The sequence below is a fragment of the Mesorhizobium sp. M0938 genome, assembly GCF_040319125.1.
Lineage (GTDB): Bacteria > Pseudomonadota > Alphaproteobacteria > Rhizobiales > Rhizobiaceae > Mesorhizobium > Mesorhizobium robiniae.
Genome location: NZ_JAMYNS010000009.1, coordinates 228,513 through 276,442 on the forward strand (window position 1 = coordinate 228,513; position 47,930 = coordinate 276,442).

General features: G+C 63.2%; 41 protein-coding genes and 2 pseudogenes (1 of these 43 only partly in view). 21 read left to right on the top strand and 22 right to left on the bottom strand.

Annotated features, from left to right (window positions below):
• Positions 1 to 959 carry the end of a GcvT family protein gene (locus tag NKH73_RS18345; RefSeq protein ID WP_352934342.1) on the top strand. 1,495 nt of this gene lie to the left of the window's left edge, so the window shows 959 of its 2,454 coding nt (coding positions 1,496-2,454); the start codon falls outside the window, past its left edge; it ends in the stop codon at positions 957 to 959.
• Positions 960 to 1,011: 52 nt separating this feature from the next.
• Here the strand turns inward: NKH73_RS18345 and NKH73_RS18350 are convergent, their stop codons facing one another.
• The 4 genes from NKH73_RS18350 to ilvD form a co-directional block, all read right to left on the bottom strand.
• On the bottom strand, positions 1,012 to 1,932 hold the full coding sequence (locus NKH73_RS18350; RefSeq protein WP_352934345.1) for a DMT family transporter: 921 nt from the start codon (positions 1,930 to 1,932) through the stop codon (positions 1,012 to 1,014).
• A gap of 240 nt (positions 1,933 to 2,172) precedes the next feature.
• Complete coding sequence (locus NKH73_RS18355; RefSeq protein ID WP_352934487.1) at positions 2,173 to 2,427, bottom strand: hypothetical protein; 255 nt, start codon at positions 2,425 to 2,427, stop codon at positions 2,173 to 2,175.
• A gap of 121 nt (positions 2,428 to 2,548) precedes the next feature.
• Positions 2,549 to 3,835 carry an amidohydrolase family protein gene (locus tag NKH73_RS18360; RefSeq protein ID WP_352934347.1) on the bottom strand — a complete coding sequence of 429 codons (1,287 nt, stop codon included), beginning with the start codon at positions 3,833 to 3,835 and terminating at the stop codon, positions 2,549 to 2,551.
• A gap of 134 nt (positions 3,836 to 3,969) precedes the next feature.
• Positions 3,970 to 5,814 (bottom strand): dihydroxy-acid dehydratase, encoded by a 1,845-nt coding sequence (gene ilvD, locus NKH73_RS18365; protein ID WP_352934350.1) that lies wholly within the window; start codon positions 5,812 to 5,814, stop codon positions 3,970 to 3,972.
• A 259-nt stretch (positions 5,815 to 6,073) separates the two neighbouring features.
• Between ilvD and NKH73_RS18370 the strand changes: the two genes are divergently transcribed.
• Positions 6,074 to 6,547, top strand: coding sequence for a VOC family protein (locus NKH73_RS18370; protein WP_352934353.1), 474 nt, complete (start codon positions 6,074 to 6,076; stop codon positions 6,545 to 6,547).
• A 49-nt stretch (positions 6,548 to 6,596) separates the two neighbouring features.
• Here NKH73_RS18370 and NKH73_RS18375 read toward each other — a convergent pair whose 3' ends face one another.
• A complete protein-coding gene (locus NKH73_RS18375; RefSeq protein WP_352934356.1) occupies positions 6,597 to 8,189 on the bottom strand; it encodes a peptide chain release factor 3 in 1,593 nt (530 codons plus the stop codon).
• A gap of 142 nt (positions 8,190 to 8,331) precedes the next feature.
• Between NKH73_RS18375 and NKH73_RS18380 the strand changes: the two genes are divergently transcribed.
• Positions 8,332 to 9,408: an NAD(P)/FAD-dependent oxidoreductase gene (locus NKH73_RS18380; RefSeq protein WP_352934360.1), complete on the top strand. Its 1,077-nt coding sequence runs from the start codon at positions 8,332 to 8,334 to the stop codon at positions 9,406 to 9,408.
• Here the strand turns inward: NKH73_RS18380 and NKH73_RS18385 are convergent.
• Both NKH73_RS18385 and NKH73_RS18390 read right to left on the bottom strand, forming a co-directional pair.
• Complete coding sequence (locus tag NKH73_RS18385) at positions 9,402 to 10,775, bottom strand: amidase (protein WP_352934362.1); 1,374 nt, start codon at positions 10,773 to 10,775, stop codon at positions 9,402 to 9,404. The two genes, NKH73_RS18380 and NKH73_RS18385, sit on opposite strands and share 7 nt — an antisense overlap.
• Before the next feature lie 138 nt (positions 10,776 to 10,913).
• Positions 10,914 to 11,132, bottom strand: a complete 219-nt coding sequence (locus NKH73_RS18390; protein ID WP_352934365.1) for a DUF6356 family protein — start codon at positions 11,130 to 11,132, stop codon at positions 10,914 to 10,916.
• Positions 11,133 to 11,247: 115 nt separating this feature from the next.
• Between NKH73_RS18390 and NKH73_RS18395 the strand changes: the two genes are divergently transcribed.
• The 6 genes from NKH73_RS18395 (at position 11,248) to NKH73_RS18420 (ending at position 15,790) form a co-directional block, all read left to right on the top strand.
• Positions 11,248 to 11,718 (top strand): Lrp/AsnC family transcriptional regulator, encoded by a 471-nt coding sequence (locus NKH73_RS18395; RefSeq protein WP_352934368.1) that lies wholly within the window; start codon positions 11,248 to 11,250, stop codon positions 11,716 to 11,718.
• A gap of 84 nt (positions 11,719 to 11,802) precedes the next feature.
• Positions 11,803 to 12,288, top strand: a complete 486-nt coding sequence (gene dut, locus NKH73_RS18400; protein ID WP_352934371.1) for a dUTP diphosphatase — start codon at positions 11,803 to 11,805, stop codon at positions 12,286 to 12,288.
• Positions 12,289 to 12,301: 13 nt separating this feature from the next.
• The gene (locus NKH73_RS18405; RefSeq protein ID WP_352934374.1) at positions 12,302 to 12,958 is read left to right on the top strand and encodes an HAD family hydrolase; all 657 of its coding nucleotides are present in this window, start codon (positions 12,302 to 12,304) and stop codon (positions 12,956 to 12,958) included.
• Between the two features lie 87 nt (positions 12,959 to 13,045).
• Positions 13,046 to 13,894: a hypothetical protein gene (locus NKH73_RS18410; protein ID WP_352934376.1), complete on the top strand. Its 849-nt coding sequence runs from the start codon at positions 13,046 to 13,048 to the stop codon at positions 13,892 to 13,894.
• A gap of 79 nt (positions 13,895 to 13,973) precedes the next feature.
• Positions 13,974 to 14,777, top strand: a complete 804-nt coding sequence (locus tag NKH73_RS18415; RefSeq protein WP_352934380.1) for an isocitrate lyase/PEP mutase family protein — start codon at positions 13,974 to 13,976, stop codon at positions 14,775 to 14,777.
• 14 nt (positions 14,778 to 14,791) lie between these two features.
• Entirely contained in the window at positions 14,792 to 15,790 is a 999-nt protein-coding gene (locus NKH73_RS18420) for a proline racemase family protein (RefSeq protein WP_352934383.1), read from the top strand.
• Here the strand turns inward: NKH73_RS18420 and NKH73_RS18425 are convergent.
• Together NKH73_RS18425 and NKH73_RS18430 are read right to left on the bottom strand one after the other, a co-directional pair.
• A complete protein-coding gene (locus tag NKH73_RS18425) occupies positions 15,787 to 16,497 on the bottom strand; it encodes a sulfate transporter family protein (RefSeq protein WP_352934386.1) in 711 nt (236 codons plus the stop codon). The two genes, NKH73_RS18420 and NKH73_RS18425, sit on opposite strands and share 4 nt — an antisense overlap.
• Positions 16,498 to 16,593: 96 nt before the next feature.
• Entirely contained in the window at positions 16,594 to 17,496 is a 903-nt protein-coding gene (locus tag NKH73_RS18430) for a DMT family transporter (protein ID WP_352934388.1), read from the bottom strand.
• Between the two features lie 185 nt (positions 17,497 to 17,681).
• Between NKH73_RS18430 and NKH73_RS18435 the strand changes: the two genes are divergently transcribed.
• Positions 17,682 to 18,674, top strand: a complete 993-nt coding sequence (locus NKH73_RS18435; protein WP_352934390.1) for an adenosine kinase — start codon at positions 17,682 to 17,684, stop codon at positions 18,672 to 18,674.
• A gap of 215 nt (positions 18,675 to 18,889) precedes the next feature.
• Positions 18,890 to 19,567, top strand: a complete 678-nt coding sequence (locus NKH73_RS18440) for a hypothetical protein (RefSeq protein ID WP_352934393.1) — start codon at positions 18,890 to 18,892, stop codon at positions 19,565 to 19,567.
• Between the two features lie 65 nt (positions 19,568 to 19,632).
• Here NKH73_RS18440 and NKH73_RS18445 read toward each other — a convergent pair whose 3' ends face one another.
• Entirely contained in the window at positions 19,633 to 21,168 is a 1,536-nt protein-coding gene (locus NKH73_RS18445; RefSeq protein ID WP_352934396.1) for an ArnT family glycosyltransferase, read from the bottom strand.
• A gap of 271 nt (positions 21,169 to 21,439) precedes the next feature.
• Positions 21,440 to 22,270, bottom strand: a complete 831-nt coding sequence (locus tag NKH73_RS18450; protein WP_352934399.1) for an alpha/beta fold hydrolase — start codon at positions 22,268 to 22,270, stop codon at positions 21,440 to 21,442.
• A 140-nt stretch (positions 22,271 to 22,410) separates the two neighbouring features.
• On the opposite strand from NKH73_RS18450, the pseudogene NKH73_RS18455 reads away from it, so the two are divergent.
• A pseudogene (locus NKH73_RS18455) lies at positions 22,411 to 22,527 on the top strand (IS5/IS1182 family transposase); the annotation flags it as partial.
• Positions 22,528 to 22,561: 34 nt separating this feature from the next.
• On the opposite strand, the gene NKH73_RS18460 reads toward NKH73_RS18455, so the two are convergent.
• On the bottom strand, positions 22,562 to 24,841 hold the full coding sequence (locus NKH73_RS18460; RefSeq protein WP_352934402.1) for an NADP-dependent malic enzyme: 2,280 nt from the start codon (positions 24,839 to 24,841) through the stop codon (positions 22,562 to 22,564).
• Between the two features lie 142 nt (positions 24,842 to 24,983).
• On the opposite strand from NKH73_RS18460, the gene mutS reads away from it, so the two are divergent.
• Positions 24,984 to 27,701, top strand: coding sequence for a DNA mismatch repair protein MutS (mutS, locus tag NKH73_RS18465; RefSeq protein ID WP_352934405.1), 2,718 nt, complete (start codon positions 24,984 to 24,986; stop codon positions 27,699 to 27,701).
• A gap of 141 nt (positions 27,702 to 27,842) precedes the next feature.
• On the opposite strand, the gene NKH73_RS18470 is transcribed toward mutS, so the two are convergent.
• From NKH73_RS18470 to NKH73_RS18485, 4 genes are all read right to left on the bottom strand, one after another.
• Positions 27,843 to 28,601 carry an MBL fold metallo-hydrolase gene (locus NKH73_RS18470; protein ID WP_352934409.1) on the bottom strand — a complete coding sequence of 253 codons (759 nt, stop codon included), beginning with the start codon at positions 28,599 to 28,601 and terminating at the stop codon, positions 27,843 to 27,845.
• Between the two features lie 96 nt (positions 28,602 to 28,697).
• Positions 28,698 to 29,543: an aldo/keto reductase gene (locus NKH73_RS18475; RefSeq protein WP_352934412.1), complete on the bottom strand. Its 846-nt coding sequence runs from the start codon at positions 29,541 to 29,543 to the stop codon at positions 28,698 to 28,700.
• 109 nt (positions 29,544 to 29,652) lie between these two features.
• Entirely contained in the window at positions 29,653 to 30,039 is a 387-nt protein-coding gene (gene copM / locus NKH73_RS18480; RefSeq protein WP_352934415.1) for a CopM family metallochaperone, read from the bottom strand.
• A 42-nt stretch (positions 30,040 to 30,081) separates the two neighbouring features.
• Positions 30,082 to 32,586 carry a heavy metal translocating P-type ATPase gene (locus tag NKH73_RS18485; RefSeq protein ID WP_352934418.1) on the bottom strand — a complete coding sequence of 835 codons (2,505 nt, stop codon included), beginning with the start codon at positions 32,584 to 32,586 and terminating at the stop codon, positions 30,082 to 30,084.
• A 241-nt stretch (positions 32,587 to 32,827) separates the two neighbouring features.
• Between NKH73_RS18485 and NKH73_RS18490 the strand changes: the two genes are divergently transcribed.
• From NKH73_RS18490 to NKH73_RS18510, 5 genes are all read left to right on the top strand, one after another.
• Complete coding sequence (locus NKH73_RS18490; protein WP_352934421.1) at positions 32,828 to 35,629, top strand: [protein-PII] uridylyltransferase; 2,802 nt, start codon at positions 32,828 to 32,830, stop codon at positions 35,627 to 35,629.
• Positions 35,630 to 35,675: 46 nt separating this feature from the next.
• Positions 35,676 to 37,274: a murein biosynthesis integral membrane protein MurJ gene (murJ, locus tag NKH73_RS18495; protein WP_352934424.1), complete on the top strand. Its 1,599-nt coding sequence runs from the start codon at positions 35,676 to 35,678 to the stop codon at positions 37,272 to 37,274.
• A 315-nt stretch (positions 37,275 to 37,589) separates the two neighbouring features.
• On the top strand, positions 37,590 to 38,672 hold the full coding sequence (trpS, locus tag NKH73_RS18500) for a tryptophan--tRNA ligase (protein WP_352934427.1): 1,083 nt from the start codon (positions 37,590 to 37,592) through the stop codon (positions 38,670 to 38,672).
• An 87-nt stretch (positions 38,673 to 38,759) separates the two neighbouring features.
• Complete coding sequence (locus tag NKH73_RS18505; protein WP_352934430.1) at positions 38,760 to 39,251, top strand: universal stress protein; 492 nt, start codon at positions 38,760 to 38,762, stop codon at positions 39,249 to 39,251.
• 186 nt (positions 39,252 to 39,437) lie between these two features.
• Positions 39,438 to 40,007, top strand: coding sequence for a NifU family protein (locus tag NKH73_RS18510; protein ID WP_095493837.1), 570 nt, complete (start codon positions 39,438 to 39,440; stop codon positions 40,005 to 40,007).
• A gap of 100 nt (positions 40,008 to 40,107) precedes the next feature.
• Here the strand turns inward: NKH73_RS18510 and NKH73_RS18515 are convergent, their stop codons facing one another.
• On the bottom strand, positions 40,108 to 40,725 hold the full coding sequence (locus NKH73_RS18515) for a L,D-transpeptidase (RefSeq protein WP_352934434.1): 618 nt from the start codon (positions 40,723 to 40,725) through the stop codon (positions 40,108 to 40,110).
• Positions 40,726 to 40,915: 190 nt separating this feature from the next.
• Between NKH73_RS18515 and NKH73_RS18520 the strand changes: the two are divergent.
• Positions 40,916 to 41,095: pseudogene (locus NKH73_RS18520) on the top strand (MerR family DNA-binding protein); the annotation flags it as partial.
• Between the two features lie 17 nt (positions 41,096 to 41,112).
• Here NKH73_RS18520 and NKH73_RS18525 read toward each other — a convergent pair.
• On the bottom strand, positions 41,113 to 41,439 hold the full coding sequence (locus NKH73_RS18525) for a GYD domain-containing protein (protein ID WP_352934439.1): 327 nt from the start codon (positions 41,437 to 41,439) through the stop codon (positions 41,113 to 41,115).
• A 151-nt stretch (positions 41,440 to 41,590) separates the two neighbouring features.
• Between NKH73_RS18525 and NKH73_RS18530 the strand changes: the two genes are divergently transcribed.
• Together NKH73_RS18530 and NKH73_RS18535 are read left to right on the top strand one after the other, a co-directional pair.
• Positions 41,591 to 41,890, top strand: coding sequence for a DUF1330 domain-containing protein (locus tag NKH73_RS18530; protein WP_352934441.1), 300 nt, complete (start codon positions 41,591 to 41,593; stop codon positions 41,888 to 41,890).
• A 777-nt stretch (positions 41,891 to 42,667) separates the two neighbouring features.
• Positions 42,668 to 43,168, top strand: a complete 501-nt coding sequence (locus NKH73_RS18535) for an MmcB family DNA repair protein (protein ID WP_095484288.1) — start codon at positions 42,668 to 42,670, stop codon at positions 43,166 to 43,168.
• Between the two features lie 257 nt (positions 43,169 to 43,425).
• Here NKH73_RS18535 and nhaA read toward each other — a convergent pair whose 3' ends face one another.
• From nhaA to NKH73_RS18555, 4 genes are all read right to left on the bottom strand, one after another.
• Positions 43,426 to 44,646: a Na+/H+ antiporter NhaA gene (gene nhaA, locus NKH73_RS18540; protein WP_352934444.1), complete on the bottom strand. Its 1,221-nt coding sequence runs from the start codon at positions 44,644 to 44,646 to the stop codon at positions 43,426 to 43,428.
• Between the two features lie 121 nt (positions 44,647 to 44,767).
• On the bottom strand, positions 44,768 to 45,331 hold the full coding sequence (locus NKH73_RS18545; protein WP_352934447.1) for an ActR/PrrA/RegA family redox response regulator transcription factor: 564 nt from the start codon (positions 45,329 to 45,331) through the stop codon (positions 44,768 to 44,770).
• Between the two features lie 63 nt (positions 45,332 to 45,394).
• Positions 45,395 to 46,720 (bottom strand): ActS/PrrB/RegB family redox-sensitive histidine kinase, encoded by a 1,326-nt coding sequence (locus NKH73_RS18550; protein WP_352934491.1) that lies wholly within the window; start codon positions 46,718 to 46,720, stop codon positions 45,395 to 45,397.
• An 85-nt stretch (positions 46,721 to 46,805) separates the two neighbouring features.
• Positions 46,806 to 47,930 (bottom strand): ATP-dependent helicase C-terminal domain-containing protein (locus tag NKH73_RS18555; protein ID WP_502894161.1); only part of this gene is annotated, 1,125 nt, incomplete at its 5' end.

A 47,930-nucleotide genomic window follows, 5' to 3' on the forward strand; every position in this document is an offset into this window, starting at 1 on the left:
GTGCGGATGCGTTGAAGGCGCTCGACTGGATCTGCGCCAACGATATCAACAAGCCGATCGGCCGGCTGACCTACACGCAGCTTCTCAACACCCGCGGCGGCATCGAGGCCGACCTCACCGTGGCGCGGCTCGGCGAAGAACGATTCTACGTCGTCACCGGCACCGGATTCAGGACACATGATTTCTCGTGGATCGGCGACCATGTCGGCAGGGAACTCGATGTGACGCTCACCGACGTCACCGAGCGTTTCGGCACGCTGTCGCTGATGGGGCCGCGCGCCCGCGACGTGCTGGCTGCGCTGACCGATGCGGATGTGTCGAACACCGCTTTCCCGTTCGGCCATGTGCGGGAGATCTCCATCGCCGGCCAGACAATCCGGGCGCTGCGCGTCACCTATGTCGGCGAGCTCGGCTGGGAGTTGCATGTGCCGATCGCGGCCACGGGCGAGATTTTCGACACGCTGATGGCGGCGGGCAGGGAATACGGCATCCGCCCGGTCGGCTACCGCGCGCTGGAATCGTTGCGGCTGGAAAAAGGCTACCGCGCCTGGGGCTCCGACATCACACCCAACGACACCCCGCAGGAGGCCGGCCTCGGCTGGGCGGTGAAGCTCCGAAGAAACACGGATTTTGTCGGCAGGCGGGCGCTGGAAAAGATCGATGGCGCAGTACTGAAAAAACGCTTCGCCGGCTTCACGGTCGACGATCGGGAGGTCGTGCTGCTCGGGCGCGAGACGATCCTGCGCAACAACGAGCCGGTCGGCTACCTGACCAGCGGCGGCTACGGCTACACGGTCGGCAAGAACATCGGCTATGGTTACGTCCGCAACGCCGACGGAGTCAGCGACGATTTTCTCGCCTCCGGCGACTACGAACTGGTGGTGGCGATGGAACGGACGCCGGCAAAGATCCATCTCCAGCCGCTTTACGACCCGGCGGGAGAAAAGGTGAAGGCTTAGAACTTTCTAGATCGGCGGCAGTGCGCGAGATCTACGCACCAGAACCTGGAGCCTAGTTGACGCCTTTCGGCACGTTTTCGGGCGGCACTGTGTCGACCACCTTCTGGCGATGGAAGATGAACAGCCCGGCCAGCACGATGATGCCCGAACCGATCAGGATGCGCGGACCGGGCATGTCGCCGAAGAAGGCTAGCCCGAAAATGACGGCCCACAGCAGCAGACTGTAATGCAGCGGCGCCAGCGTCGAGGCGGGCGCCAGCTTCAGCGCCCTGGTGATCATCAGATGGGCGCCGCAGGAGACGATACCGAGAAGCAGCATGGCGCCGAAATCGAGCGCAGAAGGCGTTCGCCAGTTGCCGATGGTCAGCACCGCGCCGACCACGAGCGTGCCGATGGTTTGCCAGGTAACGAGCGAGGTGTCGCTGGTGCCACGCAGCCGCCGGTTGAGGATGATGGCGAAGGCAAAGGTAACGCTACCGACCAGCGCGAAGGTCGACGACAGCGAAAATGCGGCCGAGGACGGTTTGAGCATGATCAGCACACCGCAGAAGCCGACCAGGATCGCCATCCAGCGGCGCCAGCCGACCTTTTCACCAAGCAGCAGGTGGGACAATGCCGCCACATAGATCGGCCCCGCCATGTAGAAACTCATGACGTCGGCGAGCGGCAGGTAGACGACGGCGGCATAAAACAGCGCCGTGTCGAGCGTCGTCATGACGACGCGCAAGAGCTGCAACTCAGGTCGTTCGATGCGGAACAGCTTGGCCGGACCTTGACGCGCGATCATCGGACCGAGCACGAAAAAGGCGCCGATCGAACGGACCAGCACGACCTGGCCGACGGAAAAGCTGGCGACCAGCCATTTGCCCATCGCATCGTTCAACGCAAACAGGAAATCGCCGGCCAGCATAAGCAGGATGCCAGCCAAAAGCACGTTCCTGGTCGTCGAATTCTGGGCTGGTGGCTGTGCCATGCCGATGTCGCTTCCTCCCGCATGAAAGCTCGGTGAGCAGCGTCGTAAACGCAAGCAGCCGCTTTTACGAGCGGAAATCGGGAACCCGGCCAGACCAGAGCCGGAAATCGGCTGGGCCTATACTGGAGCGGCGGTTTTCAAATCGAATCGTACCGCCGCTCAGTCTTTATTGTTTAAGCATCGGACCCAAAATCGGTACGCACTTTTGGGTCCGATGCTCTAGATCGCCGCTTGAACGGCTTACTTCGGCCGTGGCCTAATGATGACCGGACGATAGATCACCGGCCGATCCCAAGGATCGAAAGCCGACGCACTTCTCAGTTCCGCGCGGCGCGCGAGATCGATGCGCTGCAGGCATTCGGCGAAAGCATCGTTCTTTCTGGCGAAGCCGTAGGACCGGCATTTTGCCTCGTCCGCGGCACGACGGTCTTCTGCCGTCATGCAGCCTGCACAGATCGCCGCCAAGGCGACCACCATCGCCGTTTTGTGCCACATGGTGTCCTCCTCAATATAAAAGTGGAGTTCGATTGTAGACTTACGATCAGGGCCGATCAATCCGATCGAAGCGCCCAGGCTTGATGCAGCTACAACGTCCTATTGGGCCTGCCATCAATGGTCACGAAATGGGCGGGCGATGCCTGCGGTTCACCGTCGTCGGTCGTCCCGCGATCGAAAGCCGCGTTTCCTGCCTGGCCCGCTCGGCCACCACCTTGCCCCTGGCGATGACGCAGAGGCGCTCGGGGCGCAGACGCAAGGCCTCGACCGGATCGCCAGCATCGAGGACGACGAGGCTGGCGCGCTTGCCCACGCTGAGGCCAAGATGGTCGAGGCCCATGATGGCGGCGTTGACATTGGTGACCATGTCGAAGCAGCGCGCCATATCGGCCGGGCTCGACATCTGGGCGACGTGAAGGCCCATGAAGGCGACGTCCAGCATGTCGGCGGTGCCCAGCGAATACCAGGGGTCGAGCACGCAATCCTGGCCCCAGCCGACACGGATGCCGTGGGCAAGCATCTCCTTGACCCGGGTCAGGCCGCGGCGTTTGGGAAATGTGTCGTGGCGGCCCTGCAGCATGATGTTGATCAGCGGATTGGGGATCGCCGAGACGCCTGCCTCTGATATCAGCGGCAACAGCTTCGAGACGTAGTAATTTTCCATCGAGTGCATCGAAGTGAGATGCGAGCCGGCGACCCTGCCCTGCAGGCCGAGGCGTTGCGTCTCATAGGCTAGTTGTTCGATATGGCGCGACAGCGGATCATCGGTCTCGTCGCAATGCAGGTCGACCATGAGGCCGCGCTTTGCCGCGATTTCGCACAGTTCCGTCACCGAGCGCGTGCCGTCGGCCATGGTGCGCTCGAAATGCGGAATGCCGCCGACGACGTCGACGCCCATGTCGAGGGCGCGGATGGTGTTGTCGCGCGCCGTCGGCGAGCGATAAAATCCGTCCTGCGGGAAGGCGACCAGTTGCAGGTCGATATAGGGCGCGACCGTCTTCTTGACATCGAGCAGGGCTTCGACCGCCAGCAGCCTGACATCGCAAACATCGACATGAGTGCGGATGGCGAGCAGGCCCATCGACACCGCCCAGTCGCAATAGGCGAGCGCGCGCTCGCGCACCGCTTCGTGGGTCAACAACGGCTTTAGCTCGCCCCACAGCGAAATGCCTTCCAGCAGGGTGCCCGACGCGTTGACGCGCGGGATGCCAAGGGAAAGCGTGGCGTCCATATGGAAATGCGGATCGACGAAAGGCGGCGAGACCAGATTGCCACGAGCGTCGATCGCCGTGCCCGCCGCGACGTTCAGCTCGGGTTCGATGGCGGCGATCGTCTCGCCGATGATGCCGATATCGGCGATCGTGCCGTCGGGCAGCGTGCCGCCGCGCACGATAAGGTCGAAATCCATCTGTCGTCATCCCCTTGCAGAATCACAAAGCCACCGTGGCGCAAGGCAACAGCCATTTCTTTCAGCGCGGCGTGCTGCCGTAGGGCGGGACAGGTGCGACTCTCCCCCTTCTTGTGGAAGAAGGGGGAGCGAACCTACTCCGGCACATACCTCACAGCTCCCTTTGCAGCGCTGGTCGCCATCGCGGCATAGGCGCGCAGGGCCGTCGTCACCTTGCGCTTGCGCTTTTCCTCGGGCTTCCAGGCGGCAGCTCCCTTCGCCTCCATCGCGGCGCGGCGGGCGGCCAATTCAGCCTCGCTGACAGCAAGATGGATCGTGCGGTTCGGGATATCGATCTCGATCGTATCGCCCTCCTGCACCAGCCCGATCAGCCCGCCTTCCGCCGCCTCCGGGGACGCATGGCCGATCGACAGGCCGGAGGTGCCGCCGGAAAACCGGCCGTCGGTGACCAGCGCGCAGACTTTGCCGAGGCCCTTCGACTTGAGATAGCTGGTCGGGTAGAGCATTTCCTGCATGCCGGGGCCGCCGCGCGGCCCTTCGTAGCGGATGACGACGACATCGCCGGCCTTGATCTCGTTGGACAGGATCGCCTTGACGCTGGCGTCCTGGCTTTCGAACACCCTCGCCGGGCCGGTGAATTTCAGGATCGATTCATCGACGCCGGCGGTCTTCACGATGCAGCCGTCCAGCGCAAGGTTGCCTTTCAGCACGGCAAGACCGCCGTCCCTCGAAAAGGGGTGTTCGGCCGAGCGTATGACGCCTTTCTCACGATCAAGATCGAGCTCGTCCCAGCGACGGTCCTGGCTGAACGCGACCTGCGTCGGCACGCCGCCCGGTGCCGCGAGGAAGAAATCGCGGACATTCTGGCTGGAGGTGCGCGAAATATCCCAGTGGTCGAGCGCTTCGCCGAGACTTGCCGTGTGCACCGTCGGCAGGTCGCGGTTGAGCAGCCCGGCGCTGTCGAGCTGGCCAAGGATCGCCATGATGCCGCCGGCGCGATGGACATCCTCCATATGGACGTCGGACTTGGCCGGCGCCACCTTGCACAGCACCGGAACCCGCCGCGACAGCCGGTCAATGTCCTCCATGGTGAAGTCGACCTCGCCCTCATGCGCGGCGGCGAGAATGTGCAGCACCGTGTTGGTCGAGCCGCCCATGGCGATGTCGAGTGTCATGGCGTTTTCGAAAGCGCCTTTCGAGGCGATGCTGCGCGGCAATGCGCTGTCGTCATCCTGCTCGTAATAGCGCTGGGCGAGATCGACGATCAGATGGCCGGCCTCGACGAACAGGCGCTTGCGGTCGGCATGCGTGGCCAGCGTCGAACCGTTGCCGGGCAAGGAAAGGCCCAGCGCCTCGGTCAGGCAATTCATCGAGTTGGCGGTGAACATGCCAGAGCAGGAGCCGCAGGTCGGGCAGGCCGAGCGCTCGATGGTCTTCACGTCCTCGTCGGAGATCTTGTCGTCGGCGGCCGCAACCATGGCATCGACCAGATCCAGCGCCTGCGTCTTGCCGGCGAGCACCACCTTGCCGGCTTCCATCGGTCCGCCGGAGACGAAGACGGTCGGGATGTTGAGGCGCAGCGACGCCATCAGCATGCCCGGCGTGATCTTGTCGCAATTGGAAATGCAGACCATGGCGTCGGCGCAGTGAGCGTTGACCATGTATTCGACCGAGTCGGCGATCAGCTCGCGCGACGGCAGCGAATAGAGCATGCCGTCGTGACCCATGGCGATGCCGTCATCGACGGCGATTGTGTTGAACTCTTTCGCAACGCCGCCGGCCTTCTCGATCTCGCGCGCGACCAGCTGGCCGAGATCCTTGAGATGGACGTGACCGGGCACGAACTGGGTGAAAGAATTGACAACGGCGATGATCGGCTTGCCGAAATCGGAATCCTTCATGCCGGTCGCACGCCAAAGGCCACGGGCGCCGGCCATGTTGCGGCCATGGGTGGTGGTGCGGGAGCGATAGGCCGGCATGAATTTTCCTTGGCTGGCTAGCTGCGCTCGATGGAAGCGCGGCGGCGCTGAATTCGGACCGCAGGCGTTATAGACGCCGAAGCACGGTCTGGCCACAATTTTGCAGTGCGCCAGATTTTCCCAAGAAAATTCCCAGATCCTCAAAAAAATCGATGGCACTGTCGGATTGCGCGCCGTGCGGGCGTCCTTGGGCAAACGGCGGGGCCAAGCCAGGCCGTTTCACTGCGATAGCCAACTGCAACAGCCGAGGAGCAAGCAAATGCAAAAGATCACCCCCTGCCTGTGGTTCGACGACCAGGCCGAGGAGGCCATGAACCACTACATGTCCATCTTCAAGAATTCGAAGGTGCTGAGCGTGATGCGCTGGCCCAAGGGCAGCGGCGATAATGAGGGCAAGGTTCTGGTGACGAATTTCGAGCTCGACGGCGTTCAGTTCCAGGCGCTCAACGGCGGGCCGCAATTCAAGTTCAGCGAGGCAGTCTCGCTCTCCATCGACTGCAAGACGCAGGAGGAGGTCGACTATTTCTGGGACAGGCTCATCGAGGGCGGTGGCGAGCCCAGCCAGTGCAGCTGGCTGAAGGACAAATTCGGCGTCTCCTGGCAGGTCGTGCCGGAGCAATTGCCGAGGCTGCTGCAGGACCCCGACACGGAAAAGGCCGGCCGTGTCATGCAGGCGATGATGCAGATGACCAAGATCGACATCGCCAAGATCGAAGAGGCAGCCAGGGGCTGAGCGATCTTCCCTTCTCCCCCTTGTTGCGGGAGAAGGGAAGTGACGCCGTTTAGGCCGCCTTGTCGCGGACCTGGTAATCCTTGACCGCGGCGAAGCGGATCGCCTTCCAGCGTTCGGCCTCGTAGTTGAGGGAGAAGGCGTGCTGGGCCAGGAACACCGGGTCGTTGTCGAGATCGCGGGCAATGTCGCCGCGATGCGCCTCAATGAAGCGATGTACCTCGACCTTGTCGTCGGCCGATATCCAGCGACAGACGGAAAAGCGCGACATCTCGAAATCGACGGGCAGCGTGTATTCGAAGTTCAGCCGTTCCTTCAGCACATCGAGCTGCAGCGCGCCGACGACGCCGACGATAGCCGGCGAACCGTCCTCCGGCGAGAACAGTTGCACGACGCCTTCCTCGGCCATCTGGTGCAGCGCTTCCTTCAGCTTCTTGGCCTTCATCGCGTCGCCGAGGCGGACGCGGCGCAGGATTTCCGGCGCGAAGTTCGGCACGCCACGGAACAGTATCTCCTCGCCCTCGGTTAGCGTATCGCCGATGCGCAACGTGCCGTGGTTGGGGATGCCGACGACATCGCCGGCAAAAGCCTCGTCGGCGGTGACGCGGGTGCGGGCGAAGAAGAACTGCGGCGCCGACAGGCTCATCGGTTTTCCCGTGCGCACCAGCTTGGCCTTCATGCCGCGCTCGAGCTTGCCCGAGCAGACACGGACGAAGGCGATGCGATCGCGGTGGTTGGGGTCCATGTTGGCCTGGATCTTGAAGACGAAGGAGGTCATCTTGTCCTCGGTTGCCTCGACCTTACGGGTGTCGGCTTTCTGCGCGCGCGGCGGCGGCCCGTAGGCGCCAAGCGCTTCGATCAGGTCGCGCACGCCGTAATTGCGCAACGCCGAACCGAAATAGACCGGCGTCAGATGACCCTCGCGGAAGGAATCGATGTCAAGCGGACGGCAGGCTTCGCGCGCCAGCTCCAGCTCCTCGATGAAGGCTTCGCGCTCGTTCTCCGGCAACAGGCCGGCGACGCGGTTGGAATCGGGACCATTGACCGGCGTGCGTTCCTTCTCCGCGTCGCCCTTGCGCACCGCGTTCAGCGCCAGATGGTAGGTGCCGGAAAAGGTCTTGCCGCGACCGATCGGCCAGGTGATCGGCGCGGTATCGAGTGCCAGCTTCTGCTCGATCTCGTCGAGGATCTCGAACGGGTCGCGGCTTTCGCGGTCCATCTTGTTGACGAAGGTGATGATCGGGATGTCGCGCAGCCGGCAGACCTCGAACAGTTTTAGCGTGCGCGGCTCGATGCCCTTCGCGGCGTCGATGACCATGACCGCCGCATCGACCGCCGACAGCGTGCGATAGGTGTCGTCGGCGAAATCCTCGTGGCCGGGCGTGTCGAGCAGGTTGAAGACATTGTCCTCATATTCGAAGGTCATCACCGAGGTGACGACGGAGATGCCGCGCTCGCGCTCGATCTTCATCCAGTCCGACCTGGTCTGGATGCGATCCTTCTTGGCCTTGACCTCGCCGGCAAGCTGGATGGCGCCGCCGAACAAAAGCAGCTTTTCGGTCAGCGTCGTCTTGCCGGCGTCCGGATGCGCGATGATCGCGAAAGTGCGGCGGCGCGCCACCGCGTTCGTGATGTCTTCAGCCAATTTATGGAATCCCGTGTGGTGCGCGGGCTTTTAGCAGCGCTTTTGTAGCCTGTCGAACAGTTTTGGGCGGACACCCTCATCCGGTCTTGAGATAGGATCGCCGCAACGACATCAGAAGACCCGATTCGATAAAGGACAATCCATGAGCGCAGCCAAGCAAGTCATCGTCGTCGGGGCCGGCATCATCGGCGCGTCCATCGCCTGGCATCTGGCGAAGGCCGGCGCGAAGGTGTCGGTCATTGCCGACAGCGGCGCCGGCGGCGTCGCCACGCCGAATTCCTTTGCCTGGATCAATGCTAGCTGGGGCAATCCAGAGCCGTATTTCCGGCTGCGCAACCGTTCGATGGCCGAATGGACGCGGCTGGCGCAGGACCTTCCCGGCATTCCGCTCGCCTGGTGCGGCGGCCTGTGCTGGGACCTGCCACCGGCCGAGTTGGAAGCCTATGCCGCCGAGCACTCCGGCTGGGGTTACGGCATCGAGCGCGTCGACCGTGCGAGAGCCGCGAGCATCGAGCCCAATCTTGCCGAGCTTCCCGATTTCGCCCTGCATGTGCCCGGGGAAGGCGTCGCCGAACCGGTCGCCGCCACGCAGGCATTACTGGCCGACGCCGAACTGCGCGGCGCGCGGGTGATGACCGGCACGACCGTCAGCGCGCTGATACAGACCAATGGCAGGATTACCGGCGTCGATACATCCACCGGACCGATTGCCGCCGACGAGGTGGTGATTGCGGCTGGCGGCGGCTCTCCGGCAATCGCGGCGACGGCTGGGATAAAACTGCCGATCGAGACGCCGCCCGGCCTGATCGTCCACTCACGCCCCTACGAAAAGCTGCTCAACGGCCTGGTGATCGGAGACCGGCTGCACATGCGCCAGACTGCCGGGGGCCGTATCATCGCCGGCTCGGATTTCGGCGGCGCCGATCCGGGCATGGATGCCGCAGCCACCGCCCGCGAGTTGTTTGCGGCGATGAAGAGCATGCTGCGCGGCGCCGACGGGCTGGAACTGGATTTTCATACGGTCGGCTACCGGCCGACGCCGATCGACGGCTTTCCGATCATCGGACGTGCTAAAGACATCAGCGGACTCTACGTCGCGGTTATGCATTCCGGTATCACGCTGGCGCCTGCCGTCGGCCTGTTCGCCGCCCGGGAAATCCTCGACGGCGCGCGCGATCCGCTGCTTGAGCTTTATGGGCCGACGCGTTTTGCTCAATAGCCGGGCGGACGGCGAAAACCGCCGCTCAGCGGCGCTATTGCCCTGGCGATGCCGAGCAGCCGGGATTCGGACCAGCGTCTGCCGACCAGCTGCAGACCAATGGGCAGGCCGTCACGACCCTGCGTGTACGGCAGCGAAAGTGCGGGGTGGCCGCTGTAGTTGAACACCGCGCCATAGGCCGGCAGCATCCAGTAGCTCTGCTCCTTGTCATCGACCTTGATCGGTGTTCCCGGCTCGCAATGCGGAAAGGCCGTGGTCATAGCAACGGGGCACAGCAACGCATCCCATTCTTGGAAAAACCGTTCCCAGGCAAGGATTGACCGATCGCGGCGGCCGAGCGCCTCGAACCAACGCGAGACCGGCGTCGGTTCTTCTGGCGGTTCAGGCTGCGTTGCCTCCAGCATCATGCCGATCAGCGCACCGCCTTGCGTCAGATCGTCATGCAGGTCGAGCGTCGGCAGTCTTGCTTCCTCGACGACCGCGCCTCCAGACTGAAGCTCCCTTGCCAGGTTCTCGACAGCGGCCCTGATTTCGCCGGCCACCGGAAAACCCGGAAAGGCCGGCGCGAAAACGATGCGTAGGGTCTTGAGGTCAAGCTCCGGCATACCCTCGACAGGCACCGGCGCAAGGTCGGCGTCACGGCCGTCCGGCCCTGCAATGATCCCCAGGATCAGCGCCAGATCTTCGACGTTGCGGGCCAGCGGACCGATGCAGGACATCAGCCGCACGCCGCGCGGTACGCCACCGGGATCGGGAAAGGCGCCGGCCAAGGAGACGCGATGCTCTGTCGCCTTGAGGCCGTAGACGCCGCAGAAGGCGGCCGGCAGCCGGATCGAATCCTGCATGTCAGTGCCGACCTCGAACGGCGTCATTCCGGCGCAGAGCGCTGCGGCAGCGCCACCGCTGGAACCGCCTGATGTACGCGAGAGGTCCCAGGGATTATTGGTGCGGCCGAAGAGCGGATTGTCCGACTGCCAGTCGCCCAGCATCGTTGCGACATTTGTCTTGGCCGTCAGCACGCCGCCGGCCGCCTTCAACCTGAGAACGACCGGACTGTCTTCTCTCGCCACATAGTCGGCAAAGGGCGGAAAGCCGACCGTGGTCTTCATCCCCGATGTTTCATGCGTGTCCTTCAGCGTGAACGGTACGCCGTGCAACGGCCCGAGAACATCACCCCGCGCCTGCGCCTCGTCGGCCTTCTCAGCGCGAGCGCGAGCCGTTTCCCTGCCGAGCGTGACGACCGCATTGACCGCCTCGTTGTGTCTGTCGATCTGGGCCAGATACGCGTCCAGCGCTTCCACAGCGGAAATCTTGCGGTCGCGAATGGCGGCAGCCAGTTCTGTGGTAGAGGAAAAGACGAGGTCCATGACCAATGCTCCCGGCTAGCTGGCAGCGCTCGTCTCACCAAATGGCAGATTGCGGCGCGGCTTCAAGCCAAGTTCAGCATTCGGTGGCCGGCATCGCTTGATCGGGATTGCGCAGAGCTTAGCCGACCAGCGCCAGCTTCACCGCGACCCCCTGTTGTGCGTCCGCTCGTAAAGTTCGCGAACTATACGGCTTGCCGTGGAATCGCACAGAAACGGCAGGAAAGCGTGAATGAGCGCGGCGAATGCCGCCATGAACAGTCGCGACGAGAACCACGCGGCGAAAGCCATATGGCCGAAATAGGTTTCGCCCACCGAAGCCGGATGAGAGGTGAAAAGTCTTGCGAGCCGTGCGGTCATGCTGGTCCCCTTTCAGCGCGTGAAGTCCCGAATTTGAACATCTTGACACGCCTCACCGCTTCATTGGTCCCAAAATATCCTTGTCTTTAGCCGATTATTGGGACAAACGTCCCACATGGCGCTGGAAATCGATGAAATCGATCGAAGACTGCTGGGCGAACTGCAGCGCGACGGCACGCTGTCGGTCGACCAACTGTCGGAAAGGGTGTCGCTGTCGCGCAACGCCTGCTGGCGTCGGGTCAAGCGCCTGGAAGAAGACGGCGTCATCACCGGCCGGGTGGCGCTGGTCGATGCGGACAAGCTCGGTCTCGGCCTCTCGGTGTTCATCCTGGTCCGGACCTCCAATCACGATCCGGACTGGCTGCAAAAATTCCGGTCGGCAGTGACCGGTTTTCCCGAGATCACCGGCGTCTACCGCATGTCCGGCGATCTCGATTATGTGCTGCGTGCCCGCGTCGCGGACGTAAAGGCTTACGATCGGCTGTATCAGCGGCTGATCGCCAAGGTGGCGCTGTCGGACGTTTCGGCCTCCTTCGTCATGGAGGAGATCAAGGAGACGACGGTCGTCCCGGTAGAACTGCGCTGACGTGGAACTGCGCTGAAAGAAAGCCGTTGATAGCATTGCTGCCGAGTTGACCGAATCGGCGTTGGCAGCGATAGGATCAGCCTTATGCGCGCAGCAATCTACACTTCCTCCGTCATCGGTCCGGCCGTCGGCTTCGTCAGGCTGCCGCATGGCGAAGGCCTGCCGCTTCCCGCCTATGAAAGCCCCGGCGCCGCCGGCATGGATCTGCGCGCCGCGGTGCCGGACGACCGGCCACTGCTGATCCTGCCGGGAAAACGCGCGCTGGTGCCGACCGGGCTGATCCTGGAGATTCCGGAAGGCATGGAAGGCCAGGTCCGGCCGCGCTCGGGCCTTGCCTACAAGCATGGGCTCACCTGCCTCAACACGCCGGGCACTATCGACAGCGACTATCGCGGCGAGGTGAAGGTGCTGCTGATCAACCTTGGCGACGAGGATTTCGCGGTAACGCGCGGCATGCGGATCGCCCAGATCGTCTTCGCCCCGGTGACGCAGGCGACAGTCGAGGAGCGGACATTGGCCGGAGGTACGGCGCGGGGCTCCGGCGGCTTCGGATCGACCGGCACGGCCTGATGAGCACCGCGAAATGAGAATGCCCAAGCTCGTCATCTTCGATTGCGACGGGGTTCTGGTCGACACCGAGAACCTGGCCAATCGGCGCCTCGCGGAATGGCTAAGCGCCGCCGGCTACCCGGCCACCTTCGAATCTTGCCGCAAGAATTTCTCCGGCCGCTCCATGGTCTCGGTGCAAAAAGAAGTCGAGGCGACCGGCGTCAGCCTCGGCGCCGATTTCGTCGAGCGCTGGAACGCCGGCCTGCCGGACCTGTTCGCGCACGGCGTCGAAGCCGTCCCCTATGTCAGGGAGTTCATCGAAGTCGTGCATGCGGCCGGCATCGCAACTTGCGTCGCTTCATCGGCGCGGGTTTCGAAAATGCACATCACGCTCGGCCAAACAGGTCTGTTGCCGCTGTTCGAGCATGCGCTGTTCAGCTCGACCATGGTCTCGCGCGGAAAGCCGTTTCCCGACTTGTTCCTGCATGCCGCACATACGATGGGCTTTGCGCCGGCAGACTGCATCGTCATCGAGGACAGCGTCGCCGGAACGATGGCCGGCATTGCCGCCGGCATGCGGGTATTTTCCTATCACGGCGACCCGCATACCGATCGCGACGGCCTGACCGAGGCCGGCGGCATATTGTTCGACGATATGCGCGCGCTGGCCGGACTGGTGCCGATCCACTAACCTGATAATTCAGGCTTCTTACCCGGCTGTACGCCTCAGTTGTCCGTGCTAGCTTGCGAACGCTCGACAGTGGGAGGCGCCCAGCGCATGAGTTCCATCCTGCTTCGCTTCATCTTCGCCTGTTTGCTGCTGCCGTATCTGTGGACTGCGGCCGGTGCGCAAGGCGTCAGCTTCCCAGACCTCGGCAGCGCCGTCCCCGGCCACGAGGACAAGACCTATCTCGACCTCGCCAGGATGATCATTCCCGATCTGGCGGCGGACAAGAACGGCTTCTACCGGGGTTCCAGGCCGGTCGAGATGCGCCATATCGAGGGTTCGGATAGCGGTGGCCTGCCGCCCGAAACGTCGGGCCTCTCCAACGCCGCCGCGCTCGACATCAAGGCAGGCGGCAAGGATCGGCTGGCCATGCTGTTCGACCTCGGCAGCTCGTCGGACAGCGCCGAGGGGTTCGCGGTGCTGGCGCTTTACGATCTTGCCGGCAAGCCGAGACTGCTAGACGTCGTCAATGTCGCCGTCGACCGGAGCACCTCTTTCAGCGAGCCGGGCAAGCTGCCGATTGGGCCCAGCGATGACGCCATCATCACCCTGAGCACGCATTTCAATTCGAGCCAGGGCTATACGAGCACGCCGCTGATCCTGGTCCGCGACGACAGGTTCGAACTGATCGACATGATCTACACGTTCAACGAGAACCTCTGCGCCTATACGCGCACGCAGGAGTTGGCCTTTCAGACCGTTGCGGACGGCCAGCCCTACGCGGCCATCAAGGCCAGGGTGACCGATGCCACGGTGCCGAATGGTGAAAGCTGCGACGATCAGGCGCCCAAGGCTTCCTCGCGCGACATTTCCCTCACCTACCATTGGGACAGGGCCGCATACGTCAAGGATTCCGACGCACTGGACAAATTGGCAGCAGAGAACGCCAATCGCTTCTGAACCAATCGCATTCGTTTGCCCGCCGCAAATCGGCGCGATAGAATCCGGCCTCACACCCCGCAGATGAAGGAATGCATCCATGGACAAGGGCAAAACCTTTCGCGACCTGCATAGCTCGATTTTCGTCATGCCCAACCCGTGGGACATCGGCACGACGAAATTGCTGGCCTCCTTCGGTTTCAAGGCGCTGGCAACGACCAGCGCCGGCTTTGCGTTTTCGCGCGGCCTGCCTGACGGCGCGGTGACCTTCGAGGCGATGATCCACCATTGCCGCGAGATGACGGCGGCGACCGACCTGCCGGTCTCGGCCGATCTCGAGAAGGGCAAGGGCGACAGCGCGACAAGTGCCGCCGAAACTGTCTTCGCGGCCGAAGCGGCCGGCCTCGCCGGCTGCTCGATCGAGGATCACACCGGCGAACCCGACAAGCCGATCTACGATTTTTCGCATGCAGTCGAGCGCGTCGCCGCTGCAGCGGAGGCGGCACGGGCGCTGAAGCATGATTTCGTCTTCACCGCGCGCGCCGAGAATTTTCTGTGGGATAAGCCCGACATCGACGACACGATAAAGCGGCTGCAAGCCTTCGAGAAGGCCGGCGCCGACGTGCTCTATGCGCCTGGTATCAGCGACATCGAGACGGTGCGAACCGTCTGCTCGGCGCTGACCAAGCCGGTCAATGTCCTGGCGAGCCCGGGCTTCACCGTCGCCGATCTTGCGATGGCGGGAGTCAAACGCATCTCGCTCGGGTCGGGACTGACCAATTTCGCTTTCGGCATGCTGGAAACGGCGGCGCGCGAAATCCAGCAGGATGGAACCTTCGGCTTCAGCCGCGCCGCCATGCCGTTCGGCAAGCTGCAGGCGTTGTTTGCCAAATCTTCGGCTTAGACAGGCACCGAAGCATGACGCTCACCGTCGTCGACATGCACACCGGCGGCGAGCCGCTCAGGATCGTCACCGGCGGTTATCCGCAAATTCCAAAAGGCACGATCCTGGAAAAACGCGCCTATGTGCGCGACCACTTCGATCACCTCAGGAAGATCCTTATGTTCGAGCCGCGCGGCCATTACGACATGTATGGCGCGCTGCTGGTCGAGCCTGATCTGCCCGGCGCCGACCTCGCCGTGCTGTTCATGCACAATGAGGGCTATTCGACGATGTGCGGCCACGCCATCGTCGCGCTCGGCCGCTATGCCGTCGACGAGGGGCTGGTGGCGCGACAGGAGCCGCTGACGACGGTCAACATCGAAGCACCGTGCGGGCTGGTCGTCGCCTCGGTTGAGGTGCAAGACGGCAAGGCAGGTGCTGTGTCGTTCGAAAGCGTGCCGGCCTTTCTGTTTGCCCGCGACCAGGAGGTGGAATTGCCGGGATTCGGTGCGATCGGCTTCGACATCGCCTATGGCGGCGCCTTCTACGCGCTCGCCGATTGCCGCACGTTCGACCTGGAATTCGGCAGGAGCCGCGTGCGCGATTTTGTCGATCCGGCGACGGCGCTGACCGACAAACTGAAGGCCGAGTTCCCCTTGTCGCATCCCGACCATGCGGACCTCGCCTTTCTCTACGGCACGATCCTGACCGACGGAAGGGATGCGTTTTCCAGCGAGGCGACAAAAAACATCTGCGTCTTCGCCGAGGCCCAGGTCGACCGCTCGCCGACCGGCTCGGGCGTCACCGCACGGCTGGCGGCCATGCATGCCAAGGGCGGGATCGCGATCGGGCAGGCGCGGACCTTCGAGAGCATCGCCGGCTCGCTTTTTTCCGGGAGCGTGACGAGGACCGCGAAAGCCGGACCGCATGACGCCATCATCGCCCGTGTCGGCGGCCGCGCCTATTACTCAGGGCGCGCCGAATTCATCGTCGAGCCCGACGACGAGTTGGGCAAGGGTTTTCTGCTGCGCTAGGACTTTGAGGACCGGGCCGCTTCTCGCGCACTGATCCCCTTGTGCAGATGCACCATCATGGCGGCGGCAAACAGCGGCGTCAGAAGGTTGAGCAGCGGCACGGCAAGAAAGGCAGCAATGAGCAGCCCGGCGAGAAACACCGTGCCGGCATACTTCTTGCACAATGCCCGTGCCTCGACCTCCGGGCGAAAGCGCATGGCGGCGAATTCAAAGAATTCGCGTCCGAGCAGATAGCCGTTGACGATGAAGAAGGCGGCTATGTTGATGCCCGGCACCAGCAAAAGCAGCAAAGCCACGATGTTGCCGAGGACGACGACGCCGAAGAATTTTATCGCCAGCACCAGCGAGCGCAGTGCCGGCACGGCGCGGCCGGGCAGATCGCCGGGATAGTCGGTGCGCTCGACCACTTCGGCGACATCGTCGAGAAACAGGCCGGCAATGATCGCCGTCACCGGCGCGATAAGCAGCGCCATCCCGAAGGCAAGAGCGATGGCGGCGATGATGCCGCCCAGCCAGCCAGCCCAGGACGGCAGGCCGGGCATCAGGGACTCCAACCATGGCAAGGCCAGCCACTCGACAAGGCTCGTCAACCCGAACCACAAGGCCAGCAGCGCCAGCAAGGTGAGCCCCAGCGTCTTGATGAAAACCGAACGAAACTCGGGCGAGAACAGCCGGCTCAGGGCGGCGCGGGCGGCGTCGAGTATCATGGCGTTTCAAACCTATATGCAACGCGCCCGTTTGGGCAGGACGCCCCCGAGATAGGAAAGGCAAATCATCAGCGCAACTGCCGCTGATAACGCAACCTACCGCGCAAGCACCGGCTTGCGGACAGGAATGGTCATCGCCGCCACGCCGGCGACAACAAGGGCCATTCCCCACCACGCCGTCGGCCCAAGGCTTTCGCCGAGGAACACCGCCCCGATACCGACGCCGATCGGCACGCGCAGATAGGCCTGCGAGGTAGTGCCGACGGAGCCCAGCGTATGGATGAGGCGGAAATAAATGCAGAAGGCCAGCGCGGTTGAAAAAACCGAAAGTCCGAGCAGGGCAAGGATCGAGGCCGTTGATGGCGCCAACGCCCAGGGCCGGTCGAACACAAGACTGAGGGGGAGGAGTATCGCGGCACCGCAAAGCATCGAACCGGCGGCCGGAATCATCGGATCAAGGCCCTTGAAGCCGCGACCGAAAATGGCAGCACCTGCGTAGCAGACCGTCGCCGCGACGACGGCAAGCTGCGCCCACAATTGGTGACCAAGACCGCCAAGTGCCTGGGTGCCAACGATGAGGCATATCCCAGCTATTCCCGCACCGACGCCGAACAGTTTGCGCATGGTCACCGGCTCGTGGCGCGTGATGAGCGCTGTCAGCAAGAAGGTGAAGATTGGCGAGGTCGCATTCAGGATCGTGGCCAGCCCGGCGTCCAGCGAGCGCTCGGCCGAGGCTATCAACGTGAATGGCACAACGCTGTTGAGGCATGCCTGGAACGCGAACCGACGCCAGCTGGCGGCATCGCGCGGCAGCGTCAGGCCACGCCAGCGGAGGAGGGCGAGAAGAATTCCACCCGCAATCAAGGTTCGGGCGGCGATCAGCGTTACCGGTGGGATCGTTTCGACGCCGATCTTGATGAAGGTGTAGGAAGCGCCCCACAGCACCGCGAGCGCAACGAGAAGCGCCAGTTCGGTCTTCATGTCGGTTTTTGCAGGCATGGCGGGTTCGCAACCTTTGGGGGACATTGATCGACTACGCCACCCTGGTAAGCAAGACACGGAAGAAATGCTTCGATCATTATCCAACCCGTAATTGTTGACTAGGCAAAGCCGCATCAAATCGCTAGACCCGCCCGCGGCCGGCGTGGCAGAAGGCCAATGGTTTTTTCGCGGAGACATCCTTGATGCCGAACTATGACGTGCTTTGTATCGGTAATGCGATCGTCGACATCATCGCCCAGTGCGACGAGGCGTTCCTGGAGACCAACGGCATCATCAAGGGCGCGATGAACCTGATCGACACCAGGCGCGCCGAACTGCTCTACAGTCGCATGGGCCCGGCCATCGAAGCCTCCGGCGGCAGCGCCGGCAACACGGCGGCGGGCGTCGCTTCCTTCGGCGGACGCGCCGCCTTCTTCGGCAAAGTCTCGAACGACCCGCTCGGCGAGATCTACGCCCATGACATCCATGCGCAGGGCGTCGCCTTCGATACCAAGCCGCTCAACGGCGAGCCGCCGACGGCGCGCTCGATGATCTTCGTCACGCCCGATGGCGAGCGCTCGATGAACACCTATCTCGGCGCCTGCATTGAGCTCGGGCCTGAGGACGTCGAGGCAGACAAGGCTTCAGGCGCGGCGGTCACCTATTTCGAGGGCTACCTGTGGGACCCGCCGCGCGCCAAGGAAGCGATCCGGCAGACGGCGAAGCTCGCGCATGCCGCCGGCCGCGAAGTGTCGATGACGCTGTCGGATTCGTTCTGCGTCGACCGCTACCGCGACGAGTTTCTGGACCTGATGCGCTCGGGCACCGTCGACATCGTCTTTGCCAACAGCCACGAGATCAAGTCGCTCTACCAGACCGCCTCTTTCGATGAGGCGCTGGCGCAGATCCGCAAGGACTGCAAGATAGCCGCGGTCACCCGCTCGGAAATGGGTTCGGTCATCGTGCGCGGCGACGAGACCGTCACCGTCGATGCAACCAAGATCCGGGAGCTGGTCGATACCACCGGCGCCGGCGACCTCTATGCCGCGGGCTTCCTCTATGGCTACACGCAAGGGCGCAGCCTGAAGGATTGCGGCAATCTCGGCTCACTGGCGGCCGGGCTGGTGATCCAGCAGCTCGGCCCAAGGCCGAGGCAGAATTTGCGCAAAGAGGCTGAGCAGGCAGGGTTGCTGTAGAACCCCTTCTTTCCTTCTCCTCTCGTAGGAGAAGGGAATGGGCGCGACGCCGAGTGCACTGCCAACGGGCGCACTGCACGGGTCAACAATTGAAACACTTCAGTCGGATTTCGGCATTCGTCCGAAACATCCGGGGGCGAAAAGCCGCGCTATGGAGCGAACCCGTCGGGACGGCTCCGCGGTCGAGGCCGCCAACCAACTGAAGGATCAGGAAGATGTCTACTCCCGTAACAGTCGTCGCTTTCAGTGGCGTCGATCCTGGCGCGTTGACGCTGACGCAGTACGAGAAACTCTACACCGGCGCTATGGCTCGCGCGCGTCAGGAAAGATCGGCCGCGCCGGCCAAAGGCATGGCGCGCCTGACATCGATGTTCAGGATCGAACATCGTTTCGCCGGCATCGTTTTGCTGCTGGCCACGATCATCGGGGCCATGGCCGTCACCAACGGCGCCCAGGCCGGAGAAAACAAGTTCAAGATGAAACACGGCGTTTCACAGGCGGTGAAGCAGAATTCGGCGATGCCGCAAACGCGCCTCGCCCGTCGCACCCAAACCTTCAGGCCAACAGGCAAACTGCCGTCCTTTGGCGATAAGATCCGCCCCAGGATAAATGCGAAAATCGACTGCGCGGTAATTAGCTGCAAAGCCAAGCCACCGATCCTCAAGCATAGGCCCAAGCTGCATTGCAAGGTGTTCGGATGCAAACCCGGCAAGGACCATGACGGCCACCACGGCAATCACCATGGCCACCACAAGCATGGCTCCTGGCTCTGGGGCGGCGTGACGATCGTCGCTTCCGATCACGGTGGCTGCGGCTATGAATTCTGGAAGTGGAAGACGACCGGCTGGCGCTATTGGCGACATGCCTATCAGAGCTGCCGCGGCTGGAATTGAACTGCCCTACCCGATGCTAAGGGTCGACACCTGCGGTGGGTACAAGCGGCAATCCTTGACTACATTCAATCTTGTGCGCTTGTGCCCGCCGAACCGCGCTTGTGAAGGCGGGCGAAATAGATGCGCCGGCCCGATGTAGACCCGAACAGTTCTTTGCCGATCAGCGTACCGGTTTGGTTGCTGAGCTCGTAGTCTGTTTGCCGCAAGAGCTCTACGACTGCCGGGTCAGGCTGGCCTTCGTCCAGCCACATCAACACCGCAGGATCCTGGAGCAGCTCTTTCAGCTCCGGAACCTCGGGATTGAGCAGCACGAGGTCGCCCTCAGCGAGGCGGAAATTCCCGACCCACGAGGAACTGCCGAGTATCGTGCGCACCGGCCCGGTGGCCCGCAGATCGGAATAGAGCTCTTTGAAGTCCAGTCTTGCGGTACGAGATTTGCCTCCCCCGCCCATCAGTTGCGCATACCAAGTGAACGGTGTCACAAGCAGAGCTATAACGACAGCCAAGGCGATTACGAAGCGCTGAACCTGCCGCCCGAACTCGCCCAGCCTTTCCGTGCGTGCGGCAAGATAAAGCGGCAGCAGGAAAAGAACCGGCAGCAGCCAGCGGTTGCGCAACGACGTGCTGCCGCTTGCCAGCACCAGCAGCAGCACAGCAAGAAGGCCTATCAGCAATGCACGCTCAAGCAACTTGTCCCGCGGTGCATTGAAAGCCTCCTGGCGCCGGGGGAAACTCCGTTTCCAGGCGAAGCCGAGGACGTAGACGAATAGAGTCATGATGCTGAATGAGGCGGTAGCGAATATGATTTTGAACAACCCCTCGCCGCGGACGCCGATCATCCCGTCGTCATCATCGGCTATGCCAAACTTGGATATACGGGCGAAAATTGCGTCCGAATGGTAGTAGCTCCAAACTGTCGTCGGGGTCAGAACAAGCACGAAGACCGCCATGCTGAGCAGTATCCATGGCGAAACCAGCGCTGGTCGGTAGGCGCGCACAGTCATCGCCGCCGAGAGCAGCGCTACCAGCATGAGGACATCGTTGAACTTGGCGAGCGCGGCCAGTGCGGCCGCCAGGCCGAAGCACGCATAGGCCAGCGGCGTCCTGATATCGACGAGATAAGCAAAAGCGAGCAGCGTGACCGCGCAAAAGGCGAAGGCGGCCACCGAATGCGTCAAGCTGTGTTGCGCTTCCCAAAACAGCAGCGGCACCGTCATCAGTCCGAACATGGCGGCGGCGGCGGTGACCTGCTTATAGCCAAGCTTGCGCATTGCAGCATGGGTGGCGGCAAAGCCGACGAAAAGCAGGACATATCTAACGAGTTTAAGGCTGAAGATGCCCGTCCCGAACCCTTGGCTTACTGTCCAGGCAATCCAGTTGTAGAGCGGTGGCTGCGAACCACCATAGCCGGCAGCGAGATGCGGCAGATAAATCAGTTGCTCGGCATCGTCGATGTTTACGCCGTTGCCTGCCCAAAGGCTAAGGAGCGGCAGCGTCGCAGTTTGGAAGGCAAAATAAAGAGCGACGAAGAGCACCGCGGCGTAAAGCCGGCCGATCTTGCTGTCGGCAAACCAATCAATCAGTTCTTCTATCTTCTGCAAAATGTGGTCACCCGTTTGTGCCAGCGGCACGGCGTTACACGACTGTGGAGCAGAGAACAATCGGTGGCCGGATTTTTACCCCCAAGCGTCGGAACGGTATTCCCGGCCGGCGGGTTTTTGCGTGGTGGGAAGCTCAGATCTTGGGATCTCGATGCCGCAATTGCCACGGATTAGGCCGTGAGCCCATTAGTCGGCGATTCCCGAGATGACGTGGTCTGCGGATCGGCAGCATCAAGATCAGAAACGCTTTGAAGCCACCGTTGCTCTCCGGTTATGTTTGCAACGTATCCCAGAAACGCAGTGTCGTCGCGACAATCGCTTCCGGCGCATCCTCTTGCAACAGATGTTTCGCCTCTGGAACGGACGCGAAAGGCGCGTTGGCTATCCGCCTTGCCAGTTCCCGGCCATCGGCGATCGGTATCCACTCGTCATCTTCGCCCCATAGGATTGTCACGGGGCAGCGTATCTCGCCATATCGCCACTCAACCTGCTGGCTGTACTTGTCATCCATCTGGGCAATCTGCCGCCAGAACGCCTTCTGACCAATATCTCCCAGCCACGGGTCGAGGTAAAGCTGCATCTCGTCTTCGCGTAATTCGTTGGCCACTGCGGTGCCGATATAGGCCCTAAGCATAGCTTCGTGGATATAGGCTGGCAGGTTCGCAAACACCTGCTCATTTTCCTTTGCGGCCTGAACGAGCGGTGAGCCTTGGGGACTGATTGCGACCGGGTCGATGAGGACGAGGCTTCGATAGTCAAGCTCGTTCAATATGTGTCCGCGAAGCGCATTCGACCCACCGAAATCGTGGGCGACCACGTCCGGGTTCTTGACGCCCCAATGTGCATAAAGGGCAGCGAAAAGCTCGTTCTGCACGCCGCGCGACACGTTGGCGTCGGGTTTGTCGGACTGACCGTAGCCAAGCATGTCGAAGTAGAAGATTTGTCGCTCCCGTCCCAGAAGCGGCGCTATGCGCCGCCATTCGACGGACGAAAATGGCGTTCCGTGAAGCACGATTGCGGGCGGCCCTGCTCCAATCGTCCCCCATGCGATCGCGTAGCCACGGAAGTCGAAGCGCTCCGGTAGCTGCCAATTGTTCGTCATGATTCTCTCTCCGACCCGCGTCAGTCGGGGAGACAACGCAAAACTGGATGCCCGGTTTCAGTTTTCCCGATGCAGATCAAAGCGAAAGCTATTGGAGTGTTTGCTGATTCCATCGCGCCGGACTCCGATTCAGGCTCACAATGAGCCGATATGATCCGACAGACGTTGAATCGCGCGCGATCGAGCCGTTCCTGCCCGACAAGCCGCGAGGCGTGCCCCGCGTCGATGACCGCCGCGTGCTTAACGGCATCTTCTGGTGCCGCGATCTGGCGATCTGGATCGAGCGGTCTCTCACGCTCCCGCCGAATATGCCGCAATCGCCGCCATGTTGACGATGTCGGAATCCTTGGCGTTGAGCGAGACGATCTGCACCGGTTTGTTCAAGCCGACCAGCAGCGGGCCGATGACGGTGGAGCCGCCTAGTTCCTGCAGCATCTTGGTCGAGATCGAGGCCGAGTGGAAGGCCGGCATGATCAGGACGTTGGCCGGGCCGGTCAGCCGGATGAATGGGTATTGCGCCATGGCGCGCGCATTGAGCGCCACATCGGCGGCCATCTCGCCATCATACTCGAAATCGACGCGCCGCTTGTCGAGGATGCGCACCGCTTCCTGGACGCGCTCGGAGCGCTCACCCTGCGGATGGCCGAAGGTGGAATAGGCAAGCATTGCGAGCCTTGGCTCGTAACCCATGCGGCGGGCAAAGCCGGCGGCTTCCTCGGCGATGTCGGCGATCTGCTCGGCATTTGGCATGTCGTGCACGGCGGTGTCGGCGACGATCACGGTTCGGCCCCGAGCCAGCACGATCGAGGCGCCGATGACGCGGTGGCCGGGCTTGGCGTCAATGACGCGGCGGATGTCGTCGAGCGCCGTCGAATAGTTGCGGGTGACCCCGGTGACGATGCCGTCGGCGTCGCCCAGCGCCACCATGCAGGCGGCGAAGTGGTTGCGATCGTTGTTGATCAGGCGCTGGCAGTCGCGGAACAGGAAGCCCTTGCGCTGCATGCGCTCGTACAGATAGTCGGTGTAGACGCCGTTGCGGCGCGACAGCCTGGCGTTGATGATCTCGATGCCTTGCCTGTCGATCTCGATGCCGGCGTTCCTGGCGTTCTCCTTGATGATGTCGTCGCGGCCGAGCAGGATGGCCGTGCCGAGCCGCTGGTTCACATAGGAGACGGCGGCGCGCATCACCTGCTCTTCCTCGCCCTCGGCGAAGACGATGCGCTTGGGCTGGCGGCGCACGCGGTCGTAGATGCGCTGCAGCGTCGAAGCGATCGGGTCGCGGCGGGCGGAAAGCTCCTGGGCGTAGCGGTCGAGATCGAGAATCGGCTTGCGGGCGACGCCTGAGTCCATCGCCGCCTTGGCGACCGCGATCGGAATGGCCGAGATCAGGCGCGGGTCGAACGGCACCGGGATGATGTAGTTTGGGCCGAATTTCGGCCGCATGCCCTGGTAGGCGGCCGCGACGTCGTCAGGCACGTCCTGGCGCGCCAGTTCGGCGAGCGCACGCGCCGCGGCGATCTTCATGTCGTCATTGATGGTGGTGGCCCGCACATCCAGTGCGCCACGGAAGATGTAGGGAAAGCCGAGCACGTTGTTGACCTGGTTCGGATAGTCCGAACGGCCGGTGGCCATGATGGCGTCGGTGCGAATCTCCGCCACTTCCTCCGGCGTGATCTCCGGGTCGGGATTGGCCATGGCGAAGATGATCGGGTTCTTGGCCATCGATTGCACCATCTTGGTGGTCAGCGCGCCCTTGGCGGAGAGGCCGAGGAATACGTCGGCGCCCTCGAGCGCCTCGGCCAGCGAGCGCGCCTCGGTCTTGACGGCGTGCGCCGATTTCCACTGGTTCATGCCTTCGGTGCGGCCCTGGAAGACGACGCCCTTGGTGTCGCACAGGATGATGTTTTCAGGCGCGAAGCCCATCGCCTTCATCAGTTCGATGCAGGCGATGCCTGCCGCACCGGCACCATTGCAGACCATTTTCGTGGTCTTCATATCGCGGCCGGTGATCTCCAGCGCGTTGATCAGGCCGGCGGCCGAGATGATGGCGGTGCCGTGCTGGTCGTCATGGAAGACGGGAATGTCCATCAATTCGCGCAGGCGCTGCTCGATGATGAAACATTCCGGCGCCTTGATGTCCTCGAGGTTGATGCCGCCGAAGGAGGGGCCGAGAAAGCGCACGCAGTTGATGAATTCGTCGGCATCCTCGGTGTCGACTTCGAGGTCGATGGAATCGACATCGGCAAAGCGCTTGAACAGCACCGCCTTGCCTTCCATCACCGGCTTGGAGGCCAGCGCGCCGAGATTGCCGAGACCGAGGATGGCGGTGCCGTTGGAGATGACGGCGACCATGTTGCCGCGCGCCGTATAGTCGAAGGCGCGGCTCGGATCCTCGGCGATCGCTAGGACGGGAACCGCGACGCCCGGCGAATAGGCAAGGCTTAAGTCGCGCTGCGTCGCCATCGGCTTGGTGGCGACGATCTCCAGCTTGCCGGGCCGGCCCATGGCGTGGAATTCCAGCGCCTCCTGCGCACTGACGGAGGGTCCGTTGTTCTCGGTCTTCCTGGCCATGATGCTTTCGATTTCCTCACCCGTGCAGCACCTCGTTGAGACGGGTGCAATGCTTTCTTTTGTGGAACGTTCGGGATTAAGGCTACACTTCGCCGCTGTAAACAGCCAAGCAAGTGGCTTGGAAAATTTTGGAAGCGGCTTCTTGAACGACGAAACGCCCATTCGTAGCGAGAGCGCTACGCCGGCCTTTGCGCCAGCGACGCCGATGATGGAGCAGTATATCGAGATTAAGGCGGCGAACCCGGATTCGCTGCTGTTCTACCGGATGGGCGATTTCTACGAGCTGTTCTTCGACGACGCCGAAAAGGCGAGCCGGGCGCTCGGCATCGTGCTGACCAAGCGCGGCAAGCACCAGGGCCTCGACATCCCGATGTGCGGCGTGCCGGTGCATGCGGCCGACGACTATCTGCAGAAGCTGATCGGACAAGGGTTCCGCGTCGCCGTCTGCGAGCAGATCGAGGATCCGGCCGAGGCGAAGAAGCGCGGCGGCAAGTCGGTGGTGCGCCGCGATGTGGTGCGGCTGGTGACGCCCGGCACCATCACCGAGGACAAATTGCTGGCGCCGTCGGAATCGAGTTTCCTGATGGCGCTTGGCCGGGTCAAGGGCGGAGCGGAACAACACTCCTTCGCGCTGGCCTGGATCGAGATCTCGACCGGCGCCTTCCGCGTTGCCGAGACCACCGCCGATCGGCTGCTCGCCGACGTCTTTCGCGTCGACCCGCGCGAGTTGATCGTCGCCGAGCCGGTGTTTTATGACCCCGAACTGAAGCCGGTGTTCGACGTGCTTGGCCGCGTCGCCAATCCGCAGCCGCCGAGCCTGTTCGACTCGGCGTCGGCCGCGGGCCGCATCGCCCGTTTCTTCGAGGTGGCGACGCCGGACAGTTTCGGCACGTTTTCGCGCGCGGAACTGTCGGCGATCTCGGGTGTCATCGCCTATGTCGAAAAGACGCAGAAAGCCGAGCGGCCGCCGCTGTCGCGGCCCGAGCGCGAGGAGCAGGGCTCGACGCTGTTCATCGATCCGGCGACACGCGCCAATCTGGAACTGCTGCGCACCCTGTCAGGCAGCCGCGAGGGTTCGCTGTTCAAGGCAATCGACCGCACGGTGACCGGCGGCGGCGCGCGGCTGCTCGCCGACCGGCTGATGGCGCCGCTGACCGATCCGGCGGCAATTGGCGCAAGGCTGGATTCGGTGTCGTTCTTCCGGTCCGAGACACGCCTATGTCAGGCGGTGCGGGCGAGCCTGAAGAGTGTCGCCGACATGCCCCGCGCCCTGTCCCGGCTGGCGCTCAATCGCGGCGGTCCTCGCGATCTCGGCGCGCTGCGTGCCGGGTTCGAGGCAGCGGGCACTATTGCCGAACTGTTTGGAGCGACCGCCGCTCCACAAGAACTGGCGGCAGCACTGGCGGCGATCGAGGCGCTGCCACGCCCGCTGGCCGAGCATCTGACGCAGGCTCTCGGCGACGAGCTGCCGCTGCTCAAGCGCGATGGCGGCTTCGTCCGGAGCGGCTACCACGCCGAACTCGACGAGATGCGGGCACTGCGCGACGAATCGCGCAAGGTGATCGCCGGGCTGGAGCGCTCGCTGATCGACGAGACCGGCATCCGCTCGTTAAAGATCCGGCATAACAATGTGCTCGGCTACTATATCGAGGTCACCGCCAACCACCATGCGATCATGACCGGCAGCGATGGGGCGAAAGCCCGCTTCATCCATCGCCAGACCATGGCCAACGCCATGCGCTTCACCACGACGGAACTGGCCGAGCTGGAAACGAAGATCGCCAATGCAGCCGACCGGGCGCTGGCGATAGAGCTCGCCGCCTTCGACAGGCTGACGGCGGAGACGGTCGGCCAGGCGGACACGATCCGCGCCGGCGCCGAAGCGCTCGCGGTGCTCGACGTCTCGGCAGCACTTGCGCTGCTTTGCGAAAGCGAAGCCTGGTGCCGACCGCTGGTGGACGCGAGCCTCGCCTTCGCAATTTCGGGCGGGCGGCATCCAGTGGTGGAACAGTCGCTGCGGCGTTCGGGCGAAGGACCGTTCGTTGCGAATGATTGCGACCTGTCGCCGGAAGGTGATGCCAAAAACGGCGCGATATGGCTGCTGACCGGCCCCAATATGGGCGGCAAATCGACCTTCCTCAGGCAGAACGCACTGATCGCCATCCTCGCCCAGACCGGCTCCTTCGTGCCGGCGGCATCAGCCCATATCGGTGTGGTCGACCGGCTGTTTTCGCGTGTCGGCGCCTCGGACGATCTGGCGCGCGGCCGCTCGACCTTCATGGTCGAGATGGTCGAGACGGCGGCGATCCTCAACCAGGCCGGCGAACGCGCGCTGGTGATCCTGGATGAAATCGGACGCGGCACCGCGACCTTCGACGGCCTGTCGATCGCCTGGGCGGCGGTCGAGTATCTGCACGAAAAGAACCGCTGCCGGGCGATCTTCGCCACCCATTTCCACGAGATGACGGCGCTGGCCAGCAAACTCGCCCGACTGCACAACGTCACCATGCGGGTCAAGGAATGGGAGGGCGACGTGGTCTTCCTGCACGAGGTCGGCAAGGGGGCCGCCGACCGCTCCTACGGCGTACAGGTGGCGCGCCTGGCCGGCCTGCCGGAAGCCGTGGTCGGCCGCGCCAGGGAGGTGCTGCACCAGCTCGAAGCCGGCGAGGTCTCGGGCAAGGCGAACCGGCTGGTCGACGACCTGCCGCTGTTTTCGGTGGCGCTGAGACGAGAGACGCCGAAGCCGGCCAGGAACGATGCGCTGGGTGAGGCGCTCGGCGCGATCAACCCCGACGAAATGACGCCACGCGAGGCGCTGGAGGCGCTGTACCGGCTGAAGGGCATGGTGGGGAAGCCGTAGCACCACAGCCCGACCAGGGCGGACGAACTCGAGACAGTCTGCGCCATCCAGGGCGCGCTCACGCTGGGACGCGCTTTCGACGATACGGCGGTCTTTTCCCGCGCGCTGCAACGGACGCTGGCGGCGCTCGGCCAGAGTCTTTTACAAGGGCTCGAAGCGAAAGGCTGTTTCGGTGCGGGAAACCCTACCGACGCCCGGTGAATCGAGATGCGCTCCCGCGACGTAGCAGGCGTTGCCAGTTGCCATCGCCAGTATTTGCCGCCGGCTTTCCCGCGCCTGCTCCTGGTCGGCGTCGAACTCCCACGTGATCTCCGGGTGGTCGAATTGAAGCGATGGCACATGCACAATGTCGCCCCAGATCAATAGTGTTTCGCCGTCGCTCACTAGGCGAAAGCAGGTGTGACCGACTTCATGGCCAGGGGTGGCGATCGTATCGATATGCGCGCTAAGGCGCTGCCCAGGATCGAAGGGTTGGGCGCGACCGTGGAAACGCTCCAGCCTTGTTTCCTCGCGAAACATGCCAAGCTCAAGTCGCGGGACAAGCAGGCGTGAGAGTTGCGGGAAGCCGTCGCCACCGTCGGCAAGGATGAGCCCGTGGATATGGTCGAGATGGGTGTGGGTGAAGGCAACAGTGCGCACCCGGTCGACGGCGATCTTCGCCTCGCGCAGCGCCTTGGGCAGATGCCCCATTGTCGGGTGCCAGGCGTTCGAAGCCCCTGTGTCGATCAGCGTGATTTCGTCGCCGTCATCGATGGCAAAGGCGTTGACGGATAACCGGAGCGCGCCGTCAATGAGTGGAACTTGCGACGGCAGGTTATCGCCGAATACAATGTTTCCAGGCTGGCGCAGCCGCCTTGTTGGCATGTCAACATAACCGTCGCGCAGCGACGTGACCGTCATATCCCCGATTTTGTATGCCGTGTGATGATGCCCAGCTGAAATTCGTTCCAATGCTCACTCTCTGTTCTTCTGAAAACCAGTTCCCACTTTCGGAATCTAGATCATCTCCAGCCCGCGCTTGCGGGTCGGCGGCGGGAAGGCGCGGTCGAGGTCGGCGAAATCTTGTGAGGTGAGCATGATGTCGAGCGCGGCGACGTTCTGGCGGACATGCTCCTGCCGGCTGGCCTTGGGAATGGCGATGACGTCGTCTTGGCGCATCACCCAGGCAAGCGCGATTTGCGCCGGCGTGGCATTGTGGCGAGCGGCGATGGCTTCGAGCCTGGCGTTGCGCGCCAATACGCCCTGATCGACCGGCGAATAGGCCATCAGCGGAATGCCACGCTGCCGGCTCCAGGGCGCAAGGTCGAATTCGGGGCCGCGCTGGGTCAGATTGTAGAGGATCTGGTTGCTCTGGACGTTGTCGCCGCCCGGCAGGCTGACCAGTTCCTCCATCTCATGGGTGTCGAAATTGCTGACGCCCCAGTGGCGGATCTTGCCGGCCTTTTTCAACGCCTCGAAGGCCTCGACCGTTTCCGTCAGCGGCACGCTGCCGGGCCAATGCAGCAGATAGAGATCGATGCGGTCGGTGCGCAGATGCCTGAGGCTTCTCTCGCACGCCGCCGGTATGCCGGCGCGCGAGGCGTTGGACGGCAGCACCTTGGAGACCAGGAACACCTCGTCGCGGCGCCCGGCAACGGCATCCGCTACCACCTCCTCGGCCCCGCCGCTGGCATACATTTCGGCGGTGTCGATCAGCGTCATGCCGAGATCGAGCCCGAGCTTCAGGGCGGCGACCTCATCGGCATGGCGGCTGAAATCCTCGCCCATTTTCCAGGTGCCTTGACCGAGCACGGGAACGGCTTCGCCCGAGGGCAATGTGGTGGTTCTCATCATTGATGGCATGGCGCGCTCCAGTCGAGGCCCGATGGCAGCACAGCCTTCGGGAGAAATCCAGATGAAAGTCCTTCCCTGAAGTTCCCCGGCCCTGAATTTCCCCCGGACTGGTTGATGGCTACTTCACAGGATGGGCGGCAAGCCAATCCTGCATCTGCTTGATTTCGGCTTCCTGCGCCGCGATCACCGCTTCAGCCAGCTTGCGCATTTCCGGATCCTTGCCATTGGCGAGCTCGACTTTGGCCATATCGATCGCCGCCTGGTGATGCGGGATCATGCCGCGGGCGAAATCGACATCGGCATTACCGGAATGCTCGATTGTCATCATCGCGGTGTGCATCTTGTCCATCGCCGCCTTGTAGCCGTCGGTTGAGGGGCTTTGCGCGCTCATCGCCCCCATGTCGTGCTTCATCTCCTGGGCTTGCGATGGAATGCTTTCGAGGAAAACCGCAAGCAGCATTCCCGCCGCCATCAGCAGCAGCACGATCTTCTTGGCCAAGGTCATCCATGATCTCCTTTTGAACGAATTCCTATCTGGGGATTTCGCTCAGAGTTTCAACGTCCTGAGCCGCAACGCGTTGGTGATGACCGAAACCGAGGACAGGCTCATCGCCGCCGCCGCCAGCATCGGCGACAACAGCGAGCCGGTGAGCGGATAGAACACGCCGGCGGCGACCGGCACGCCAAGCACGTTGTAAAGGAAGGCGAAGAACAGGTTCTGGCGGATGTTGCGGATCGTCGCCTGGGCGAGCGTGCGAGCCCGGACGATGCCGTTGAGATCGCCCTTGACCAGCGTGATCCCAGCGCTTTCGACCGCAACATCGGCGCCGGTTCCCATGGCGATGCCGACATCGGCGGCGGCCAGTGCCGGTGCGTCGTTGACGCCGTCACCGGCCATGGCGACGCCGGCGCCCCTGGCGCGCAGCTCCTCGACCAGCGCGCTCTTCTGTTCCGGCAGCAGGCCGGCACGCACCTCGTCGATGCCAAGTTTGCTGGCGATGGCTTTCGCCGTGCGTTCGTTGTCGCCGGTTGCCATGATGATCTTCAGGCCGCGCTCGTGCAGCGCCTTGATCGCCTCTGATGTCGTCGCCTTGATCGGGTCGGCGACGGCGACGATGCCGGCCAGTCCGTTGCCGACGGCGACGAACATCGCGGTCTTGCCCTCGGCCTGCAGCGCCTCGGCGCTGCTCGAGACGGATGCGATATCGATGCCGAGATCGGCCATCATCGCGGCGTTGCCGAGCGCAACCTTCTTTCCCGACACCGTGCCGGAAACGCCCTTGCCGGTGACCGCCTCGAAACCGCCGGCGTCGGGAATCTCCACCCCGCGCTCACGGGCACCTTCGACGATCGCCTCGGCCAGCGGATGCTCCGAGCCTTTTTCCAGGCCGGCGGCAAGTGCCAGCAGGTCATCTTCCGTCGTGCCCTCGGCAGCGACGACGTCGGTCAAGCTCGGCCGGCCTTCGGTCAATGTGCCTGTTTTGTCGACGATCAGCGTGTCGACCGAGGCAAAGCGTTCGAGCGCCTCGGCGTCCTTGATCAGCACGCCGGCATGCGCGCCGCGCCCCGTGGCGGTCATGATCGACATCGGCGTGGCAAGCCCGAGCGCGCAGGGACAGGCAATGATCAGCACCGAGACCGCCGAGACGATGGCAAAGATCAGGCTGGGTTGCGGCCCGAAGATCGCCCAGGCAATGAACGCAACGATCGCAACCACCACGACGGCCGGGACGAAATAGAAGGAGACGCGGTCGGCCAGACCCTGAATCGGCGCGCGCGAACGCTGCGCCTTGGCGACGAGCTCGACGATCCGCGCCAGCGTGGTCTCGGCGCCGACCTTGTCGGCGCGCATGATCAGCGAACCGTTCTTGTTGAGCGTGCCGCCGGTGAGCGCGTCGCCTTCAGTCTTTTCGACCGGCAGCGGCTCGCCGGATAGCATCGATTCGTCGATGGAAGAGCGACCGTCCAGCACGATGCCGTCGACCGGCACGGCGTCGCCGGGGCGGATGCGCAGGCGATCGCCGGCCTTGACCGTGTCGAGCGGCACGTCGTTCTCGGAACCGTCCTCGCCAATCAGCCGAGCAGTCTTCGGTGCGAGGTCGAGCAGCGCGCGGATCGCCGAGCCGGTTTTTTCACGGGCTCGCAATTCCAGCACCTGGCCGAGGAACACCAGCGCGACGATGACGGCGGCCGCCTCGAAATAGACCGGCACCGTGCCCTCATGACCGCGGAACTGGTGCGGAAATATATCCGGGAACAACGTGGCGACGACGCTGTAGAGATAGGCGGCACCAACGCCGAGTGAAATCAGCGTCCACATGTTGGGGCTGCGGTTGAGAACCGAATCCCAACCGCGATGGAAGAAGGGAAAAGCGGCCCACAGCACAACCGGGCTCGCCAGCGCCAGTTCCACCCAGACCTTCGCCGAATCCTCGATGAAGGCGCTAAACGTCAGGCCGAGCATCGGCGCCATGGCGAAGATCAGCAATGGCACGGACAACACGGCACTCACCAAGAAGCGCCTGGTGAAATCGACCAGTTCCGGGTTCGGCCCCTCATCGCCTGATGGTACGCCCATCGGCTCCAGCGCCATGCCGCAGATCGGGCAGGCGCCAGGCTTGTCGCGGACGACTTCCGGATGCATCGGGCAGGTATATTGCGTGCCTTTCGGCATCGCCTGCGGCAGCGGCCGATCCCCAAGATACTTTGCCGGCTCCGCCTCGAATTTCACCTTGCAGCCGGCGGAGCAAAAATACAAACCTTGGCCTTCGTGCCGGGAAAAGTGCTTGGCGGTGGCGCGGTCGACATTCATGCCGCAGACCGGGTCGGTGGCGGTAAGGTACTTTTCCGGCTCGGCCGTGAATTTCGAACGGCAGCGCTCGCTGCAGAAATGATAGAGATGGCCGCCATGCTCGGCTGTCGGCTTGCCGGCGGCCGGATCGACGGTCATGCCGCAGACCGGATCGCGAACGACGGCGTCCGCGACGGACGGAGCAGCTTTCGCGGAGCAGCAGCCGCTATGCGCGTGATGGTCGTGGGCGGTATGGGTCATGCGGAAAGGCCTCTCTGTCTCGATCTCGAAGCGGAGGTAGTGCTTCCAGTGACTGGAAGGTCAAGGGCCAATTCTGTTTTTCTTGCCGAGCCGCGCGCCAATCGCCGGCAGAAAATCCCGCATCCAGTCGCCGCTGAATGCTATCGACAACTACCGCGGAGAGCGTGTCCGTCCGCCCCATACCCAGCGCCGCGAAAACGCGCTATAGACGCCGCCAAAACGGCGAGGCCGAACGGCACTTATGGCAAAGATCTCTCTGAAGCTTGATGAACTGATCGACGGCGAAGCCTTGCGCCGCGAGATGACCGCGCAGACCGCGCCCACGGCAGGCGACGGCTCCGGCAAGGTTGCGCGCGCCGGTGTTCTCCAGCTTCTCAAGGGCAGGCTAGCCGCCGGCCGCACCACCGCCGAACGCATGCTGATGGACGATGGCAGCGGCACCGCTTGCGCCGCCCGGCTGTCGCATCTCATGGACGAAATCATCCGCGCGCTCTACGATTTCGCCGCCAGCCATGTCTATCGCGTCAAAAACCCGTCATCGGCCGAACGCATGGCCGTCGTCGCGGTCGGTGGCTATGGCCGCGGCACGCTGGCGCCGGGATCCGATATCGATCTCCTCTTCCTGTTGCCTTACAAGCAGACGCCATGGGGCGAGCAGATCGTCGAATACATGCTCTACATGCTGTGGGATCTGGGGCTGAAGGTCGGTCACGCCACCCGCAACATCGACGAATGCCTGCGGCAGTCGCGCACCGACATCACCATCCGCACCTCGATCCTTGAAGCGCGTTTCCTGTGGGGCGAGCAGAAGCTCTATGACGAGCTCATGCAGCGTTTCGACCGTGAGGTGGTGCGCACGACCGGGCCTGAATATGTGCAAGCCAAACTTGCCGAACGCGACGAACGCCACGCCAAGGCCGGTGAAAGCCGCTATTTGGTCGAACCCAACGTCAAGGACGGCAAGGGCGGCTTGCGCGACCTGCAGACGCTGTTCTGGATCGGCAAATACTTCTACCGGGTGCGCACCGGCGAGGAACTGGTCGACAAGGGTGTCTTCACCGGCACCGAATACCGGGAATTCCAGAAGGCCGAGGACTTCCTGTGGGCGGTGCGCTGCCACATGCATTTCCTCACCGGCAAGGCCGAGGAACGGCTGCATTTCGACATCCAGCGCGAGATCGCCGAACGGCTGGGCTACACCACGCATCCGGGCCTGTCGGCGGTCGAGCGCTTCATGAAGCATTACTTCCTCGTCGCCAAGGATGTCGGGGACCTCACCCGCATTTTCTGCGCTGCGCTCGAGGAAGAGCAGGCCAAGCATGTGCCTGGCTTCAACCGCATCTTTCTCACCTTCTCGCGCCGCAAGCGCAAACTTGCCGGCACTTCCGATTTCATCATCGACAACCATCGCATCAACATCGCCGACGACCAGGTGTTCGAGCGCGATCCGGTCAATCTCTTGAGGCTGTTCTGGTTCGCCGATAAGCACGGGTTGGAATTCCACCCCGATGCGCTGAAGCTGTTGACCCGTTCGCTCGGTCTCGTCGGCAAGGCGCTCCGACGCGACGAGGAGGCCAACCGGCTGTTCCTCGACATATTGACCTCGGACCGCAACGCCGAACTCAACCTTCGGCGCATGAACGAAGCGGGGCTTTTGGGAAAACTGATCCCGGATTTCGGCAAGATCGTCGCCATGATGCAGTTCTCGATGTACCACCACTATACGGTGGACGAGCATTTGATCCGCTGCATCGGCGTGCTGGCCGAGATCGAGCGCGGCGATGGTGAAAAGATCCATCCGCTCTCCCACACGCTGATGCCGGGGCTGAAGAAAAGCCGCGAGGCGCTTTATGTCGCGGTGCTGCTGCACGACATTGCCAAAGGGCGGCCGGAGGACCATTCCGAAGCGGGCGCCCGGATCGCGCGACGGATCTGCCCGCATATGGGACTGTCGGCGGCCGACACCGAAACGGTCGCCTGGCTGGTCGAGAACCATCTCGTGATGTCGATGACGGCGCAGACCCGCGATCTCAACGACCGCAAGACGATCGAGGACTTCGCCGCGATCGTGCAGTCGGTCGAACGGCTGAAGCTGCTGCTCGTCCTCACCATCTGCGATATCAGGGGCGTAGGGCCGGGCGTCTGGAACGGCTGGAAGGGGCAGTTGCTGCGCACGCTCTACTACGAGACCGAATTGCTGTTGACCGGCGGGTTTTCAGAAGTGTCGCGTGCGATGCGCACCGCGGCTGCCCGCGAAAAGCTGGCCGAGGCGCTCGCCGATTGGCCCGAAAAGGCCCGCAAGCGTTATGTCGGTCAGCACTACGAGAACTATCTGCTGACGGTCGATCTCGCCGACCAGCATCGCCACGCCGAATTCATTCGCGAGGCGGATGCGGCGGGCAAGAAGCTCGCCACCATGATCAAGACCCACCAGTTCGAGGCGGTGACCGAAATCACCGTGCTGGCGCAGGACCATCCCCGCCTGCTTTCGGTCATAGCCGGCGCCTGTGTGGCGGCCGGCGGCAATATCGTCGATGCGCAGATCTTCACCACCTCCGATGGCCGCGCGCTGGACACGATCCTGATCTCGAGAGAGTTCGACCGCGACGAGGACGAGCGCCGCCGCGCCGAGCGCGTCGGCCGCCTGATCGAGGACGTGCTGTCGGGCAAGAGCTGGCTGCCGGAGATGATCGAAAAGCGCACCAAGCCGCGACGCGGCGCCAAGGTCTTCCGCATCCCGCCGCGCGCTGAAATCCGCAACACGCTGTCGAACCGGTTCTCGGTTATCGAGGTCGAGGGGCTGGACCGGCCGGGCCTGCTCTCCGAGATTACCGGAGCCTTGTCCGACCTGTCGCTCGATATCGCCTCGGCGCACATCACCACTTTCGGCGAAAAGGTCATCGACACCTTCTATGTCACTGACCTGACTGGCCAGAAGATCGACAGTCCGACGCGCATGACCGCTATCCACAACAGGCTGATCGCGGCTCTCGAAGGCGCCGTGCCCGAGCGCGGCGGCAAGGCCAAGGCCGCCGCCGAGTGAACGCCGCTCTCGTTATTTCCCAATCACGCAGGCACCCTCTGTACAAATGAGCCTTATCAAAAAATTCGCGACGGTGGCCTCCGGCACGCTGATGAGCCGCGCTCTCGGTTTTGTCCGTGAAATGCTGATGGCGGCGGCACTCGGCACCGGACCGATCGCCGACGCCTTCAACGCTGCCTTCCAGTTCCCCAACACCTTTCGCCGGCTGTTTGCCGAAGGCGCCTTCAATGCCGCCTTCGTGCCGCTGTTCGCCAAGGAAATCGAGACGCACGGCACCGATGGCGCCAAGCGCTTTTCCGAAGAGGTGTTCGGTGTGCTGTTCACGGCGCTGCTGGGGCTGACCATCGCCATGGAACTGGCGATGCCGTTGATCGTGCGCTACCTGGTGGCGCCGGGCTTTGCCGACACGCCGGGAAAGTTCGAGATGACGGTCGGGCTCGCGACCATCATGTTTCCCTACCTGATCTGCATGTCGCTCGGCGCCATGATGGCCGGGATGCTCAATTCGCTGCGCCGCTATTTCGCCGCCGCGGTGGCGCCGGTGTTCCTCAACATCATCCTGATCGGCGTGCTCGCCTATGCCTGGCACCAGGGGTCGGATGCGCGCACTGTCGGCTTCGCGCTGGCCTGGGGCGTGCTGGCGGCGGGGCTGGTGCAACTGGCGATCGTCTGGGTTGCGGTGCGCCATGCCGGCATCTCGATCGGCTTCCGCCGGCCAAAGATGACGCCCAATGTCAAGCGGCTCTTGATCCTGGCGCTGCCGGCTGCGATCACCGGCGGCATCACCCAGATCAACCAGGTGATCGGCACGGCGATCGCCTCGGCGCAGGACAGCGCAGTGTCGTCGCTGGCTTACGCCGATCGCATCTATCAGCTGCCGCTCGGCGTCGTCGGCGTGGCCGTCGCCATTGTGCTTCTGCCCGAACTGTCGCGGGCGCTGAAGTCGGGCAACCTGATCGAAGCGGCCAATCTGCAGAACCGATCGGTGGAGTTCACGCTATTCCTGACCTTGCCGGCGGCGGCGGCACTGCTGGTCATGTCGGAGCCGATCGTCGGGCTGGTCTACGAACGCGGGGCGTTTGCCGCCAACGGCTCGACGCCGATCGTGGCGGCGATCCTGGCGATCTTCGGCCTGGGCTTGCCGGCCTTCGTGCTGATCAAGGCGTTCACCCCCGGCTATTTCGCCCGCGAGGACACGCGCACGCCGATGATCTTCGCCGCCATCTCGGTAGCGGTGAACATCACCACCGCGCTGACGCTGTTTCCGTCGATGGGTGCGCCGGGCATCGCCGTCGCCTCGGCCGTCGCCGGCTGGGTCAATGCGCTGATGCTGCTCGGCGTACTGATCCGGCGCGGCCATTGGGGCCGCGACGTGCCGCTCATGAGACGCATTCCCCGGCTGGTTCTATCTGCAGCGGTGATGGGGGCAGCTCTTTATTTTGCCGAGCATTGGTTCGCCGCCAGGCTTGCGTCCGGCTCGCCACTGATCGTCAAGGCTACGACGCTTCTTGCGCTGGTCGCCGGCGGGGCATTGCTTTATTTCGTCACCGCCTTCGCCACCGGCGGCGCCGATTTCGGCATGATCCGGCGCAATATGGCGCGGAGGGGATCGCCGGGGCCTAAGGAACAGTCTCCAGATCCGTGAGCCGGGACTGCCTAGCGCGAACTCGTGAGCGCCGCCGATGGTTTCTACCTCCGGTAGATTCAACTTGACAGGTGACGGCAGTTATGCTAGGAATTTATTCATGGTGCGGAGTTGCGCCAACGGCCCGCCGGCGAGGCGGGTTTTTCATTTCATGCTTCAGCGAACAATGCCTTCCGCGGCGTTTTGCCAAGCTGAGCCCGAAGCTCTGCGTCTATCGAGCAGCCTCTTGATCCGCTCCCCGCTCTCGTCCATAAGCGCGCCGTCGAAAGACTTTCGCCGCGCGCGAAACGGCCCTCCACAAGCCATGAGGACATCATGCCCGCCTTTGAGCCACTCGCCTTCAAGCCACTCGTCTTTTCCGGCGTCCAGCCGACCGGCAATCTGCATCTCGGCAACTATCTCGGCGCTATCAAGAAATTCGTCGCCCTGCAGGATACCTCCGATTGCATCTATTGCGTCGTCGACCTGCATTCGCTGACTGCGCAACTCGTGCATGAGGATCTCGCGGACCAGACGCGCGCGATCACCGCGGCGTTTCTCGCCTCCGGCATCGAACCGACGAAGCACATCGTCTTCAACCAGTCGCGGGTGATGCAGCACGCCGAGCTTGCCTGGATCTTCAACTGCGTGGCGCGCATCGGCTGGATGAACCGGATGACGCAGTTCAAGGACAAGGCCGGCAAGGATCGCGAGAACGCCTCACTTGGGCTGCTTGCCTATCCGAGCCTGATGGCAGCCGATATTCTGCTCTATCGCGCCACCCACGTGCCTGTAGGCGAGGACCAGAAGCAGCATCTGGAGCTGACACGCGACATCGCGCAGAAATTCAACAACGACTTTTCGGACCGCATCGCCGGCCTTGGCGTCGGCGTCGAGATGAAGGTCGGCGAGGAGACGGTGAACGGCTATTTTCCGCTGACCGAGCCGATCATCGGCGGACCGGCGGCGCGCATCATGTCGCTGCGCGACGGCTCGAAGAAAATGTCGAAGTCGGATCCGTCGGACCTGTCGCGCATCAATTTGACCGACGATGCCGACACCATCTCGAAGAAGATCCGCAAGGCCAAGACCGACCCCGAGGCGTTGCCCGGAGAATTGGACGGCTTGGCCGGCCGGCCCGAAGCGGAAAATCTCGTCGGCATCTATGCGGGTCTCGCGGAGATATCGAAGGAGGCGGTGCTGAAAGAGTTCGGCGGCCAGCAGTTTTCGGTGTTCAAGCCGGCGCTGGCCGACCTTGCCGTGGAAAAACTGGCGCCGGTCGCCGGTGAAATGCGCCGCATCTCCGACGACCGCGCCTATGTCGACGCGGTGCTCAGGGATGGCGGCGAGCGCGCCGGCGCCTTGGCCGAGGCGACGATGAAGACGGTGCGCGACATCATCGGCCTGCTGCAAGGCTAATCTGCACCAACATCGCTGCACCCGCCGGTCGCTTGCGGCCGGGCTGTGGCGGTGGCAGATTGCGACCGAAACCATCGAAGGTAGAATATGGTCTCCAAACGCCTCAGCCGCGAAGTCGGCCATCGCCGCAAGTTCCTGGCGATCATCGACGACACGCCCGAATGCGAACGGGCCGTCGTCTATGCCTCGAAGCGCGCGCAGAGCACCAGCGGCGTGCTGGTGCTGCTCTACGTGATCGAGCCGGACGATTTCCAGCATTGGCTGGGTGTCGAGAAGATCATGCGCGAGGAGGCTATGGCGACGGCTCGCGCGGCCCTCGACAGCTATGCCAACAAGGTGCGCCAGAAGCTCGGCATCGAGCCGGAACTGGTGGTGCGCGAAGGCAAGCCGACGGAAGAGATCCACAAATTGATCGAGGAAGACCAGGATATTGCCATCCTCGTGCTGGCGGCCGGCGCCGGCAAAGAGGGGCCGGGGCCGCTGGTCGGCGCGGTCGCCGGCAAGGGCGCCGCCTTCCCCATCCCGGTGACTGTGGTGCCGCAGAACCTGTCAGACGAAGAAATCGACAGCCTCGCCTGAGGTGTGCTGATATTCAGGTGAGGTCGGCCTGACCTGAATCTCGACACATCTCAAAGCTTTTAGGGCGCTAGCAAAACATTCCGCCAGCCATACCGTTCCAGCGATGGCTTTCGCTTGAATGTCCTGCCGATAAGGCCTATTTAGAATTATTCCAAACTATCTGCCCGAATGGGCACGGAGACGTTCATGTTCATCCAGACCGAATCGACGCCAAATCCGGCGACATTGAAGTTCCTGCCCGGCAAGGAAGTGCTTGTCGAAGGCACGGCTGATTTCCGCGATGCCGACAGCGCCGCCACAGCGTCGCCGCTGGCCGGCCGGCTGTTCGAGATCCCGGGCGTCACCGGCGTCTTTTTCGGCTATGACTTCGTCACCGTGACCAAGGACGGTCCCGACTGGCAGCATCTGAAGCCGGCGATCCTCGGCGCCATCATGGAACACTTCATGTCCGGCGCGCCTGTCATGGCCAAGGCCGGTCCCGCCGCCGAGACCAGCCAGACCGGCGAGTTCTACGACAAGGCCGACGAGGAACTGGTCATCACCATCAAGGAACTGCTCGACACGCGGGTGCGCCCGGCCGTCGCCCAGGACGGCGGCGACATCACCTTCCGCGGCTTCGAGAACGGCACCGTGTTCCTGCACATGAAGGGCGCCTGCGCCGGCTGCCCGTCGTCGACGGCGACGCTGAAGCACGGCATCCAGAACCTGCTCCGGCATTTTGTGCCCGAGGTTCAGCAGGTCGAACAGGTCTCTTAAGGCTGCATTCGCCTTCTCGCGACAACAAAAAACCGGGCCGAATTGCCCGGTTTTCTGTTTTTGGACGTCAGTTGTTGCCTAGACGGTCCGCGTATGAGCTCTAGAGAACGATAACCTTGGCGCCGACCGAGGTGCGATCGTAAAGGTCGATAATATCCTGGTTCATCAGCCGGATGCAGCCCGACGACATCGCCTTGCCGATCGAGTTCCACTCCGGGCTGCCATGCAGGCGGTATCCCGAATCGCCGCCCCTGTTGAACAGATAAAGCGCGCGCGCGCCGAGCGGATTCGTCAATCCGGGCTCCATGCCGCCAGCGAACTTGGCGAGCTCCGGCTGGCGCTTGATCATCGCCGAAGGCGGCGTCCAGGTCGGCCATTCGCGCTTCACCGCGATGCGGGCGGTGCCGCGCCATTCAAAACCCTCGCGGCCGACGCCGATGCCGTAACGCATCGCCTCGCCGCCGCCCATGACGTAATAGAGAAACTTGTTCTGCGTATCGACGACGATGGTGCCGGGTTTTTCATCCGTGTCGTAGCTGACCACCTGCCGGCGGTACTTGGACGGCACCTTCTCGATCGGAATGCGCGGCAGTCGATAGCCAGCATCGGTCATCGCGCCATAGTTGTTGGTGAAGATCTGCGAGCCGATGGTGCTGCAACCAGCGATAGCGGCCGACAGCGCAAGTGCGGCGACGATTGCAAATGGCTTCATGCGCATGAAAAGGTCCGATGCCCCGCCCGAAATAGAGCGGCTCGAGACGGCCGCTTTGTCACCATCATTCATGCTGGCATTTGCTTTGCTTGCCAAGCGCGCGATGCCTATATGCTGGGGCTTACATGACGGTAAGTCCGCACCTGTGGCTTTTCGGCAACGTCTATCATAAGATTATGTAGGAAATTCAATGGGCCGGCTGACTTCCCTGTGCCGTGCGCGCAATCTTCCATCGACGACTGCCGCCAGCTGATGGCGCTCTACCAGGACCGCAGCCGCGCCGGCCAATGACGTGCGCGAGATCGCCGCCGCGCATGTGACGGCAATCGAGGAGAAGGTGCGCGAGCCGCAGTCGATGCGCTCGACCTTGCAGAAGCCGCGAACGGGCGGCGCTTACGACCCCGGCGGGCGATACCGGATCGACTTTGCCTTGCCAAGGGCTTGCATCGTCTCTTCGACGGTCAGGAGGACGGTGGTCTGATACGAGTTGAGCGCCCCTCCGGCACCGATGGCCAGCATGACAGATGCCATCGAAACATTGTCTGGGGCCTCCCACAGATTCCAGCCATCGTGCTCTCCGAAGGCGTACCAGAACCCGTGCAGCTTTCCGCCCACTGATTCGATGTAGGAACGGGCCGCCTCGCGTCGATCCTCGGGGTTTTCGATTAGGCGCGCCCAGGTTTCGGGCTTGTAGCTGAATTGCGTGAGATACATCGGCATGGTTCATCTCCTCCCAGAGCTGCCCCCAACGCTGTAGTAAAGCGCCCGATACAGGGAGAAGGCGAGTCGTTTCCGAGGCGTAGTCCCGTTGGCTTAATTGCGGGGCCGCTAATGGAGGTGCTTCACTGGCTTTCGTCAGGGAGTAAGGCCAATGGCAGCGTATCTCATCGCTGATGTAGACATAACCGATGCCGCCGTCTTCGAGGAATACCGCCGGGATGTACCAGCAACCGAAGCGCGCTATGGGGGAAGGTACATTGCTCGCGGCGGAGCCACCAAGGTGCTGGAAGGCGATTGGGAACCTCATCGCCTGGTTATTGTCGAATTCCCGGACATGGCCTCCCTCATGGCATGGTACGGCTCTCCAGAATATAGCCGGCTCAAAGCTATCCGCGAACGCTGCGCAAGGACGAGGATCATTGCTCTGGAGGGCGTGGTGCCCGCCGGTTGAAGGCCGGGATTGTCAGCCGACATAATCGCCCAGAGAAAGGCGATTAAACATTTGACATCCCCGGCGACACTAGATGCCACTCTTCAAAATGTCTGCTGGTAGATGGGAGATGACGAAGTTCAAAGCGTCGTCATAGCTGGCGAAGTCTTCGGTATTCGCTGCTAACGGCTTCTGGTCGCCGCTCACCGCCCGAATAGGATCGTGGGGCTTTGGTTTCTACAGGTCTAGTAGCCATTCCCCTACGGCTGGTAGCGCCCGCCTTGTCGGCTACAAGCCCTAGCAGCTTGCGGGACTCTGCGATTATGCGGCGCGTCTCTTCGATCGTTGAATACAGGTCTTCAACCTGTGCCGACGCTCGCATCTGGTATATCCGAGCGGCTTCAAGCAAGAGAATGTCAGGCTCCCACTTGGTCATCGGTTGACCGTCAGTTGCGTGTAAGTTCTACCTAATTTAGCACAAATACTCGGTGCCAACTATGCCTGATTAGCAGCAGCGCGCAGATGAGCGCGGATGGCAGCGGCGTCTCTGACCTCCATTCTGAAATGGGCAAGCTCACGAAGCAAGACAGTCATTCGCGCCCTATGATGCGCAAGGCTGGTACGCAGCGCCCGCGCTAGCTCGATCTCATTGAATGAGTGGTCAAGGCCGACGTGGGGGGGGAAGCCATCCCCTATCTAGCATGAACTGCTGGCTATCTCCTAATCGGGTTTGTCAACCAGATAATCGCCGAAGAAAAACGGGTTCAAAACGTGAACAGAATCTGGCATGGTGCCGCCATGCCAATCATCTCGCCTGTGCCCCTTAATCCCCTTATCGACGGCCGCCAGTCGGAGCGCGCCATGCTGGTGCGGCGCGGCGTGCAGCGGCTGCTGAAGGAAATGGGCGCGCATGTGCTGCCCGAGCTGTCGCTGGCGACCGGCCGCCGCGCCGACCTCGTCGCGCTGACCCGACAGGGCGACATCTGGATCATCGAGATCAAATCCTCGATCGAGGATTTCAGGGTCGATCGCAAATGGCCTGACTACCGGCTGCACTCCGACCGCTTCTTCTTCGCCACCCATCCTGGCGTGCCCTCAGAGATCTTTCCGCAGGAATGCGGTTTTATCCTTTCCGACGGCTACGGCGCCGAAATACTGCGCGATGCGCCCGAGCACCGCATGGCGGCGGCGACGCGCAAGGCGCTGATGCTGAGGATCGCGCGGGCCGGTGCTTCACGGCTGCTCGCGGCGGAACTCGCCGGCGTTTCGGTGCCGGCGCTGGAGGGCGAGAGCGAGTAAAGGGTTTTCGGATCTCCTGTGACCTTCGACGTTTGCGCCGCCCCTCATCTGCCTGCCGGCATCTTCTCCCCGTATAGCGACGGGGAGAAGGGGCTGGCCGCAAACCTCGGCAGACTTTCTGCAACGCTGGAGATTGGCGAAATCCTTTGCGAAGGCGTCTTTCTGCCCATCACTATACAGGGAGAAATGCCCGGCAGGGCAATGAGAGGCGGCGCGACGTTTGTCGGCTGCCTCCAAACGGCGCCAATCGACCAGCTCTATTCTTCGTCCTCTTCCTCGCCATTCGCGGCCGGCGCTATCAGCAGCACGGCGGCGCCAAGGATGGCGGCAATGAACGACCCGGCAAGGATGCCGACTTTCACCGCGTCCTGCAGCTCGACGTTACTGGCGAAGGCGAGCAGTCCGATGAACAGGCTCATGGTGAAGCCGATGCCGCAGAGCAGCGAAATGCCGACCATGTGCAGCCAGGTGGCATTTACCGGCAGATCGGCAAGGCCGAGCCGGATGGCAAGCGCCGAAGAACCGAATACGCCGACCAGCTTGCCGGCGACGAGGCCGGCGGCGACGCCCAGCGTCAGCGGTTCGATCAGCGTGGCGGCGCTCAGCCCGGCCAGCGAAACGCCGGCATTGGCAAAGCCGAAGATCGGAATGACGACGAACGGCACCACATTGTGCAGGCCGTGCTCGAGCCGGTGCAGCGGCGAATCTTCGAGATCGTCATTGCCGCCCGGAGACATCCGCAGAGGGATGGTGAGAGCCAGCGCCACGCCGGCGAGCGTGGCATGGACGCCCGATTTCAGCACCAGGACCCACAGGACGACACCAAGCACGAGATAGGGCAGCAGCGTCAGCACCTGCATGCGGCCGAGAACGACGAGCAGAGCGATGACCGCGAAGGCAGCCCCGAGATAGGCGAGCGACAGGTCGCTTGTGTAGAACACCGCGATGATGATGACGGCGCCGAGGTCGTCGATGATGGCGAGCGCGGTGAGGAATATCTTCAGCGATACCGGCACGCGGCTGCCGAGCAGCGACAGCACGCCGAGCGCAAACGCGATGTCGGTGGCGGTCGGGATCGCCCAGCCGGACAGAGCGGCCGGATTGTCGCGGTTGATGGCGACATAGACGAGTGCCGGCACCAGCATGCCGCCGGCGGCGGCGATGCCGGGAAGGGCGCGCCGCGGCCAGGTCGAAAGCTGGCCGTCCAGCATCTCACGCTTGATCTCCAGGCCGACCAGCAGGAAAAAAACGGCCATCAGGCCGTCATTGATCCAGTGCGCTACGCTGAGCGGTCCAAGATAGGCGTGAAGGGCCTCGAAATAGAGCTCGGCCAGCGGCGAATTGGCGACGATCAGGGCCAGCGCCGCGGCCACCATCAGGACGATGCCGCCTGCCGCCTCGCTGGCCAGGAACTCGCGAAGGATGGAGATCGGTCGCTTTCGAAGAATGGCAAGCGGTCGCTGCTTCTGGTCCTGCATGTACTCTCCGTCCTATCGGCCGGCAGGGCCGGTTTCACCTGGTGCGATGATGCGCAAACACCAATGGCAGGGCAAGTCTCGACAGCGCCGCGCGTCCCTGGGACGCGGGTGGCACCATGCTTCAGCGCGGTGCGCGCTTGGCGAGTATCCGCTGCAGCGTGCGGCGGTGCATGTTGAGCCGGCGCGCGGTCTCGGAGACGTTGCGGTCGCACATTTCGTAGACGCGCTGGATGTGTTCCCAGCGCACGCGGTCGGCCGACATCGGATTTTCGGGGGGTGCTGCGCGTTCGCCCGCCGTGCGGGTAAGGGCCGCGAAAACGTCGTCGGCGTCGGCTGGCTTCGACAGGTAGTCGACAGCGCCGAGCTTCACCGCCGTTACCGCGGTGGCGATATTGCCGTAGCCCGTGAGGATGACGGCGCGGGCGTCGTCGCGCTTCTCGCGGATGGCGGCCACGACATCGAGGCCGTTGCCGTCGCCAAGCCGCATGTCGACCACCGCGTAGGCAGGCGGATGGGCGCGCGCCTTGGCCACGGCTTCCTCGACGCTCTCGGCCGTCTCGACCACGAAACCCCTGGTTTCCATGGCACGGGCAAGGCGCGTGAGGAACGGCTTGTCGTCGTCGACGATCAACAGCGAGGTGTCCTCGCCCTCAACCATTGCGCCAATCGTTTCGTCGCTGCTCATCGTCATAAAATTCCTGCTGCCTGATTTTTACGCAGATATAGTTTCGGAGCGCCATTGTCCAATTCACGCCGTGTCAAACATGGTGGCCGAAGCCTGCTCAGGATTGAGGAAGACGCTGCGCGGCCACGATATCTGCACGACGGCGCCCTCGCCTGGCTCGTTTGAGTTGCGGAAATCGAGCGTAGCCCCCGAGCGTTCCAGCAAGGTCTTGGCGATGAAAAGCCCTAGGCCCAGGCCGCCGCCGGCCTCGGTGCCCTGGCGCGTCGACATGTAGGGTTCGCCGATGCGGTCGATGATTTCGGGAGGAAAACCCGGCCCGTCGTCGATGATCGAAAAGGTAACAGCGGCCTCGTTCCAGCTCCAGCGCAAGGTGACGGTCTTGCGGGCAAAATCGACGGCGTTCTCGACCAGGTTGCCGAGGCCGTAGATGACGCCGGGGTTGCGCCGCCCGACCGGTTCGGGGCCGATGCGCTCGCCGGGGCGAAGCTTGATCGAGATGCCGAAATCGCGGTGCGGGGCCGTCACCTCCTCGACCAGCGAGGTCAGCGGCAGGCGGGACAGATGCGCCTCGCCCTCGGAAGACAGGCTGGTCAGGCGCTTGAGGATTTCGCGGCAACGCTCGCTCTGCGAACGCAGCAGCTTGACGTCCTCGCCGTATTTCGGGTCATCACCAAGCGCCTTCTCCATCTCCTTGACGACAAGGGTGATGGTGGCAAGCGGCGTGCCGAGCTCATGCGCGGCGGCGGCGGCGAGACCGTCCAGTGCCGACAAATGCTGCTCGCGCTGCAGCACCAGTTCGGTGGCAGCAAGCGCGTTGGCGAGCAGGCGAGCCTCCTCGGCCACGCGAAAGGCGTAGATCGCAGTGAAGGCGATCGAGGAAAACACCGCCATCCACATGCCTGCGACATAAATGAACGGCATCTCGAGCGGCGCGCCCTCATACCAGGGCAGCGGCAGATGGAAGAAGACCAGCAAGCTCGCCGCCACCATTACCAGCGCGCCGAGGATAGCGGTCAGGCGCAGCGGCAGCGACGTCGCCGAGATGACCACGGGCACGGTGACCAGCACCGAAAACGGATTGGTGAGGCCGCCGGTCACGTAGAGCAGGCCGGCAAGCTGCAGGCTGTCGATGGTCAGGATGGCGAAAGCCGGCAGCGGAGTGAGCCGATGCGCCGCCGGATAACGGAAAGTCAGCAACAGGTTCATCCAGGCCGAACAGGCGATCAGCGCGAAGCAGAGGCTGACCGGCAGCGGAAATTTCAGCCCATAGGCGACGACGAGAACCGCCAGGCTCTGGCCGACAATGGCAAGCCAGCGCAGCCTGATCAGCGTGTTGAGGCGCAGCCGTTGGCTTTGCTGGAAGTCGGGCGCCTGCAGGATGTTTATCATGGTCAAGGATTATAGCCGGGAAAGGACAATCGGTAGATGTTTCTGTCTTCTTGTTGACCATGATCGAATCACGGTCGGGGCTGCATCAGCTGCCGCGCGGCTTGGCGCGGCTGGTGGCGGTGGCGAAAAGCGGGTTCTCCGGCCAGACGTGCTTGGGATAGCGGCCGCGCATGTCGGCCCGCACATCGGCCCAGGAGCCACGCCAGAAGCCGGGCAGGTCGCGAGTCGTCTGGATCGGCCGGTGCGCCGGCGACAAAAGCTCGAGCGTCAGCGGTACCGTGCCATTGGCGATCGAAGGGTGCCGGTCGAGACCGAACAGCTCCTGGACACGGATCGCCAGTACCGGCCATTCGCCATCATAGCGGATCGGCACGCGGCTGCCCGACGGCGCGTCGAAATGGGTCGGCGCCAGCGCCTCGATCCTGCGCTGGAGATCGTGCGGCACCAATGCCATGAGGCCGGCCGAAAGCACGCCCGGGTCGATCGCGGCGAAGGACGCCGCGCCGGAAAGAAACGGCAGCAGCCAGTCGTCGAGATTGTCGATGAGCGCCGCGTCGGAAACATCGGGCCAGGGCGCGCCGAGACCGCGATGCAGCCAGCCCACTCGTTGGAGCAGCGTTTCCGCCTCCTTGCCCCACGGCAACAGCGACAGCCCGTATTCGCGCACGGCGCCGAGGATGGCACGATCCGCGTCAGCACCGGCCGGAGCCGGCAGCATGCGTTCGGACAGGGTGATGGCGCCGAGGCGAACGGTTTCGCGCACGCGCACGGCGCGCCTGTCGCGGTCAAAGCTCGTTTCGCGGCTTGTCTCGATCTTGTCGGCAAGCGAAGCGCGAATGTCGGCTTCGTCTATCGCCGCTGCTGCCGTGATGCGAGCATTCTGCGCCTTGCCCTGCAGATCGGCGACGACCAGCCAGGTTTCGCCTGCCAGGGGATCAGCGGTGTCGAGCATGGCGCCCGAACCGTTGGCCAGCACGAAACGGCCGCGCTCGCCGCGCGCCCTGGCGACGCGGTCCGGCCAGGCATGGATGAGGAGCGCGCCGGCGCTACCCTCCCCCTTGAGGGGAGGGTCGGCGAGCGAGCCTTGCGCAGCAAGGCGAGGGAGACGGGGTGGGGTCGGCGATGGCGTGCCCGACCCGGGGGGGGGGGGGGGGGGCGGGGGGGGGGGGGGCGGCGGCGGGGGGGGGGGGGGGGGGGGGGGGGGGGGGGG

What these genes read in the sequence shown, in the direction of transcription:
- NKH73_RS18350 (WP_352934345.1), bottom strand. Translation starts at nt 1,932, where the DNA reads ATGGCACAGCCACCAGCCCAGAATTCGACGACCAGGAACGTGCTTTTG.
- NKH73_RS18355 (WP_352934487.1), bottom strand. Translation starts at nt 2,427, where the DNA reads ATGTGGCACAAAACGGCGATGGTGGTCGCCTTGGCGGCGATCTGTGCA.
- NKH73_RS18360 (WP_352934347.1), bottom strand. Translation starts at nt 3,835, where the DNA reads ATGGATTTCGACCTTATCGTGCGCGGCGGCACGCTGCCCGACGGCACG.
- ilvD (WP_352934350.1), bottom strand. Translation starts at nt 5,814, where the DNA reads ATGCCGGCCTATCGCTCCCGCACCACCACCCATGGCCGCAACATGGCC.
- NKH73_RS18370 (WP_352934353.1), top strand. Translation starts at nt 6,074, where the DNA reads ATGCAAAAGATCACCCCCTGCCTGTGGTTCGACGACCAGGCCGAGGAG.
- NKH73_RS18380 (WP_352934360.1), top strand. Translation starts at nt 8,332, where the DNA reads ATGAGCGCAGCCAAGCAAGTCATCGTCGTCGGGGCCGGCATCATCGGC.
- NKH73_RS18385 (WP_352934362.1), bottom strand. Translation starts at nt 10,775, where the DNA reads ATGGACCTCGTCTTTTCCTCTACCACAGAACTGGCTGCCGCCATTCGC.
- NKH73_RS18390 (WP_352934365.1), bottom strand. Translation starts at nt 11,132, where the DNA reads ATGACCGCACGGCTCGCAAGACTTTTCACCTCTCATCCGGCTTCGGTG.
- NKH73_RS18395 (WP_352934368.1), top strand. Translation starts at nt 11,248, where the DNA reads ATGGCGCTGGAAATCGATGAAATCGATCGAAGACTGCTGGGCGAACTG.
- dut (WP_352934371.1), top strand. Translation starts at nt 11,803, where the DNA reads ATGCGCGCAGCAATCTACACTTCCTCCGTCATCGGTCCGGCCGTCGGC.
- NKH73_RS18405 (WP_352934374.1), top strand. Translation starts at nt 12,302, where the DNA reads ATGAGAATGCCCAAGCTCGTCATCTTCGATTGCGACGGGGTTCTGGTC.
- NKH73_RS18410 (WP_352934376.1), top strand. Translation starts at nt 13,046, where the DNA reads ATGAGTTCCATCCTGCTTCGCTTCATCTTCGCCTGTTTGCTGCTGCCG.
- NKH73_RS18415 (WP_352934380.1), top strand. Translation starts at nt 13,974, where the DNA reads ATGGACAAGGGCAAAACCTTTCGCGACCTGCATAGCTCGATTTTCGTC.
- NKH73_RS18420 (WP_352934383.1), top strand. Translation starts at nt 14,792, where the DNA reads ATGACGCTCACCGTCGTCGACATGCACACCGGCGGCGAGCCGCTCAGG.
- NKH73_RS18425 (WP_352934386.1), bottom strand. Translation starts at nt 16,497, where the DNA reads ATGATACTCGACGCCGCCCGCGCCGCCCTGAGCCGGCTGTTCTCGCCC.
- NKH73_RS18430 (WP_352934388.1), bottom strand. Translation starts at nt 17,496, where the DNA reads ATGCCTGCAAAAACCGACATGAAGACCGAACTGGCGCTTCTCGTTGCG.
- NKH73_RS18435 (WP_352934390.1), top strand. Translation starts at nt 17,682, where the DNA reads ATGCCGAACTATGACGTGCTTTGTATCGGTAATGCGATCGTCGACATC.
- NKH73_RS18440 (WP_352934393.1), top strand. Translation starts at nt 18,890, where the DNA reads ATGTCTACTCCCGTAACAGTCGTCGCTTTCAGTGGCGTCGATCCTGGC.
- NKH73_RS18450 (WP_352934399.1), bottom strand. Translation starts at nt 22,270, where the DNA reads ATGACGAACAATTGGCAGCTACCGGAGCGCTTCGACTTCCGTGGCTAC.
- NKH73_RS18460 (WP_352934402.1), bottom strand. Translation starts at nt 24,841, where the DNA reads ATGGCCAGGAAGACCGAGAACAACGGACCCTCCGTCAGTGCGCAGGAG.
- NKH73_RS18470 (WP_352934409.1), bottom strand. Translation starts at nt 28,601, where the DNA reads ATGACGGTCACGTCGCTGCGCGACGGTTATGTTGACATGCCAACAAGG.
- NKH73_RS18475 (WP_352934412.1), bottom strand. Translation starts at nt 29,543, where the DNA reads ATGCCATCAATGATGAGAACCACCACATTGCCCTCGGGCGAAGCCGTT.
- copM (WP_352934415.1), bottom strand. Translation starts at nt 30,039, where the DNA reads ATGACCTTGGCCAAGAAGATCGTGCTGCTGCTGATGGCGGCGGGAATG.
- NKH73_RS18485 (WP_352934418.1), bottom strand. Translation starts at nt 32,586, where the DNA reads ATGACCCATACCGCCCACGACCATCACGCGCATAGCGGCTGCTGCTCC.
- NKH73_RS18490 (WP_352934421.1), top strand. Translation starts at nt 32,828, where the DNA reads ATGGCAAAGATCTCTCTGAAGCTTGATGAACTGATCGACGGCGAAGCC.
- murJ (WP_352934424.1), top strand. Translation starts at nt 35,676, where the DNA reads ATGAGCCTTATCAAAAAATTCGCGACGGTGGCCTCCGGCACGCTGATG.
- trpS (WP_352934427.1), top strand. Translation starts at nt 37,590, where the DNA reads ATGCCCGCCTTTGAGCCACTCGCCTTCAAGCCACTCGTCTTTTCCGGC.
- NKH73_RS18505 (WP_352934430.1), top strand. Translation starts at nt 38,760, where the DNA reads ATGGTCTCCAAACGCCTCAGCCGCGAAGTCGGCCATCGCCGCAAGTTC.
- NKH73_RS18510 (WP_095493837.1), top strand. Translation starts at nt 39,438, where the DNA reads ATGTTCATCCAGACCGAATCGACGCCAAATCCGGCGACATTGAAGTTC.
- NKH73_RS18515 (WP_352934434.1), bottom strand. Translation starts at nt 40,725, where the DNA reads ATGCGCATGAAGCCATTTGCAATCGTCGCCGCACTTGCGCTGTCGGCC.
- NKH73_RS18525 (WP_352934439.1), bottom strand. Translation starts at nt 41,439, where the DNA reads ATGCCGATGTATCTCACGCAATTCAGCTACAAGCCCGAAACCTGGGCG.
- NKH73_RS18530 (WP_352934441.1), top strand. Translation starts at nt 41,591, where the DNA reads ATGGCAGCGTATCTCATCGCTGATGTAGACATAACCGATGCCGCCGTC.
- NKH73_RS18535 (WP_095484288.1), top strand. Translation starts at nt 42,668, where the DNA reads ATGCCAATCATCTCGCCTGTGCCCCTTAATCCCCTTATCGACGGCCGC.
- nhaA (WP_352934444.1), bottom strand. Translation starts at nt 44,646, where the DNA reads ATGCAGGACCAGAAGCAGCGACCGCTTGCCATTCTTCGAAAGCGACCG.
- NKH73_RS18545 (WP_352934447.1), bottom strand. Translation starts at nt 45,331, where the DNA reads ATGAGCAGCGACGAAACGATTGGCGCAATGGTTGAGGGCGAGGACACC.
- NKH73_RS18550 (WP_352934491.1), bottom strand. Translation starts at nt 46,720, where the DNA reads ATGATAAACATCCTGCAGGCGCCCGACTTCCAGCAAAGCCAACGGCTG.